Source organism: Thermoactinomyces sp. CICC 23799 (assembly GCF_016055145.1).
In the GTDB taxonomy this organism is placed as follows: Bacteria; Bacillota; Bacilli; order Thermoactinomycetales; family Thermoactinomycetaceae; genus Thermoactinomyces; species Thermoactinomyces intermedius.
In genome coordinates this window covers 173,014-230,684 of the sequence record NZ_JAECVV010000002.1, presented here as the reverse complement: position 1 = coordinate 230,684, position 57,671 = coordinate 173,014, and the positions used below count along the sequence as shown (strand labels likewise).

Here is a 57,671-nt window from a genome sequence, read left to right as displayed (position 1 = left end):
CGTGATACGCAACCGGTGTAAACGTTTAATCAAAGAGGTGGCGAGGCATTGGGTTTCCCATTTGAAACCCGGAACCGATTACGTCATCATCGCCCGAAACCCCGTTGCCCAAATGGATTACAAACAGGTGAAATCCAGCCTGTTTCACGTGTTTCGCAAAGGGAAATGTTTTGTTTCGAAGCCTTCGGAATAAGGGAGGGGGAGTGGAATGAAGTGGATTGCCATCGGTCTGATTCAATTTTATCGCTATGTCATCTCACCGCTTAAGCCCCCTGTCTGCCGCTTCGTTCCCACCTGCTCGGAATACGCTTTGATTGCCTTTCGGAGACACGGATTTATTGTCGGGGGATGGTATACATTGATCCGTCTGTTGAAATGCCATCCTTTTCATCCGGGCGGATTTGATGATGTGCCAGAAAAAAAAGAAACCGCAAACAAATGGATTCAGAGACTGAAGAGAAGATGAGGAGGAGTTTTCCTTGCAAAAACGGAGGCGCGGGATTGCTGTACTCTTGCTGATGATTATGGCTGTCACCATCCTTTCGGGGTGTGCCCCCGATCAAAACCGGTACAAGATCGATTACAATCATCCCAGCTTTTTTCAACAGATCTTGGTTATCCCGATGGTCAAATTGCTGGACATCTTTAAAGATGTTTTGGGAAATTACGGATTGTCGATTCTTGTGCTGACCTTTTTGGTCCGTCTGATTGTTTTTCCGCTTACCTGGAAACAGCAACAAAGCACCCAGCGGATGCAGGAAATTCAGCCGGAAATGATGAAGATCCGCAAAAAATACGAAAAAAATCCGCAAAAAATGCAAGAAGAAACCATGAAGCTGTTCCAAAAGCACAACATCAATCCGATGGCCGGATGTTTGCCTTTATTGATCCAGATTCCCGTATTGTTCGCTTTTTACCAGGCGATCATGGGGAATGAGCATATTAAAGAATCCAGTTTCCTGTACCTGCAATTGGGAAGTCCGGATCCTTACTTCATCCTGCCTTTGATTGCGGCGTTTACCACGTACTTGCAGTTTATCGTCACCGGAGCGCAAAGCAATCCGCAAATGAAAGTGATGGTTTGGATTATGCCGGTCATGATCTTTTTCCTGGCCTATCAGTTCCCGTCTGCGCTTTCTTTGTACTGGGTATACGGGAACATCTTCACCATTGCCCAATCGCTCATTTTGCAGAAACTCAATAAAAAAGAAGTAAAGGGTGCAACTCGTTGAGCAAACGGATAGAGCGGGCCCGGTCCGTTGAATTGGCGATTGAAAAAGCATGTGAAGCGTTACAGGTGTCACCCGATGAGATCGGGTATGAAGTGATCCAACCACCCAAAAAAGGGTTCCTCGGTCTATTCGGGAGACGGGATGCCATCGTGGAAGTCACCGTCATCCGGAAGGAAACTCCCGGGGAATACGCCTGTCAGTTTTTGAAGGGGATCGTGGAGCGGATCGGTTGGCCGTGCCAAGTCGAAATGAAAGAAGAGCCGGTGGAGATTTCCTTTGTGTTGAAAGGAGAGGACTTGTCTCTTCTGATCGGAAAACACGGCCAGACGTTAAATGCGATTCAAACATTGGTGCAAACCGTTGTCTGGCGGAAATACAACAACGGCATTCGCGTGACGGTGGATGCGGGCGATTACCGCCGTCGCCGGGAGGAGTCGTTAAAGCACCTGGCGGCGAAAATGATGGAAAAAGTCCGTGCAACGAACAAAGAGGTGACCTTGCATCCGATGCCCGCAAGCGAACGGAAAATGATCCATCGCTTTGTACAGCGGGAAAAAGATTTGATCACATACAGTGTCGGAAAAGAACCCCGGCGCTCTGTGGTGATTGCTTTGAGAAAAGATCCATAGCAGACGGAGCCCGTAAACTCCCCGTTCAGGGGGGTTTTTTGTTTCGGCGATTTTTTTGATTGAATGAATCGGATTATGCTAAGATTAAATATTAGGAATCATGTTGGAGTGTGAAAAAATGGAGACCGATACCATTGCAGCGATTTCCACCCCCGTGGGGGAAGGAGGCATTGCGGTGATCCGTGTCAGCGGACCCGATGCCATTTCGATTGCAGATCAGATATATCAAGGAAAAAAATCTCTGGACAAGGTGCCTTCGCATACCGTCCATTACGGATATATCGTGGATCCGGAAGCGGGAGAGCGGGTCGATGAGGTGCTGGTGACCGTGATGCGCGCACCACGCACATTCACCCGGGAAGATGTGGTTGAAATCAGTTGTCATGGCGGGATGATTCCCGTTCAAAAGACGTTGGAAATCCTGTTGGATCACGGGGCAAGATTGGCGGAGCCTGGCGAGTTTACCAAACGGGCTTTTTTAAATGGCCGGATTGATTTGTCCCAGGCCGAAGCCGTCATGGATTTGATCCGCGCCAAAACGGACCGGGCCGCAAAAGTGGCTCTGTCCCAACATGACGGAAAACTTTCCCGGATGATTCAACGCTTGAGAAGCGAAATCCTGGAAACCCTGGCCCATCTTGCGGTCAATGTGGATTATCCGGAGTATGATGCCGAAGAGATGACGGCCGGATTTTTGCGTGAGCGCTGTGTTTACATTTCCGGTGAAATTGAAAGGTTACTTCAAACCGCCCGCCAGGGGAAAATTTACCGGGAGGGAATCAAAACGGCAATCGTGGGGCGTCCCAATGTCGGCAAGTCATCGCTGATGAATGCATTGACCCATGAAAACAAGGCCATTGTGACCGACATCCCGGGAACCACACGGGATGTGATTGAGGAATTTGTCAATGTGCGGGGGATTCCCCTCAAACTGTTGGATACGGCCGGAATCCGCGAGACCGAGGATGTGGTGGAACGGATCGGGGTGGAGCGTTCCCGCCAGGCATTGAAACAGGCGGATTTGGTGTTGCTTTTGTTAAATTACGCCGAGCCCCTCACCCCGTTGGACCGGGAACTGCTTTCGCTGATTAAGGAGCACAGTTCGATCATCATTGTGAACAAAACGGATCTGCCCCGGCAAATCGATATGGATGAAGTGAAGCGTTTGGCCGGCGACGTTCCGGTTATTTCCGCTTCCGTCAAAGAGGATCGGGGAATGGAGGATTTGGAAGAAGCCATCACCCGGCTGTTTGAGTTGGGGAAAGTGGAACTTGCCGATGCCACGTATGTCAGCAATTCCCGGCATATCCACTTGCTTCGCAGAGCTTTGGCAAGTGTGAAAGACGTGGTGGAAGGGATCGATTCAGGGGTTCCCTTGGATATGGTGGAGATTGATTTGAAAAATGCTTGGGAATCGTTGGGCGAGGTCATTGGGGACTCCGTCTCCGAAGATTTGATCGACCAGATTTTTTCGCAATTTTGCTTGGGCAAATAAAGAGAGGTGAACAGGATGAGGGATGCATCCCAATCCCAAAAATTTGACGTGATTGTGATCGGTGCCGGTCATGCCGGATGCGAAGCCGCCTTGGCCGCGGCCCGGATGGGTTGTTCCACGCTGCTGTTGACCCTGAGTCTGGATACCATTGCTTACATGCCGTGTAATCCATCGATCGGAGGACCGGCCAAAGGCCATGTGGTGCGTGAGATTGATGCGCTGGGTGGGGAAATGGGAAGAAACATTGACAAAACCCATATCCAGATGCGGATGTTGAATACGGGGAAAGGACCGGCCGTTTATGCGTTAAGGGCGCAAGCCGACAAAGTGCTGTATCAGCAAGAGATGAAGAAAACCCTGGAATCAACACCCAATCTCTGTTTGCAGCAAGGAATGGTGGAAAAGCTGATTGTGGAAGACGGCGTGTGCAAAGGCGTCATCACCCGGACCGGAACGCACTATCTGTCTGAAACGGTGATTTTGACGACCGGAACTTATTTGCGCGGCAAAATCATCATCGGGGATATCAGTTATGAAAGCGGCCCGAATAACCAACAGCCTTCCATCCAACTGGCTTATCATTTGAAAGAACTCGGTTTTGAAATGGTCCGGTTTAAAACAGGCACCCCGCCCCGGGTGAACAAAAGATCCATTGACACCAGTCAAATGACCATTCAGCCGGGAGATGAGGAACCACGGGCTTTTTCCTATGAAACGACGGAATACATCACTGATCAATTGCCTTGCTGGTTGACGTACACCAATGAAGAGACGCACCGTTACATCCGGGACAATTTGCACCGCGCCCCCATGTATTCCGGGATGATTGAAGGGCGGGGACCCCGTTATTGTCCGTCGATTGAAGACAAGATCGTCCGGTTCGCCGACAAAGGGCGGCACCAGATCTTTATCGAACCGGAGGGACGGGACACGGAGGAAATGTATGTCCAAGGTCTGTCCACCAGCTTACCGGAAGATGTCCAGTTAAAAGTGCTCCACACCATCAAAGGGCTGGAAAAAGCGGAAATGCTCCGCACCGGCTATGCCATCGAATACGATGCCATCGTTCCGACGCAACTCTGGCCTTCGCTGGAGACCAAATTGGTGAAAAACTTGTTTACCGCGGGACAGTTGAACGGAACTTCCGGTTATGAAGAGGCTGCGGCACAAGGTATCATGGCCGGAATCAATGCCGCCCGTAAAGTGCAAGGCAAAGAACCCGTGATTTTGGACCGTTCGCAAGCTTACATCGGCGTGTTGATTGATGACTTGGTCACCAAAGGGACCAATGAACCGTACCGTCTGTTGACATCACGGGCGGAATACCGCTTGTTGCTCCGTCATGACAATGCGGACCTTCGTTTGACGGAATTGGGCTATGAAATCGGGTTGATTCCGGAAGAGCGTTATCAGCGGTTTGTCAAAAAGAAAGAATTGATCCAAAAGGAAATTCAACGCTTAAGGGAAACCAAAGTCCGGCCGAAGCCTGAAGTCCAAGCGATCTTGAAGGAAATGGGAACCTCGGAGATCAACAATGCGGTGGAACTGGCGAACTTAATCAAACGTCCCGAATTGGGATACAAAGAAATTGCCAGCATGTCCCCGCCGCCTGAGCCGCTCCCGGCGGATGTCATGGAGCAAGTGGAAATCCAATTGAAATATGAAGGTTATATCAAAAAAGCGCTCCAGCAAGTTGAAAAAATGCGCCGGATGGAAGAAAAACGGATTCCCGATTGGGTGGATTATGATAAAATCTCGGGAATTTCTTCGGAAGCCCGGGAAAAATTAAAAGAAGTACAGCCGGTTTCTTTGGGCCAGGCTTCGCGGATTTCCGGGGTGAACCCTGCGGACATATCCATTTTGATGGTGCATATTGAGCAAGGCGGAAAAGCTTATGCCATATCGGAAAATCAAGCCTGACAATCTTGTCAGGCTTTTTTAAAGGAGGTTTCAGGGGATGCATTGGGGGAGTTGGTTGCAACAAGAGACAGCGGAATGGGACATTCATCTGTCCCATGAACAGCTCCGGCAGTTCCACCGGTATTATGAGCTCCTGGTGGAAAAAAACAAAGTGATGAATTTAACGGCAATCACGGAAGAAAAGGAAGTCTACATCAAGCATTTTTATGACTCATTAACCTTGGCCCGCGTCATTCCGTTGAATCGGGTCCGGTCCGTGATCGATGTGGGGACCGGTGCCGGATTCCCGGGATTGGCATTAAAGATTGCTTTTCCCCATTTGCGGGTGGTTTTGTTGGATTCGCTGAAAAAACGGGTCAACTTCTTAAACGAAGTGGTGGAGGAATTGGGATTGACCCGGGTGGAATGCATCCATGGACGGGCCGAAGAGTTTGGGAAGAAAAAAGGATACCGGCAAAATTTTGATCTGGCCACGGCGCGTGCGGTCGCCCGGTTGAATGTCCTGGCGGAATATTGCCTGCCGTTTGTCAAAGTGGGGGGACATTTCATCGCTATGAAAGGACCGGATGTGAAAGAGGAAATGGAAGAAGCGGGCAAGGCTTTGCACACCCTCGGGAAAACGACGCTGGAAGTGAAGCAGTTCCGCTTGCCGGAAGAGATGGGGACGCGCAGTTTGTTGTGGATGAAAAAACGGGATCACACGCCCAAAGCTTATCCGCGGAAAGCAGGGACCCCGGCCAAGCAACCATTGGTTTAAAAATCCCGTTTCATAGATAAAAAGAAAGCCGAATGCTCTTGGAGTCAGGGAGTGATTCGGCTTCTTTGATTAACCCATATTATTGATTAAATTGTGCAATCCACGCAAAGCGATTTTTCTCTTTTCGATTTTATCGATTTCTTGGCGCTTCCGGCTGTTTTGGGAATAAGGGGTCATGATTTCTTCCCACGAACTGTAGCCGCCGTAAGCATCTTCAAATTCAATGTCATCCCGTTTCAAACTGGATGCAGACTCGTTGCTTTCATTGGTCTGAAAAGCGGAAAACGGTTGTTGCGCCTCGATCTTTTCTTCATTCCCGAAGGATTGGACACCGGATGATCCGTCGGGAAAGATGGGGTTTTTTTCATGGACGGCGGGTTCTCCCGAAAACAGCATGGACTGGTTTTCTTGTTGTTGATGATTTTCCGTCAATGATTGGTTTGTTTTTTCCGCAAGCGCTCCCCGCTTTTTTTGCAATCGGCTTCGCTTTCCCTGGCGGACCCGGCGGCGCGGTGAAAAAGGCTCGAACGGGACGAGTTCGTTGGACGGGTTGTCTTTGTTTTGTTCATTTGGTTTGTAATAATCCGATGGGAGGTTTTTGTCGGACTCCGCTTGGAATCCGTTCGAATAAAAATCAGGGAACGAGTCAGAAGAAAACGGGTTGTCCGAAGGCCCGTACGTTGCCGGCGAAAAAGAGGAACGGTCTGTTTGCATCGGCGATTCCTCGTCATCTTGGTTGAATGAATGGATCCACTGATTGTTAGTCCGTTTTTTGCGAAGTTTTTGTTCCCGTTCCAGATACATTTCTTCTTGTTTTTCCTGATCTTCGTCGATAAAAGGCGGATTCCAGGGATCTTCCATGTTGTTGCTTGATTCTTCCTCTTCCCCCAACTGAACCCGTTCCAAGTGGTAAACCGGATAGTCATCCCCTGTTTCCGGGGTTTCTTGGAAATTTAACTTTTGTTTACGGCGCAACGTCTTTTTGCGTAAAGGGCCGCGATTGGTGAAAAAAGAATAGTGGGGAGGCGCATATTCGACTTTTTGAGCTTCGATGATTTCCATGTCTTTGGCGCTGGAACTTTGGTCGGCCTGAGACGATTCATCATAAAAAGAGTCGGTCTGATATGAAAAATCTTCAGCCGGTTTGCTTTGGAAAGTATATGTGTTGGTTTCAAGCTGATTGGTATGTAACGTTTGCTTTTGTACAAAGATTTCCCCGTTTCCATGCGTTTCTGTTTGTGAGGAGGGGTTGCTTGATCCGGTGGATTGCCCGACGGCTTGTTGGCTGATCAACGTTGCCACCATCTCGGGTTTCAATTCGATATACAGTGCGTTTTTCCCCTTTTCTTTGAGTGCATCGGCAGCCGCTTTTCCCGAATTGCCCGTACCGATAAGAATGCAATCGAATTGGGATTCAAATTGTGACATCTACTCCGCCCTCCTTAAAGTCGCCTGATCCCTTCCAACCTTCTTTCTCAATTATTATCTCTTTTTTCAGCGACAATCTCTATAATTATTTTTGTTTATTTGACAAATTTCCTCAATGGAAAGCCCATGAAAAGTTTTCCCCCAAGGATTTCCTTGGGGGGTGAATCGTTTTTTTATTTTTTCCCGGATTTCCGATCTTTCTTTTGCTGGTTGTCCCCGAATTTATCAGGAACGTTGAACTCTTGATGAATGGAGGCTGCTGCTTCCATCATTTCTTTGGATGATGCGGTGCGCGCTTTGGATTGGGCAAATTTGCACAAACCGAAGCCGTTGGCAAATTGGGCTTCAATTCCATAGTCTTCGGAGAAGATCAGTTTATCGCCAAAGCGTTCCCGGTAAAATGGTTTGAACGGAATCGAAGCGCCGCCGGTGAGGATGATATAAGTGATGTCGTCACCATAGTCCAGACGGTGCCAGACTTCATCCACCAAAGCTTCGCCCACTTCCTTGATCGATTCCTGAACGATGGCGCTGACATCATAAGATTTTCCTTTAAAGCTGATTTCGCCGGAACGGACGATCCGGGGCAGGCTCCATAACGGATACTCTTTTCCGTTTCCGTCTTTATCCGCGTTCCGGGTGAATTCGAGCAAGCGTTTCGCCAGGTTTTGATATACGCCCAACATGGCATGGCGGGAGGTGAAGCTTTGGCGTTTGATAATCGTTTCCCCGTGCAGGGTTTCGATGTCCGAAGTACCAAAGCCCAAGTCGTTGATGCTCACTTTTTGGATAAACAAGTCTTCATTGAGCAGTTTTCCTTCGCGGTCCAAGGCGATATGGAACAAGGTTGCCATGGGTTGGCTGATGACGAAAAGATTTTCTTGTTTGATTTCAAACTCGATTTTGCGCCAGGGCAAGTTTCCTTGTTTTACTTCAAAACTGTGTTTCCCGATCAGCCGGCGTTTCAATTCATCTTTGTAATCGATGTAGTTGTCCGTCGGCAAAGCGACCGCGACCACCGGTTCCGTGGATCCTTGCAGCATGAGGCCGGTGCTGACACGGAACATGATCAGGTATTCTTGTTCCCGGAACCAGGTCGGGCTGAAGAGCCGGCGTTTGTGTGAATCAAAAAGTTCGTCATCCCCGGCTTGCTCGATGGCCAACTTTCCGCAGAACCATTCTTGATCCCCTTCATGATCCCGGTACATGATGTTATGGGGATCGTTGTTATAGGTGATTTCCCCCACACGGTTTGGCACAACCATGTTCCGGATGAACATTTTATAAAACTTTCCATTCGCCCGGGTCACTACTTTGGTACCATAGTATCCTTGGTCATTTCCTATGTATACAGGTACGCTCATTTTTGAAATATCCTCCTCAAGTGATGAAATCCCCTTCTTCCCACGATTCTATCAATTGTGAAGGTAAAGGGTCAACAGAATAAAGTGAATCTTCACCAGCTTATAACGGGTTTTTTAGATTTGTAAATTCTTTTATATCGAAAGGCAGGGGGAGAAGGTTTGCGTCGATGTATCAGACCTTTCTTTCCACGATAAAGTTTCCGGATTCTCCCCTGTTTTTTAACCAAATGGTGAAAGGAACGGGTTTGGCATGATAAACTTTCCTCTCATATCATACAACGAAACCGGTCATGTTCCACGTGGAACATGTGAATCTTTTTCTATAATGTTTCGGGAAAGAAGGGGGTTGAACGATCAAAGCGAAAAGGTATATTAGGTGATTCCGTGACCTGAGTTGACCGTAAGGTGGTGTCTGTGTTCATGAGACAGTCTTTCACGAGATTATTCGGTCTGAAAGAGAAAGAGCAAGAGGTTCATCCCGATCAAGTCATGCAGATTCCCGTGGACGAAATTGAACCCAGTCCCTATCAACCCCGCACGATTTTTGATGAGGAACGAATTGATGAATTATGCCAAACCATCCGTATGCACGGGATTATTCAGCCCGTCGTGGTGCGCCGCACCGAACGCTGTTATGAGTTGGTTGCAGGCGAGCGCAGATTGCGTGCGGTAAAAAAATTGGGGCTGAAACGGATTCCTGCAGTGATTCGGGAAATGGATGATCATCAGGCGGCGGCGGCATCCCTCATTGAAAATTTGCAGCGCGAGGAATTGACGGCCATTGAAGAAGCGCATGCTTATCAACGGTTGATGGAGATCCATCAATTGACACAGGAAGGCCTCGCGCAAAAGTTGGGAAAAGGGCAGTCCACCATCGCCAACAAATTGAGGCTTTTGCAGCTGCCGGCCGAGGTGCAGGAAGCATTGCAGAAGCGGATGATCACCGAACGTCATGCACGGGCGCTCCTTCCGTTAAAAGAGGGGTTTTTGCAAAAACAAGTACTGGAAGAGATTTTGGCCAAAGGTTGGAATGTAAAGCAGACGGAAGAACGGGTCAAAAAGCTTCTGGTCAAGGAAACCAAGAAACAGCAGGCCAAACGCAAGTCGGTCACGCGTGATTTTCGCATTGCCATGAACACCATCCGCCAATCGGTGGATCTGGTGAAGAAAACGGGCATGGATGTCATGGTGGATGAACGGGAACATGAACATTTCGTTGAAGTGGTTATCCGCCTTCCCAAATGACGGGAAACGGATCTTCTTCCTGTTATGATGAATTTGATTTTATCTTTTTTTCTTTCTTTTTTATCATTAAAATAAGAGAAGAAACGGATGGGGCTGTGAGGCAATGATTCGCCTCATTTTCTTTTCGTACATAGGCTGGTTCGGCGGTGTGGTTCGGAAAACTAAAAGTCCGAAAATGAGGTGGGAGAATGGGCAAAGTAATTGCAATTGCAAACCAAAAGGGGGGCGTTGGGAAAACGACAACCTCGGTCAACCTGGCGGCAAGCCTCGCGGCGATGGGGAAACGGGTTTTGCTGGTGGATATTGATCCTCAAGGGAATTCGACCAGCGGGCTCGGGATCAACAAAGCGGACGTGAAGCAGTGTGTGTATGACGTTTTGGTGGATGAAGTTCCGGCAGAAAACGTGGTTTTGCCCACTGAGGTTGAGAATTTATCGATTATTCCCGCAACCATTCAGTTGGCAGGGGTTGAAATTGAACTGTCTCAGGCCATCTCACGGGAATTGCGGTTAAAAAGGGCGTTGAAAAATGCGACCCAACATTATGATTACATTTTTATCGATTGTCCTCCGTCGTTGGGGATCATTACGCTGAATGCGTTAACGGCTGCCAAGTCTGTTCTGATTCCCATCCAATGCGAGTTTTATGCTTTGGAAGGATTGGGACAACTGTTAAATACGATTCGCATTGTCCAAAAACATTTGAACAAGGGCTTGGAAATTGAAGGTGTGTTGCTGACCATGTTTGACGGGCGCACCAATCTGTCCGTCCAAGTGATGGAAGAAGTGAAAAAGTATTTCCAACAAAAAGTTTATGAAACGGTGATTCCGCGGAATGTCCGGCTGAGTGAGGCTCCCAGCCATGGCAAGCCGATCACGATTTATGATGCCCGCTCCCGGGGAGCGGAATGTTATAATCAATTGGCCAGAGAAGTGGTGATGAATAATGAGCAACTCTAAAGGTTTGGGACGGGGATTGGGGGCGTTGTTTCAACCGATTGATGTGGAAGACGGGGATGAAACCGTTCATGAAGCGGAGATCTCCGAGTTGCGCGCCAACCCTTATCAGCCCCGGAAAGAGTTTGATCCCGACTCGTTGCAGGAATTGGCAGAGTCCATCAAACAACACGGGGTTGTCCAACCGTTAATCGTAAGGAAAAGCATTCGCGGATATGAAATTGTGGCGGGAGAGCGTCGTTTCCGGGCCGCCCAGGAAGCCGGACTGGAACGGGTTCCGGTGGTGGTGCGCGATTTCACCGATGAACAGATGATGGAAATCGCTTTGGTGGAAAATGTTCAGCGGGAGGACTTGAATCCCATTGAAATGGCGCGTGCCTATCAAAAATTGATGGAGCATTTATCCATCACGCAGGAAGAGTTGGCGGCGCGGGTGGGCAAAAGCCGGCCTCATGTTGCAAATTTCCTTCGTTTGCTTCAACTGCCGCCGGAAATTCAAGAGGATGTTTCACGTGGAACATTGTCCATGGGACATGCCCGGGCTTTATTGGGAATCAAAGACCGTGATTTGATGAAGAAACTGGCGGAAAAAGTAAAAAAAGAAAAGCCCAGTGTCCGCCAATTGGAGGAATGGGTGCAACAATTGAATCAATCCGTTCCGAAAAAGGAAAAGAAAAAGAAGAAAGCAGCAGATCCTTTCATCAAGCATTATGAAAACATGTTACAGCAAGTGTTCAGCACGCCGGTGCGCATTAAACACGGTAAGAAAAAAGGGAAAATTGAAATCGAATATTATTCCGAACGGGAACTGGAACGTTTGATTGAAATGTTAAACCGGGATCAAGTGATGACGGATTAACAGTCAAAGGAGAAACGAACCATGATTTATTTTGACAATGCGGCTTCCAGCTGGCCGAAACCTCCGGAAGTGGCGGAAGCTGTGCAACAAGCGATTATGCATGCAGGAGCCAATCCCGGGCGCGGCGGGCATCAACTGGCCCGGAAAGCGGAAGACATCATTGAAGGGACGCGCGGGAGATTGGCTGAATTGCTGGGCGTTCATGATCCACAGCATCTGCTGTTTTGTTTCAATACCACCCATGCCATCAATCAGGCGTTGAAGGGATTATTGAAAGAAGGGGACCATTTGGTGATCACGGGTTGGGAGCATAATGCCGTGGCACGCCCCGCCTTTTGGTTGCAGGATCATCACGGGATCGGTGTGAGTGTGGTGGATGTGGATGCCGGTGGCGATTGGGTTTCGGCAATCAAAAAAGAGATTCGTCCGAATACCCGCTTGTTGGTGACCATCCATGGATCCAATGTAACGGGAGAATGCCTGCCGGTGTTGGAAATCGGGGAGTTCGCCCGTGAACAGGGGATTTATTATCTGGTGGATGCAGCCCAAACCGCCGGTTTGTTTCCGTACCAACTGGATCAAATGCCCATTGACATGCTGGCATTTCCCGGACACAAAAGCTTATTGGGACCGCAAGGAACGGGAGGCTTGTATGTGGCCCCGAATGTTCCGCTAACCCCTTGGATGCAAGGGGGAACCGGGACGAAATCGGAAGAGATGGATCAGCCGCAAATCCGTCCGACGGGTTTTGAAAGCGGCACTCCCAATACTCCCGGAATTGCGGGATTGGGCAAAGGGGTGGAATTTTTATTAAAAACCGGTGTCGGGGAGGTCTGTGAGCATGAACAAGCTTTGACCCGGCAGCTTTGGGAAGGATTGAGGGAGATCGACGGGGTGGAATTGGTGACGGATGCCCCGCCTGCTTTGCCTGTGATTTCATTTAATATCCAGGGTGTGGACAGCAATGAAGTGGCCATGATCTTGGATCAGCATTATCAAATGGCGGTGCGTGCCGGTTTTCATTGTGCGGCATTGAAACATCGCGGTTTGAAGACGGAAACAGGAACGGTACGGGTGAGTCCGGGGTATTTCAACACCAAGGATGAAGTGGATCAACTGCTTGCAGCGGTGCGGGAAATCAGCAAGGCATATTCCCTGTAAGCCTCCAAAGGTTTGCCGTTTCGACGCGGGAGTTTGCCGGCTGACCCGGGACCGGTCTTTCCCATGCGTCGTGCGCCGAAAAAGGCGCCTTTTTTCATGGCTGCAGATATACAGGTATTTCTTCTGACAGCTTGCACACGGCTTGTCTGATGGATGAGGAAATCAGCTCGGCCATTTTCATGACCAGGTTCAGCCTCGTGTTCTGCAGGACAAAGTATTCCATAAATCCTGCCACGTTGACGATGCCGGTGATATGAATCTGGCCCACTTCCGGCAATTTTTTATGGACGCCGGCCCCGGGCTTCACAGGACCCGGCCCCGCTTGAATCCAACCCACATTTTTCATTTGTCCGAGACATGCATCGACGCCGATGATCAGTGCATGAGGGTGAGAGTCTTTAATCTTTGAAAGGGTTTGTTTCAAATTGAGTGCATGAACAGGCGCATCCAGTGTCCCGTACACCGAAAGCGAATCGGGAAGATCTTTCTCCAAAAGGGAGCCGACCAGCGGTCCCAACGCATCCCCCGTGGAACGATCCGTCCCGATGGAGACACAGACGACTTCCTCAAACGGGGAAAAAGCAGACATTAATTTTTGCAATTGATTTGAAAATTGATGTGGAGCATAAGGGTCATTGTATTCCACCCGAAAGAGGCCGGGGGGTTTTACGCGGAACCGGGGAGGCATCGTTTCTCGCATTCAGGGGATCCCTTCCTTTACTCTGAAATCTCAAATTCAGTATACGGCTGGAGAGGAGAAAATATACATACCGCCAAGTTCTGCAGGCGTAAAAGAAGGCGCTTCTTTCAAAATGAAATATAAATAGATTCAAAGAAAAAGAAGAATGGGTTGTTGCAAGCTAAACTTTCGTTTGCCGGTTCAGCGGCCGGATCATGTGGGAGCCGGTTCCGGAAAACCGGCCTGGTGAAAAGAGGCGGGAGACATCCGGAATGTCCGGTTGAATTTTAACGGGGCTCTTTCTATAATGAAGCAATAAAATAAGTAAAGAGAGTGATCCCGATTGCAGAGGAAGGAATTTGGCTTAGGGGACATTGTGGAAATGAAAAAACCTCATCCATGCGGAACGAATGCCTGGAAAGTGATTCGCATGGGCGCAGATATCCGGATGAAATGCACCGGTTGTGACCATAGTGTCTTGCTGCCGCGCAGCCGGTTTGAAAGAAGAATGAAGCGGGTTTTGGTTTCGGCAAAAGACCCGGAATAAGAGAACCTCCCTCCCTGAATCAGCCCGGGAGGGAGGTTCTCTTTTTGCGGATGGAAGAGACCTCCCGTTTTACGCTATAATGGACGAGGATTGACGGGGCATAAAATCCGGTGCGAAAAACCATTTCATAAATAGCAAGGAGGAGCCGATGTGGCGTTAGCAACAGGAATCGTCGGACTTCCCAATGTGGGGAAATCCACTTTATTTAATGCCATCACCCAAGCAGGGGCTGAATCAGCCAACTACCCGTTTTGCACCATTGACCCGAATGTGGGCGTGGTTGATGTTCCGGACGAACGACTGGAGAAAATTGCAGAGATTGTGGGTCCGCAAAAAGTGATCCCCACCTCCTTCCAATTTGTTGACATTGCCGGGTTGGTCAAAGGAGCCAGCCGCGGGGAGGGGTTGGGAAACAAGTTTTTGTCCCACATCCGCGAGGTGGATGCGATCATCCACGTGGTTCGTTGTTTTGAAAATGAAAACATCACGCATGTTGCGGGAAAAGTAGATCCGGCCGGTGACATTGAGACGATCAATCTGGAGCTGGTGTTGGCGGATCTGGAAACCGTGGAAAAGCGGCTGGACCGGGTGGCGCGCATCAAGAAAAGTGGCGATAAAGAAGCGATTTTGGAATTTGACATCCTGACGCGTTTAAAAGAGGCGTTGGCAGAGGGAAAACCGGCCCGCACGGTGGAATTGGACGCGGATGAGAAAAAAATGATCAAAAGCTTAAACCTGCTGACCATGAAAAATATGCTGTATGCAGCCAATGTGAACGAGTCGGATATTGCCGATCCGGAGAACAACGAATATGTCCGGGTGGTCCGAGAGATTGCAGCCGCCGAAGGGGCTGAAGTGGTTCCGATCAGTGCGCAGGTGGAAGCGGAAATCGCCGAGTTGGATCAAGAGGAGCGGCAATTATTCCTGGAAGAGCTGGGGCTCCGTTCTTCCGGAATGGACCGGTTGATTGCGGCGGCCTACCGCCTGTTGGGATTGATGACCTACTTTACGGCAGGGGAAAAAGAAGTGCGTGCCTGGACCATCCGCAAAGGAACGAAAGCGCCGCAAGCCGCCGGGGTGATCCACTCCGATTTCGAGCGCGGGTTTATTCGTGCGGAGGTTTTGTCCTATGAGGATTTGATTCGCTCCGGATCCCTGGCCAATGCCCGGGAGAAAGGGTTGCTCCGGTTGGAAGGAAAAGATTATATCGTCCAGGACGGCGACATTATCACGTTCCGTTTTAATGTTTGAGGGTGAGAAAACCGGAACGGGCAAAAATTTCAATGCCGGATGCGCATCCCCCTTATTGATTTATGACGGTGGCTTTGTTAGAATTAAATACCGTATTGTACATGGGCGATGATACGCTCCTTGCTCTGCCGAGGAAGGCAGGGCCGAAAGTCCAGAAGGAGGTGGAAAGAGATGCAACACAGCTATGAAATGATGTATATTGTTCGTCCGGATGTGGATGAAGAAACATTGCAAGCAACCCGTGAAAAAGTGGCGCAAACCATCAAAGCAAACAAAGGTGAAATCACGGATACCGATGACATGGGAAAACGCCGCTTTGCTTACGAGATCAATCACTATCGCGAAGGTTATTACACCGTTGTGAACTTCCAGGCGGATGCCGAAGTGATTGACGAGCTTGATTACACGATCCGGATCAATGACAACATTTTGCGTCATTTGATCATCAATGTGGATGAGAAAAAATAATTGAAACGTTGGAATAGATTCAAAGGCTGATCACGGGAAAGGGAGAGGTTTGTCATGATAAATCGGGTCATCCTGGTCGGGCGTTTGACGCGGGATCCGGAGCTTCGTTACACTCCGAGCGGTGTCGCCGTGGTGCGGTTCAATGTTGCGGTGAACCGGAACTACTTGAATCAGCGCGGCGAACGTGAAGCGGATTTTATCAATATTGTCGCTTGGCGGAATTTGGCGGAAAACTGTGCCAACTATTTGCGGAAAGGTTCGTTGGTAGGGATTGACGGACGTTTGCAAACCGGAAAATATGAGAACCAGGAAGGACGGACGGTCTATACGACCGATGTCGTCGCGGAAGATGTCCGGTTCTTGGAGCCGCGCAACCGGAATGCGGAATCCGGCGGTGCTTTTGGAGCTTCTGACAACAGTCGGAACGGAAACAGTTACAGCCAGAACACGCCGTTGGATGACCCCTTTGCCGATGACGGACAACCGATTGATATCTCTGACGATGATCTTCCTTTCTGAGAACAAAAACGGTTTAAGGGAGGAGGGATGGTCTCATGGCACGCCGTCGTGGGAATAAGCGCCGTAAAGTCTGCTACTTTACAGCGAACAAAATCGAATACATCGATTACAAAGATGTTGATTTGCTGCGCAAGTTCATCAGCGAACGCGGCAAAATCTTGCCCCGTCGTGTAACGGGAACCAGTTCCAAATATCAACGCCAGTTGACACGTGCAATCAAACGTGCGCGTCAAATGGCTCTGTTGCCATATACCAATGATTGATCGAAAGCAGGGGTGGATGACGCCCCTGTTTTTCATATAAAAAGCAGGAAAACGCGAATCATCTGTGGAAACTTCTCCTAAATATGTTGGATTTTGGAGGAGTGCAACCAATGAGTCGGCCTGAGCGGGGGTTACAATTCGCAAAGAGCATAAAGATTGTGGATTGGTTGAAGACAGAAATCTTGGATCAAATTGCCGTTTTGTTCCGGGCAATTTATTCAGCCAATCAGCATTTGATGATAGACAGTTTGTCCAGCTTGGTGATTTCGGTGTATGTTTTGGCACGGAGAATGGGTTTTTCTTTCAGCGAATTGGATCAGTCGGTTTCGCAAAAGTTGCGTGAACATGCCCGGGAAGGGCACCAGCTGGAGAAATGGTATGGTGATTTGTCAAAATTGGACGAGTATCTGAACAAGAGGTGACGGATATTTGCCGCACATGGACAAAGGTTGGATAAAAGACAGCTTCCTGTACACAGGGCTGTTTCTCTTCTTGCTGGCCTCCATTCACATTCCTTTTATCCAATGGCTTGCATTGTGGATCATTCCTTTTCCTTTTTTTATGTTGCGCGTGAAACAGCCGGTCAGTGCAATGGTTGTTCCGCTGCTAAGCCTCCTCATCATGTTTTTCACCGGTGTTCCGCTTTGGTACATCCTGCTCGGCGTTTCGGCCGGGTGTGTCGGCGTGGTGATGGGAAATTTATATGCCCAAACCAAGATGACCGGAACCGATGTGGTACTGGGGGGATTGGTCAGCGGATTGATCGTCTCCGTCTTGACCATGAGTGTGATGCAATGGGCCTTCGGGTTCTTTGACCGGTTGAATGCCCTGTGGCTGAATGAATGGAATCAGGCCCAAAAAATTTTGCAAGAGTCAGGAGTGTCGGTGCCCGGGGAAATCATCCCGCCGGTGGAAACGTTTGTGCTCATCTTTTTGTTGATGGCTTTGTTGCCCATGGTATTGATAACGTTTGCGGCCGCCAAAAGACGGCTTGTCGCTAAAGGATATGAAAGCAAATCGCTTCCTCCGTTTTATGAGTGGCGTTTGCCGAAAGTATTCTTTTATTTTTTTGTCATCGTGTTGCTGTTGCAGTGGCTTTTGATCTCGGAGGAGTACGGGCAAAATTTCCGGTGGATCATCAGCGCCCTCTTGATTTTGCATGTCTTGTTTTTTATCCAGGGCTTGTCATTGATCGCGTTTTTACTGAAACAGAAACGAAGAAGCATGGTGTGGATGGCACCGGCCGTTTTGCTGGCGTGGTTTCCCCCGGTTTCCTTTGTTATTTTGCTGATGGGGATGATTGATACAGGAACACCCTTGCGAAAAAGAATACAGAAATGACAACAGGTACTTTATGGAACCGCGGATGTTTCACAAGGGGAGTTGCTCCTTGTGCCAACTAGGGTAAAATAAGAAGGAGAAACGGTTGCATATTGTGATGCATCGGATAGTTTGAGGGTGTATAGGATGCCGAAGTTTGTGATACAAAGATGGCATGGCTATCACATGGTTTTTGCCATGTGTTTCAGCCTGATTTTGATTGCGCTGTTATCGACGTACAAATGGATTTATGGAGTGATCGGTCTCGTTTTTTTTACAGTGTTGGCATGGGTCTTGTACCGGGCCGAGCGTGCCTTTCGCAAGGATTTTACCGAGTATGTGCTGACGCTTGGAAACCGGGTGAAGAATGCGGGACAGACGGCGGTGGACGAGTTGCCGCTCGGGATCCTGCTTTATGACCGGGACGGAAAAATTGAGTGGCATAACACCTTTGTCGAGCGCATGACAGGGCTTGACCGGATGGTGGGCAAGGAAATCGGTGAGGTGCTTCCCTCCTTGAAACAACATGCTTCGGAAAAAGAGGGGAGCTTTACCATGGAGTTGGGGGAGCATATTTATCAAGTCACTCCCCAGTCGGAAGAACGGCTGTACTTTTTCTGGGATATCACCGAGTTGAGCCGTTTGAAAAAGCAGTTGCATGATGACAGGGCCGTTTTGGGATTTATTCATTTGGATAACTTTGATGAAGCCGGTCAAGGTTTGACGGATCAGGAAAGCACCTTGCTGTTGTCCAACGTGACAAGTGCGATCTCAAAATGGGCACTGGAATATGATATCGCCCTCAAACGAATTGAAACAGATAAAATGTTCTTTGTCACTCAACAAAAATCCTTGGAGAAGTTGATGAAATCCCGTTTTGGAATTTTGGATGTTGTCCGGGAAATGACCCGTCAAAATAAAATTCCGATTACGCTGAGCATTGGGGCAGCCAGTGTTGGCCAAACCATGGCGGAAAGAGTCCAAAACGCACAAGCGGCGTTGGACATCACGCTGGCGCGGGGAGGCGACCAGGCAGCTGTCCATGCGGGCGAACAGATTACCTTTTACGGTGGAAAGACCAATGCGGTTGAAAAACGGACCCGTGTCCGGGCCAGGGTGATTTCCCATGCCATGAGCAATTTGTTTCGCGACAGCAAACGGGTTCTGGTGATGGGACATAAGCGCCCGGATATGGATGTGCTCGGAGCGGCCGTCGGTGTGGTCAAATTTGCCACCCTCCATGATTGTGAAGCGGCGATCGTATTGGATGAGGATGAAGACAACCTGTCCATTCAGCGCTTGTTGATGGCCTTGAAAAATCATGAGTACCTGAAAGACCATTTGATTTCTCCCGAAAAAGCAATGCATTGGCTGGATGATCCGGACACGTTGTTGATTCTGGTGGATACGCATAAACCTTCGCTCGTGATGGAACCCCGTTTGTTGGATAAGGCCAAGCGGGTCGTGGTCATCGATCATCACCGGCGGGGGGAAGATTTTGTTTCGGATCCGGTGCTGGTGTATTTGGAACCCTATGCTTCTTCCACTTGTGAATTGGTGACGGAGCTTTTGCAATACCAAGACGGCCGCCTGCCCATGGATACACTGGAAGCGACTGCTTTGTTGTCCGGGATTGTGGTGGATACGAAAAATTTTGCTTTTCGTGCCGGGTCCCGCACTTTTGAAGCGGCTTCGTTTTTGCGGCGCCACGGGGCGGACTTGATGATGGTGCAGTCTTTGCTCAAGGAGGATTTGGGGCATTATGTGAAAAGGGCGGAGATTATAAAAAACACCGAAATTTATTTTGACAACATTGCCGTGGCGCTCGGGAAGGAAGATGAGGAATACCATCAATTGCTGATTGCCCAAGCGGCGGATACTTTGCTCAATATGCAGGGAATCCGCGCTTCATTTGTGATCGGCAAAAGAGAAGACGGATTGGTTTCCATCAGTGCACGGTCTCAAGGAGAAATCAATGTCCAGGTGGTCATGGAGAAAATGGGGGGCGGGGGCCATATGACCAATGCGGCTTCCCAACTGGAACAAGTCTCTTTGGCGGAAGCGAAAGAAAAGTTGCTGGATGTATTGAATGAAACCTTAGAGAGTGGGGGAGTGAACCGATGAAAGTAATCTTGTTGAAAGATGTGAAAGGTACCGGGAAAAAAGGGGAAGTCAAAGAGGTTGCAGAAGGGTACGCCCGAAATTTCCTGATTCCGCGGAAAATGGCGGTGGCGGCCACCCAGGGAAATATGAATGCATTGAAGGACCAAAAACAAAGAGAACAAAGGCGTAAAGAGGAAGAACGGAAAGAGGCAGAGGCTTTGGCAGAAAAGCTGAACAAGATGAAGGTTTCTTTCTCCATGAAATTGGGGAAAGACGGAAGAACTTTCGGTTCCATCACTTCCAAACAAATCAGCGAGACATTGAAGAAACAGCATCAAATAAATGTGGATAAGAGAAAGATTCAATTGGACCAGCCCATCCGTTCACTTGGAGTCACGAAAGTTCCCGTGAAACTTCATCCGGAAGTGACGGCGACCCTTGCCGTGCATGTGGTTGAAGAATGAGCGGAAGCACTCCACTGATCTGGAGTGCTTTTTTATGGATCGGAGGGATGTATCATGAGTGATCTTTTCGCGGACCGGCTCCCCCCTCACAACCATGAAGCGGAACAAGCCGTGTTGGGAGCGGTTTTACTGGACCCCTCTGTGTTAACAACTGTAAATGAGCGATTAAAGCCGGGGGACTTTTATCGCCAGGCTCATCAAAAACTGTTTCAAGTGATGAATGAACTGGACGAAAAAGGTGAACCGGTTGACTTGGTGACGTTAACGGCTGAATTGAATGACCGGAAGCTGCTCGATGAAATCGGCGGCGTTCCTTATTTGAACGAATTGGCCAATGCCGTGCCCACTGCGGCGAATGTGGAGTATTACGCCAAAATCGTGGAAGAAAAGGCCATTTTGCGGCGGTTGATTCGCACCGCCACACAAATTGCCGCATCCGGTTACTCGGGACAAGCCGAATTGACTCAAATTTTGAATGAAGCAGAGAGAAAGATTTTGGAGATTTCACAGCGGACGGTTCGTGGGGAGGATTTTGTTTCCATCCACGATGCCTTGATGGAATCCTATGAACAGATTGAGACGCTACATTTCAACAAGGGCGGGATCAGCGGGATTCCGACCGGTTTTGTCGATTTTGACCGGATGACTTCCGGGCTGAAAGGTTCGGAGCTGATCATTCTGGCGGCGCGTCCCAGTATGGGAAAAACGGCATTTGCACTGAACCTGGCACAAAATGTGGGGGTGCGAAGCGGAAAAACCGTGGCGATTTTCAGCCTGGAGATGTCGGCTTCCCAACTGGTGACCCGGATGTTGGCGGCGGAAGGGAATATCGATGCCCAGGCGTTTCGGACCGGTAATTTGAATGAGGAAGATTGGGAAAAACTAACGATGGCGATGAGCACGCTGAGCGAAGCACCGATTTTTATTGATGATACGCCGGGAGTGACGGTGTATGATATCCGGGCGAAACTCCGGCGGTTAAAAGCCGAACACGGTTTGGGGCTTGTGGTAATCGACTATCTGCAACTGATTTCCGGCCGTGGCGGAGACAGCCGCCAACAGGAAATTTCGGAGATTTCCCGGTCCTTGAAGTTGTTGGCCCGCGAGTTTGATGTGCCGGTGATCGCTTTGTCGCAATTATCCCGTGCCGTGGAACAACGCCAGGATAAAAGGCCGATGTTATCGGACCTCCGGGAATCCGGATCGATTGAGCAGGATGCCGATGTGGTGACCTTTTTGTATCGCGATGATTACTACAACGAGGAATCCGAAAAACAAAACATCGCGGAGCTGATCATCGGCAAACAGCGGAATGGCCCGGTCGGAAAAGTGGAGCTCTTGTTTTTGAAGAACTATAACAAGTTTTTAAGCTTGGAGATGAACAGAACGCCAATTCCCGAATAATATTTATTTTTTCTTTATTAATGTTCGATTTTTGTTTGACTCTTTTTACAGGATACTGATAAAATGGGCTTGTGCTAAAGCGATAGCAAAACCTCGTTTCAGGAGGAACGATAAGATGTCTACAGTGGTTGTCGTAGGTACCCAATGGGGAGATGAAGGAAAAGGGAAGATCACCGACTATCTCGCGGAAAAAGCGGAAGTCGTTGCCCGTTATCAAGGTGGAAACAACGCGGGGCACACCATTGTGTTCGACGGAACCCGCTATAAATTGCACCTGATTCCCTCCGGGATTTTTTACAAAGAAAAAATCTGTGTACTTGGAAACGGGATGGTGATTCATCCCCAGGCGCTTGTCGAAGAACTGGATTATTTACACCAACATGGTGTTTCGACCGATAATCTCAGAATCTCTGACCGTGCCCATGTGATCATGCCTTATCATCTGCGGTTGGATCTGGCGAGCGAGAAACTGAAAGGGAACGAAAAAATCGGAACCACCGGAAAAGGAATCGGACCGGCGTATATGGACAAAGCTGCACGGGTGGGAATCCGCATCAGCGATTTGCTGGATCCGGAACAATTTAAACAGAAATTGAAAAGAAATTTGGAAGAGAAAAACCGCTTGTTGGAACAGATTTATCAAACGGATGGATTTACATTTGAGGAAATTTATGAGTCGTATCTGGCCTGCGCCGAACGTCTCCGTCAATATGTCACCGACACCTCGGTGGTGTTAAACGATGCGATCGATCAAGGAAAACGGGTATTGTTCGAAGGGGCGCAAGGGGTCATGCTCGATATCGACCAAGGAACTTACCCGTTTGTCACTTCCTCCAATCCGGTAGCCGGAGGCGTTTGCATCGGGTCCGGAGTCGGACCGACCAAAATCCATCATGTCATCGGGGTTGCGAAATCTTACACGACGCGGGTCGGAGACGGACCCTTCCCGACGGAATTGCATGATGAAATCGGTGACCAAATTCGCGAAATCGGGCGGGAATACGGAACCACCACCGGCCGGCCGAGACGGGTCGGATGGTTTGACTCCGTCGTGGTCCGGCATGCCCGCCGGGTCAGCGGCATCACGGGCTTGTCTTTGAATTCACTCGATGTGTTAACCGGGCTGGATACGGTCAAAATTTGTGTCGCCTATGAAGTGGACGGCAAACGGATTGAAAATTACCCGGCCAATTTGTCCCTTCTGGAAAGATGCAAACCGGTCTACGAAGAATTGCCCGGATGGAAACAAGACATCACCGGCGTTCGCAGCATTCATGAACTGCCGGAGGAAACCCGGCATTACATCGAACGGGTGTCCCAATTGACCGGCATTCCGGTGACTACTTTTTCAGTGGGACCGGGCAGGGATCAAACAGTTCAAGTCCGTCCGGTTTATGCTTAAAGACGGGTCTTTGTGAAGACAGGCATATGGAACAATTAAGGACATTACATGTGTAATGTCCTTTTTGTTTTTTCTTGTATTTTATTCTGATATGATTTCTATTTTAACCCGCCCGGCGCTTTTACATAGAAAGTGTATCCGTGGGATTCAACGGGAGCAGTCACTTCATAATTGTCATTTTTCAAGCGTTGATGGATTTGGTCCGCTTTTTCCCTGGCGGAAACCCGATATGAAACGTTTTTGGATGCCGAATCTCTTTTTCTTTCATCAATGTGAGGACAAATTGGTCATCATCAAACAACACTGCAAATGGATTTCCGCGCCGATTCACACATTTCATTCAAAATAAGTTTCTAAAAACTCTCGTGTTTCATCCACATCATGAACGGTTAAATTGAGATGATTGATTTTCATGCCATCCCTCTTTCCATATGTCTTTAAATTTATCTTTTGTTTATTTATGATAGGCTTCTCCCCGGTTGATTTTAAAGGCCCGATAGATTTGTTCCAGCAAAAAAACACGAATCAGCTGATGGGGAAAAGTCATCTTTGAAAAAGAAAGAGACAAATCCGATTGTTTGAGCACCTTGGGAGATAAGCCGTAAGAGCCTCCGATCAAAAAAACGATATGGCTTTTTCTGTATGTGGCCAGCTGATCCAGTTTCCGGGCGAATTCGGTGGATGTAAAAGCTTTTCCTTCGATGGCCAGTGCGATGAGAAAGGCATCCGGCGGACAGTGGCGCAAGATCCGTTGCCCTTCCTTCTCCAAAATTTGCTCTTTTTGTGCCGGATGGACCGGATCGCTCGCTTTTTCTTCCGCCACTTCAATGATTTCCGTTTTGGCATAGGGGGTTAATCGTTTCAAGTATTCTTTGCAAGCTTGTTGCAAGTATTTTTCTTTCAACTTTCCCACTGTGATGATTTGAATTTTCATAAGATCTCCTGCTTTTGGGTGTGAATTTCAAACTGGTATTTCGGTTTTTCCCCGCACCATTTGCATTGTGCCCCGGCTTGTTGCGTGTCGCAGGGTTCCATGACCGGCGGGGCTTGGTAAGTATCGATGAAATCTTCCATGACGATTTCTGCGTGCTCTTCACAAGCATACCAGACGATTTTTTCTCCGTCCAAAACCTTTCCTCCTTTCAACCGTCGGATGAAATGAAAAATGAAACGAGCATTTCACCCGTTTCATTTTAACATCATGATTGGAATGATTTCGGGGCTTCCCCCAAGACAATGGATGTGGTTTGTTTTTCGCCGTTTCGGTAGTAAGTGACGTCCACTTTTTGATGAATCTCTTTTTTCGTGTACAGATACTTCCGAAGCTCCGAACTGCTTGAGATTTCCTGCCCATCCAAAGCGATGATCACATCCCGCGGCTGAAGTCCGGCCTGATCGGCGGGGCTGCCTGAAACCACTTCGGCCACGGCCACGCCTTCACGCACGGAACCGGGCAATCTCAATTCCTCAAGGACATAAACCGGAAGGTTGGAGAGGTCGATCAGACTGAGTCCCAAATAAGGGCGTTGGACTTTACCGTCTTTGACCAAGCTTTCAATGACCGGGCGGGCTTCACTGACGGGGATGGCAAATCCCAGTCCTTCCACGCCCTGGTCGGAAATTTTCAATGTGTTGATTCCGATCACCTGGCCGGCCACATTGACCAGAGCGCCGCCGCTGTTTCCCGGATTGATGGCGGCATCCGTTTGAATGACATCGGTCGCCATGTTTGAGCTGACTTCAATCGTCCGTTTCGGGGAACTGATCACCCCGACGGTGATGGAGCGTCCGAGTCCCAGCGGATTGCCGATGGCAATGGCGGGTTCCCCGGCTTTCAGCGAATCGGAGTTGCCGAACTCGGCCACTTTGGTGACATATTTATCATCAATCTCCAAAACGGCAAGATCCGTATATTGGTCGCTGCCGAGCAGTTTGGCATCCACTTCATGATGCTCGCCGTCTTCGCTGGAGATGTTGACTTTAAAGCTGGATCCGCCTTCAATGACATGGTTGTTGGTCACAATGAGCGCTTTGCCGTTGGCTTTTTTAAAAATGATTCCGGATCCGGTTCCTTGTTGCACTTGTTCGGTACTGAAGAAATCTCCCGAAGTTTTTAAATTAATCACGGATACAACAGCCGGCCCCACTTTGTTGACGGCTTCCGTCACCTCGGAATTGACGCGGTAACTGGCTGTTTTGGAGTCGCCAAATAAAGGTTCCTGTTGTTTGGAAGGCTCAGGAATGATTCCTTTTTCCATCAAAAAAGGAGCCAAGAACAATGCAACAAGCCCGCCGATGATGGCCGAAACGAGCGGAACCCATATGGTCGACGGGGAAAATTGCTTTTTCGGCGGCGGATTTTGAACATCGGGTTCATCATAAAATCCCATGGCGTTCCCTCCTGCAAGTTAATATACCCAAAATGTTCTTTTTTTTAAACGGAAGTTTGCAAGATTTTCCTGTGCTTCGTGGTGTTTCTGTTTTCATTCTACCGGACTTGTGTGTAGTTCATGTGAAAAAGATCAATCAAATCTGGGAACATCCGGTTTCCTCCCGTACCGGGGAAATTGCCAAAATCAAAGAGGAAAACAACCGGAATGAATGGAATAGATTTGTAAAGATCAAAAAACATTCCAAAAGTGAAGGAGAGTGTTTGGATATTAAAAACCAACGGTTTTTCCGTCGGGCTGTCACAGTGTGGCTCCTTTCGCTGGTTTTGGTTTGCGGGTTCCCAGTTCCGCCCGCATTTTCCGAAGAGGAACCGATGGCTCCCGTCAGCACGAAACCGTTTGTTCTCACCCGCACCGCGACGAATTTGCCCGGTGAGGTGAGCAAGCTGGAAGGGGAGCTCCAAAAAAGCGGCATTCAAAAATTGCTGGATGAGGCCAACCGGGAGGCAACGCGGGGATGCAGTTCCCCGGCACTGAACCAAGTGTCGGGCGTTCTGGACAACTGGTGCTTCAACAGCGGGGACAATCAGACGTCCGAATGGTATCCGCAAGGGGTGACGGGTACGGGCGATGCCCAAGCCGATGATTATTGGGGAAGCAAACAGGCGGTTTTGGTCAGCTGGTACCATTCCCAAAAAGGGGTCCGGATCAGTTTTCTCGATACGGATACGGGAAAATACCGGCATGTCCTGCTGGTGGAACCTTACACCAACTCGTATGGAAATCCGAGTTACCGGGCGGTGAAAATTCATGCCGGCGGGATCGTCTGGTATGGCAACTATTTGTATGTCGTGGATACGAAAAAAGGGTTTCGCGTTTTTGACATGAGGTATGTGTTTGATTTGGGGGCCAGTTCAAACGGCAATACCTCCAACAAAGATTTAATCGGGCGGCAAAACGGGGTTTATTACGGCCACGGTTACCGGTATGTGATGCCGCAGGTCGGTGCCTGGACGGTTTCCGGGGACCAAACCGGAGACACTTGCGAACCTTCGGGTCCACCCCGCTTCAGTTTTGTCGGATTGGATCGCAGCACCGTGCCTGATTCGCTGATTACCGGTGAATATTGCAATCCCCCCAATCCGGAAGAGGACCGTACATTATACGGGCGGGTGGCAAGATGGCCGCTCGATGCTTCGACCGGGCAACTGAAAACGGCGGAGGACGGGAAAGTTTATGCGAGTGAAGCATATCGCCTGCCCAAAGCCCATGCACAAGGGGCCCTGGCGTTAAACGGCAATTGGTATGCGATGACCAGTGCCGGAGAGACCAGCAACGGAAAATTGTACAAAGGAACCCCGGGGAATGTACCTTCTTCCCGTGTTGCGGGGATCGGACCGGAAGATTTGTATTACTGGCTAAAGCGCGATCAGATATGGACGGTGACCGAGCATCCCGGAAAGCGCGTGTTGTATGCCGTCCGGCCTTAAGGAGATCCTTTGACCCCATCGGTATGAGGATGGGGTTTTTTGTATGACACAAAGCTCTTTAGGAACATTCACTTCCTGGTCACAATTTTCTTACTTTGACTATATAAAATAGGAAAAAAGAGGAGATGAATAGAAAAAGTAAATATGCCAGGACAGATTAGGAGTTGAGAATATGGATCAACACAGACCCAAACGGGCAAAATTTTCAGGCTCGTTGGATTCGGTTGACAAATTGGACTTGGCAGGCCAGTTGGCAGAATTGAAATTAAGCTTTTACCAGCAAAGTGTGCTGTTATCCGCGATGATGGATTTGCTGATTGAAAAAGATTTACTGCAAAAAGAAGAAATTGCTCATATGGCGATGAAAATAGATATGGAATTGGCAAAAGATCTGTATCCCCTGGAACAAAAGCCGACCGAAGAATAAAAGGGCAGCCGGTGAATGGCTGCCCTGTTTTGTTGCGCTTATTTCACTTCCCGTAAAGGCGTGGGACGATCATCGTAGGTTGTCCACAAATGGACATCCCGGCCGGTTTTAAGTCCGGTCTCTTCCAGAATATTTTTTACGGTCAGATGGGCCAGTTCACTCAAATTGTTATCTTTGCTCAGATGAGCGAGATAAACATTTTCCCCCATCCCCTTTAAAATTTCCGCCAACGCTTCTCCGGCGTCTTCGTTGGATAAATGGCCGGTGTCGCTTAAAATGCGCCGTTTGACATTCCAAGGATAAGAACCCATCCGGAGCATTTCCACATCGTGATTGCTTTCCCAAATCAAGGTATCCACGCCTTGCAAGAAGTCGATGATGCGGGAGCTGACATAACCCAGATCCGTGACGGTTGCCAGCTTTTCCTTGCCGTGGTGAATCTGGTATCCCACGGGTTCGGCCGCATCGTGGGATACCGGGATGGATTCGATGAGCAGATCTTTAAATTCCAAAGACGCTCCTGTTTCCATCACATTTTTTAAAGGCTCCGGAATTTCGCCCACACTGGACGGCAAATGTCGCCAGGTCGGTTCGTTCATATAAACGGGAATTTGCAGGCGGCGTGCCAACACGCCCAAGCCTTTCACATGATCGATGTGTTCATGGGTGACAAAAATCGCCTGGATGGTCGACGGGTCAACGTCCAGTTGTTGCAGGCGCCGGGTCAATTGTTTGGCGCTGATTCCGGCATCCACCAGAATCCTGGTTTGTTCCGACTCGATATACAAGGCATTGCCTGTACTTCCGCTTGCGAGTACACTGAATTTCATGATTCATTCGTTCCCTTGCTTTATTGGTATTTTTTCAACCCCTTCATTTTGTCCGCGGTTGTTTGCCTGAATGAGGAGATAATCCGATCCCACCTCAAAGTACCAATAGGGAAGCAGGATATGTTCGTTGTTGACGCTGTTGTACAGTTTGGACCGGTAAGCGATGTTTGCGTCATTAATTGTTGTATTGTTGTTAAACTCCCAATTGGTGATCAGGCGGTACAAAGCCGTGCGCAGATTGACCGCGGAGACTGAAGACAGCTTTTCCAAGTGATTAAAATGCAACACACGAATTGCTTCAATTTGTTTTCCGTTTAAATGGACTTCCACTTTTCCATTGAAAAGCGGGATCTGATCCACCACTTGAACATAGACGCGTTTTTTGTCCGATGAAAATGCTTTGAAGTAACGGAAGTCCTGAAAAAACGGAATTTGTTGATTTAAAATCCGCGTTAAATCTTGTTCATTTTGAAACGGAAGCCCCGGGGAAAAGGTCTGGATGTAGCTTCCTTGTTTTTCTTTGACCCAAGGGTTCCCCAATTCGGAAATCATCGCTTTATACACCGTCAGTTGCCCGGGATAATCTTTTTTTTCCAGTTGGTCCAACCTGGCGTTTACATGGACCTGATCCAGCAACTGCTCAATCTGTTTGCGGTTGATTTGGTCTTCGCGGATGATTTTGGATTGTGTTTGCATCATTTGGCTCAATTGCAAGCCGAGAAAAAGATCGAGTATAAAAAAGGTGGCGATCAGGATACTTTTGGCCCGACTCCAATCCATTTGGGTTCCTCCCTGTCATGGAGAACTAATCCATACTTGCTGTCCGGATGTGGTTTTGACCACCCAGACGGGGGTCAACCGGACTTGTTGGTTGGTTGTGACAGCCTGATACCCCGGATGGATCCGTTTTACGTTGGAAAGGGAAAGGTTATGCTTGGACAGTTGTTTGATCAGGGTCTCTTTATCCGGCAAGGCTGCCTGTTTTTGTTGCGGTTCTCCTGTGAGATAAAAGAGAGAACGCTCGTATTTGTTGACATTGACGGCATTTTCCACCGGATTGGTTTGCAATTTGATTTCATCCGGGTGAATAAAATTCCTGTCTTTCCAATAAACCGGGTAGCCGTTCATGTAAAGACGGAAGGTGAATTCACTGAAAGCATTCTCTTTGTCATCCACCTGATCGAGCAGATAATTGCCGGTCCATCCATGCGGCCGTTGCACAAAGTTGTTCACAGCCGACAACCGTTGTTCCACCGGCTGGATTTCTCCGGGGGATTCTTCCACGGCTTCGCTGTAGACCATGAACCGGTTGTTTTTGTTGACGGTCATCATTTGTTCGTCATACATGTACAGATCTTCATTTTTATTGATCGGGATCGGGCGAACCTCGGGATCTTTAAATAACCAGTCAATCATCGCATCCGCAGAGATGTCTTCCAATTGATAGGTTTTTTCGCTCAGAGAGACCGGCCGGGTGGGAAGGTAAAACATCCGCGGAAAAGGTTCGTCTTGATTGGCCGGATCCCACGGTGCTTTTCCGGTTGAAGGCACCGCCTCAAGAGACGGGGATGACGGATGTTTCAGCTTTGAAAGCAGGTTTTCCAAGTCGATGTCCGTTTTGGCCTGGATGATTTGCTGGTCTTGATCGGAAATAAACCAGACAAAGTTTTGCTTTTTTTCCGGGTTGGAAAAGAACCAGATCCGGCTCACCGAAGAAAGGTACGACATGGGATAATGCTGGGACAAAGACTCCTGGAAAAAGAGGTCGGCCTGCTCCAGGGAAACCTCATCCGGAAAATATAGTTCGACCCCCGGAAACCGGGTGAACATGTTTTTCCATGTGTCCGGGCTCACCTTCCCCATTTTTTCCATGTCACTGACGGACATGGATTGCATTGATCTCAATAATTGTTCATAATCGGCTTCCTCCGGCAGCAACCAAAAATGGGCTCCCTTTTGGTGGACGATCATTTGGTTGGGAGCAGCCAGTTGGTAAATTTTCCGGTCGTTGTATTTTTCGTCGTAAATCGGGTTGATGGTGTAAGCATCGAGCGGATTGTAGGTCCGCTTTTCCCCGGGTTGATTCAACCACAACAAGCCGGTCAAAAGGAAGCTGGCGAGGACCAGGGCAATGAGAAGTCCCGTTTTGATGTGCTCCACCCATTTTTCACTCATCGTTTTTCCCTCCTGTGACAGGGGGCAAGGTAAAGGTGACTAAAGTCCCTTTCTGGTAAACACTGTCGATCTCGATTTCGCCTTCGTGATGACGAACGATCTCTTGGGCGATGGCCAGTCCCAATCCCGTTCCCCCCATGCTTCGGGAGCGCGCTTTGTCCACGCGATAAAACCGTTCAAAAATTCTTCCCAGGTCTTTTTTGGGAATCCCGATCCCCGTGTCGGCCACGCCGACTTCCACCATTCCTTGGCGGTTGGTTTGCAGCACCAGGGCAACCGATCCCCCGTCCGGCGTATATTTCACGGCATTGGAGACGAGATTGTCCAAAACCTGATTCAGTTTGTCCCTATCGGCGTAGACGTTGGGAACCGGCGGGTGAACGGACAAAGTGAAAGAAATGTTTTTTTCTTCGCATTGAAAACGGAAACGGTCGGCCACTTCCTCAAGCAAAGGTTCCAACGAAATGGACTGTTTGTTAAAGGTCGCCTTTCTGGAATCCAAATGGGAAAGGTGCAACAGATCCTGAATCAGACGCGTCATCCGGTCGGCTTCCTGCAGGGACACTTTCAAGAAGCGGCGGGCAAGTTCGGGCTCCTCCACCGCTCCGTCTTCCAGTGCTTCCAAATAACTTTTGATTGTGGTCAAGGGTGTCCTCAGCTCGTGTGAAACATTGGCCACAAAATCTTTTCGTTGCTGATCCAGCCTTTTTTGCTCGGTGACGTCCCCCAAAACGGTCACCGTGCCGTACACGTTTTCTCCCTTCAGCTTGACCGGGGTGAACGTGGCCCGCAAAATCACGGGATCTTCCGAATCCTGCTGACGGATCTCCAAATAAGTTTGCCACTCTTGGGCGAGCGGTTTGTCCAGGGGTTGATCAAGCGGGAGAATTCGGTCGATTTTTTCCCCGATCGGAATCGGACGATCCAGCAGTTTTTCCGCACACTCGTTTTTCACAATCACTTTTCCCGTGCTGTCAAAAGCGATCACCCCGTCGCTCATGTTGGAAAGGACCGATTCCAGCTTCTCTTTTTCTTCTTCTTTTTCAGCAAGGGCATTTCTGAGATGAGCTGCCAAATGATTGAAGGCATGAGCCAGTTGCCCGATCTCGTCGTGACTGCGGACGTCCACTTTCCGGTCAAAATCCCCCGCCGCCATCAAAGTGGCTTGTTCGGTGATCTCTTTCACCGGAGAGGTGATGGTGCGGGCCAGAATGACAATCAAAACGCAAGTGACCACCAGCGAGACCATGGTGATCTGCACCAGGATCACACTGATGTCTTTGATGTTTTCGTAAGTTTGTTTTAAAGGTGCCTCAACATAAATCATTCCCACATAGTTGCCGGCATGGGACAGGCGTTCGGTGTAGAATTGATAATCCTGGTTTGTGGCCGGGTTGGTGCGTTTCAACACTTCCGTGGGCTGTTGGGGCAGATTGTAGGTGAACGGCCGCTTTTTCAGTTTGGATTGGTTGGGCTCCGTCGAAGCGATGATAAAGTTGTTTTCGTCAATGATGTGAATGGTGATGTCGGATTGTTTCAATGACGGAGCCAGTTTGCCAAGCAACGTGTTCAGGTGATTGGAACGCTCTTCGTCATTTTGTCCTTTCGCCAATTCTTCCGTGACGCCCATTTTCTTTAAGACCTCGGCTTGGGTGCGCAAGGTCTGATTTAAACTGCTCGTAAAATGATTTTCCAGCTGACGGAAGAAATAGACCCCGATCAGCTGCATGGCCATGATGATCATCAACAAATAGATCACGACCAGTTTCCACTGGATACTGTTTGCAAGTTGTTTCCATCTCTTCAACATCCATCACCCGGCTACTGTTTCGAATAAGGATCCCGGATCGTGTAACCGATCCCGCGGCGCGTGATGATATATTTGGGAGCACCCGGATCATCTTCAATTTTTTCCCGCAACCGCCGGATTGTCACATCCACCGTGCGTACATCCCCGAAGTAATCATATCCCCACACGGATTGCAAAAGATGCTCCCGGGTCAAAACCTGATTGACATGTTTGGTCAGGTAAAGGAGCAACTCAAATTCCCGATGGGTCAAATCCACGGTTTGCCCTTTTTTGGTGACGACAAAGCTGTTGGGGTCAATCGAAATGTCCCCGACGTTTAATGTGCCATTCTTTTCTTCTTCGGCATTTGCCTGTTTCAACGTTTGCGTCCGCCGCAAATTGGCTTTGATCCGGGCTAAAAGTTCCCGGTTGCTGAAAGGCTTGGTGACATAATCATCCGCGCCCATTTCCAGTCCGAGCACTTTATCCAATTCCGAATCTTTGGCGGTGAGCATGATGATGGGAAATTGGTAACGCTGCCGCACCTGCCGGCAAACTTCAATGCCGTCGGCACCCGGCAGCATCAGATCCAAAAGCATGAGATCCGGAGGTGAGGACAACGCTTTTTGAATGGCTTCACTGCCATCATGAATGCATTCCACGCTGTATCCTTCTTTTTCCAAATTGAACTGGATGATGTCTGCAATCGGTTTTTCATCTTCGACGACATAAATTTTGGCGCTCAAGCCCATCCCTCCCAAGGTTTTCAGGAATCGGAGAATTTATGGTCATTCTCTGGTTTCAGTGAACAAAACAGAAAAAAGTTAAAACCATTGTCCCACAATTGCCTTCATGTGTACAATTTGTTTTTATGTCTTATTTTAACATCGGAATTCAGAGAAGACAGACGAAAAGATGGAAATCCACGGAACCTTAAAAAATCTCCCGGAGACGGGCGTTACGGAAATTGGGCTTTTCATTCCTGATCCGGGCGCCTTTCTTTGGAATAGGATACAAAAAAAGGGGGGAGCGCCATTGAAACCATTGCCGTATCAGCAAGTTGCCAGCAAAAGTTTAAAGACCATGGTCCTGATGACAAATCACCGGATCCGGCCCTACATTCCGGAAACAAGACGTTTCAGTCCCCGGAACCTGGTCCGGATGCTGACCCGCCATACTTCTTTGTTTGTCAAACCGGATAAAGGAGGAGGCGGCGCGGGGGCAGTCCGGTTGTTAAAAAGAGGTTGGGGGAAAATTGAGATCCGCACCTTGAACCGCCAAAAAGTGATTGAGATCGGGAAGCTTTTTCATTATTTAAACCAATGCATGCACCCCGAAAAAAACTACATCATCCAACAGGGAATCGACCTGGGGGAAATCAGCGGACGCCCGTTTGATTTGCGGGTTCATTTGCAAAAACCTTTTCATCGTTGGCACATCACCGGGGTTTGCGCCAAAGTGGCCGCTCCCGGCAAGATTGTCACCAACCATTGCAAGGGAGGATTGCCGGTGGAAGCAAAACATGCCCTGTTTCAGGTGGCGGGCAATCCGGGCCGGACGATGCATTTAATGAATGAGATCCAAGCGCTTTCCAAAGAGACGGCCCGTACATTAAACGCGGCTTTCCCCGGCTTGAAAGAGTTGGGTATTGATCTGGGGGTGGATAAAGATTTGCGGATCTGGATTTTTGAAGTCAACACCCGGCCGGACTTTAAAATGTTCCGTTCTTTGAACAATTCCCGGATGTACCGTCGAATTTTGAAAAACCATGCTTTGATCGTTTAAAAATTTAAGAAGAAAAATTATCACGCCAACCATTGTGGGTTAAATGATTTGTACATGCGCAAAGCATGTTTTTTTCGTTTTCGAAAATATATAACATGTTTCGACAAAGTCTTCCCGTTGACGTTCTTGTATAACACCTGTTACCATTAATATTAATTCTAGGTATTTAAAATTTTTTAACGATTTTTTGGAGGTGTATTTATGTCTTCCATTACGGTTGGCGTATATCTGGGGAAAAAGGACCGGTTGGTTCGTTATTGGTACGAAATTTTGCCGAAAGGCCAATTCCCGATGTTGGTCAAATACTGCATTCAGTCTTATTTGAGAAACAACTATTTCCCGTTGCAATCCATTTGTGATGCAAGACAGCTGAAAGAGCAAATCCAAAAAAGAAGCGAGTACGTTCCCACCCAGCGGAATGTCACGTTCACCCCGGAAGACGGTCCGGTTTATCAATGGATCAAAGGACTGGAAAGCGGTTACCGCAGTGAGGAAATCAAAAACATTTTGAAGGAAACGGTGGTTCATACATTGCTGAATGAACAACCGCACTATCCGCAACGCATGATGGGACAAGTCCCTTACGGCGGCATGGAAGCCCACGAAGCGCAAGGCATGTACCGCCCTTATCCGGACGAAACGCAAAAATTGACCCTGCTCAAAAGGGAACAGATCGCGATGGAAGAACCGTATCCGACCGAAGGGGATGCAGAGGGGAAGGATAAAGCCACCAAAGGATTCAGCCATTTGGTCAACTATCTGGGATGACAGACGGTTTGCTGACGGAAAGATAAAATGCACACAAAGATGAACGACATCATGGGAAAAAGAGGAATGACAGTGTGGAGGAAATTCAGGCAGAAGGAATGAAAGAGTCCGTTTACTGTTGAGTGCGGGCTCTATTTTATTTGGTTGGATTTCGCGCAGAGGATCGAAGTTTGAAAATTTTTGTCGAATAAAACAAGGTTTGAAGGATTATTTTATTTGCAAGTGGAAGAAATCAACGATGTATAAATGCAGTGGATGTAGATAAAGAATGAATTTTGACAAAATATAGCAACTAAGGGAGTGCGAATCATCGTGTTGGATTATTATGCACTGGCAGAAAAGGGTTTTTTCTATTATGAAATCCAAAAATTGTTTTCGGCCTATCCCTTTTTGCATTGGATCAGTGTCGGATTGGTCACGGGGTTGTTGATCGTTTTGTTGTTGATCCCGAAAAAAACGATGGAACGGTTTCCGCGCTACGGATATATGGCTTCCGTTTTGCTGAGCATTGCATTGTTGGATTTATTTACTTTATCCATCCCGATTTTAACCGTTTACCTGATTGTATTGGGATACGTCCTGTTTCGGTCCAATGAGGAAAAAAGCTATAAAGTGGCGGTTGCCTTTTTGTCTGTGTATTTGGTCATCTCGGCGTTGACGGTTTGGAACCGGTTGATGATCATTGAGCTGATCAGCCACGGGCTTTTATTTATTTGGGTCTCCTGGATGGCAAATCATGTACGGGATATATTTTTTGAATTGCAAAAACAAAGAGAAAAAATCCGTTTCCTTGTTGATCAAAAGAATGAGGCGAATCAGCGGCTCCGGGATTTCCAGCGGGAACTGGACGAGACATACCTCCGGGATTCGCTCACGGGACTGTATAACTTTCACGGTTTTCAGGAGCAAGTAATCCGCAGCTTGTCGCGATTTTGGCCGGAAACGGCGTATCACGTGATTTGCATCGATTTGAATTCGTTCAGGCAAATCAACATTGAAGAAGGCATCGAGACGGGCGACCGCATTCTCGTGCAGATTGCCCGCCAACTGAAAAAACATCTTCCTCCTTCAGCCAAGCTGGCCCGCTATGACGGGGATCAGTATGCGATCGGATTAATGGGGGATGAATCGGTGTTGCGTCGCCTTTTGGAGACCATTGAAGTGATCATGGCCGGTATCCGCACCGAGCAAAGCATCATCCAATATTGCGTCGGGTTTGCCAGTTATCCGCGGGAAGCCAGCTCCGGAGGGGAATTGATCCGGTTGGCTGAGGAACGGTTGCGGATTGAACAAAACCGGATTCGCCACAAAGAGGAAGAGCAAAGAAGGCACATGGAAAAATTGTCGGCGGTAGGCCAACTGGCTGCGGGGCTGGCGCATGAAATCCGCAATCCGTTGACGTCGATCCGGGGATTTGTGCAGATTTCGGCGGCGGAATCGGAAGCCGTGAAAAAATGGGAGTCCATCATTTTGCCGGAGATTGACCGGATCAATGATCTTTTGAAGCAGTTTTTGAACCTGAGTGAATCCAAACCGAAACAAGTGACGCGCTTTTCCTTGAATCAGTTGATGAGTGACGTGTTGAGTTTATTGGAGCCCAAATCGTTGTTGATGGGGCATGAATTGAAACAAGATCCGCCGGAGAAAGACATGGAGATTGAGGCGGATCCCGAACAAATCAAGCAAGTTTTGATCAACCTGATCCAAAACGGGTTGGAAGCCCTGAACGAAAAAGGAAGGGTGGAAGTGGGATGGAAGCAGGTAAACCGGTATGTCCTCATCACTGTCAAAGATAATGGAAACGGAATCAACCCGGAAGATTTCTCCCGGATTTTCGATCCTTTTTTCACCACCAAGGGCGATGGAACCGGCATGGGGCTTTCCATTTGTCAGCGCATCGTGTCAGAGCATGGCGGGCAAATCACGGTGAACAGCCGTCCGGGTCGGGGAACCACTTTCCAGATTTATCTGCCGCTGAAACAAACAAGCATGTGTCAGGAAACCGATGAAGGAGAACACCATCTGCAGGCGGATCCTGATCCGGGGGCACCGCAAGGCAACGTCGTTCCCGTTCAAAAGGCGGAACCGGGAAAAGAGGAGAAAAAACAAGGGGAAGTGGCCGTGTTACAGAAGCCGGCGGCCGGTGGGAAAAAAGTGCCGATCAGTCCGGAAGTGTCCCGGAAAATTGCCGACATGATGCAAAAAGCGGAGCGCACCATCGCCTTGAAATGGAAGGAGGAAGCAAAGGTAAGCCCGATCACCGGTCATAAGCGGCTGAAAGAAGAAAACGGGGCGGAAAGAAAAGGGTTATCTGAAAAGAAGAAAACCGATTTTGCCCATCGGGTTGAACGTGCTGTAAAATAAAAGGAAGGAGGATGAAGAATGGCAGACAAAAAAAAGACGCAATTTCAGATTCTCGGTAACAAATCCAGCAGCATCCACGGCAGTTACTATACCGGAACTTTGAATCTCAACAATTTGTCCTCACTTCTGATTGACGGGGATGAAGTAAAAATCGATTTGGGGCTTCTTCATGCCAAAAGTACGGTGGAGCGCGGCATCAAATTTACGGCCGATCCGGAAGAAGTTCCGGAAGGAAAGGATTATTGGGTCGTCTGGGTGGCCACCGACCGGAATGAAAAAGGGCCTTACTATGCAGGTGTGGCCGCTTGTCCGATGCGCATTGACCGGGAAAAACGGAAAGGATGGAAAAATCTGGCCTTTCATGTGAACCGGATGGATGATGCCCTGAAGCGCAAAATCAAAATCAATGAGTTGGGCGGGCGGGAAAAACAAGCCCTGAAGGAATTTTTGATCCGGCATAATGAGGAAATGTGGGAAAACAGTGGAGATGAGTTGAAAGAACAATTGTCCAAAAAGTGAACGGTTCGTGAACAAATCAACATATATCTTGCCCGGGTTGACGGGCAGGGGTACACTTGATTTGTGGTTTCGGAATCTTTTGCTAGGACACGGAAATGGCGAGCATATCCGCTCGCTGTTTTTTATTTGGAAACGGATGATATTTTCGCCTCCTTTGGCTCAACATAAAGGGCAAAGGAGGCGTTTTTTCATGCGTGATTTCAATTCGGTCGATCTTTTTGCCAAACACGGGGGAGTCCATTACCGGACCAATGTCCCCAAGCAACAAATCAACCTGTATGTCCGGTCCTTACCGGAACACAAAAGACAAAGCATGTTCCAAGTGATGCAAGAATTGGAATCGGCAGGGATGATCACCATTTACAATGACGGTTTGTTTACCGATGGAGAGGGAAATGTGGGAGGAAGCCAGGATTGCTAAAAAACGGGAACACCCCGGCATCCGTAAAGCCGGGGTGTTTTTTCATCCGTTTTTCCACCAGCGGAGGAAACGTTCCAGCATGGAAGGCTTTTTCTTCCGGGGGATATGAGACGGAGTGCAGGACACGACCGGTTCGGTGCCGGCCACAAAATACTCCAGATAGGCTTGTTTTCCCATGCATCCGGGGGCGGCGATTTTCCCTTCTTCCGGATTTACATAGACAACCTTCACGCCGGGCGGCATGGTGAAGATGCGGGCCGGTTGTTTTCCGGTTGCCTTATTCATGTATTCGGCCCAAATGTTTTGGGCGAGACGTGCTTTGTGGTAAGGCAGTTTTTTTCCTTGGTCATACCCCACCCACACTGTTGTGACCAAATTCGGTGTGTATCCGGACAACCATCCGTCCCAATCGGTGGTTCCGGTTTTTCCTGCCGCGGGCTGATGGAAAAGATGCCCCGCCCGGTAACCGGTGCCTCCCGGTTTCAACACATTTTCCAAAAGTTTGGTCAGCACAAAAGTGTGTGCCGGGGAAGCCACCCGCTCGGGTTCCGTCTTTTCTTCAACCAGAACCCGGCCAAACGGATCTACGATTTTGGTGATCCCGATCAGCGGTTTTTTGACACCGCCGGCTGCCAAGGTGGCGTATGCTTGTGCCATTTCAAACGGGGAAACGGGATAGCTTCCCAAGGCCAGCGAAGGAGTCGCTTGAATCGGGCTTTTAATCCCGAGCCGGCGGGCGGTTTCGATCACCGGGGCGGTGCCGATTTTGGCCAGTGTCCCGACGGCATAAACATTATCCGAACGGGCAATCGCCTCTCTCAGCGTAATCAGCCGGTTCGCATAGTGCTGATGAAAATTGCGGGGCGTGTAAGTGTCTTCGCCAAATTGAAAGATGGTGGGACGGCTCATGATTTTGGACAGGGGCGTAAAGCCGTTTTCCAATGCACTTAAATAGACGACCGGTTTGAAAGACGATCCGGGTTGTCTGCGGGCAAAAACCCGGTTGTATTGAGATTGTTGATAATCCTTTCCGCCCACCATGGCTTTGATGTGACCGGTGACCGGATCCACGGAGATCAGGGCGCCTTGCAGATCTTTGTCATCCCGGGTATGCTGTTGCACCGCTTTTTCCGCCGCTTTTTGCATGTCTGTATTCAAGGTGGTGTAGATTTTAAGCCCGCCGCTCCGGACCAGCGATTCGTCCAGTCCGTACCGGGTGACCGCGGTTTGGATGATGTAATCGCGGAAATAACTGGCTTTGGCCGGCTTGGACCGGGACAAGGGATGCATGCTGATGGCCTGGTTCTTGGCAGCTTCGGCCTCTTCCGGAGAGATGAACCGGTTTTTCACCATGAGATCCAGGATGTGATGTTGCCGCTTTTTGGCCCGGTTGAGATGGCGGTAAGGGGAATAATAATAAGGCCCGCGGGGAATTCCTGCCAAAAGGGCGGATTCAGCCAAACTCAGTTCTTCCGGCTTTTTGTTGAAATACATTTTGGAAGCCCGTCCGATTCCGTAAGCCCCGTGGCCGTAATAGATCTCATTGAAATACAGTTCCAGGATTTCATCTTTTGTGTAATGCAACTCCAATTGCAAAGTATAGATCGCTTCTTTCAGTTTCCGGGTCCAAGTCCGGTCATGCGTCAAATAAAGGTTTCGGGCCAATTGCTGGGTGATGGTGCTGGCCCCTTGCACCACCCCGCCCGCTTTTAAGTTGGCAAAAACGGCCCGCGCAATTCCGGAAACGGAAAATCCGTGATGGCGGTAAAAATCTTTGTCCTCGGCCGCCAAGGTGGCATGGATCAACGATTTGGGAAGTTGATTCAAACGGATGATGTCCCGGGGTTCCCCGTGATCCAATGAGCCGATCACCCTTCCCCGGTCATCCAGCATCATGGAACTGGCGTATGTATCGGGAGGAGGGAGCGGGCGCCCTTTCAGGTAAAGCAAAGCAAGCCCGCAGAAAAGGGAAAAAAGGATGATGCTGATGAATGCCAATTTGACCATGTGTGCAAGACGCAGGATGATTTTTGCCAGGCGGGGGACATGCCCGGGTTGGACACCGGTTGGGAAATCCTGTTTTTTCACAAATAGGCTCCTTCCTTCCAACAAGTTGACAAAGGGTATTATGCGGAGCCTTCAGGAAAAATATACCTGAAAAAATTATGTTTGTATTTCCCGGGAAAAATGATTGTAACCACTGAAAACATGCATTATTCTTAGTATGTTATGGATTTGGTCAGTGTGGACAGGATGAAAGGAGATTGGATGGAAGATGGACATGGAATTGTGGTATACGGAAAAACAAACCAAAAACCACGGAATTACCACAAAAATTAAGCAAACCTTATATCACGACAAATCAGAGTATCAATCGTTGGATGTCATAGATACCATTGAATTCGGCAAGATGCTGGTTTTGGACGGAATGGTGATGACCACTGACCGCGATGAATTTGTTTATCATGAAATGATCAGCCATGTGGCCATGAATACGCATCCGGAGCCGAAACACGTTTTGATTGTCGGTGGCGGGGATGGCGGCGTCGTTCGCGAAGTTTTGCGCCATCCTTCCGTCGAAAAAGTGGTGTTGGCTGAGATCGACGGAAAAGTGATTGAAACCGCCAAAAAATATTTCCCGCAAATTGCCGGCAAGTTGAGCGATGAGAGGGTGGACATCCAAGTGACGGACGGCGTGCGCCATATTCAGGAGAATAAAGGAAAATATGATGTGATTATTGTGGATTCCACCGAACCGGTCGGGCCGGCCGTGGGTCTGTTCCAAAAACCGTTTTACGAAGGGATTTACGAAGCTTTGAAAGAAGACGGGATCATGGTCGCGCAAACGGAATCCCCGTGGTTTAACCGGCCGCTGATCCGTCAGGTGTTCCGGGACATTTCCCAAACGTTCCCGATCGCCCGCCTTTATACGGCCAGCATTCCCACCTATCCCAGCGGGTTGTGGAGCTTTACCATCGGGTCCAAAAAATATGATCCGCTCGATGTGGATGAACAGTCCATTCGCGATCTGGACACCCGTTATTATCATCCGAAGATGCACCATGCTTTGTTCGATTTGCCACGGTTTGTTGAGGAGCTGTTAGAGGATGGGGAGGAAAACGATGCGCTTTGACGAGAAATATTCCGGAAACGTGTTTATCGGAGCCGACGATGATTTTGACCGGGCTCAGGCCGTGATTTACGGCATGCCGATGGACTGGACCGTCAGCTTTCGCCCGGGTTCCCGCTTCGGACCGGCCCGGATCCGGGAAAGCTCTTTGGTCCATGAGGAATACAGCCACTATTTACAACGTGAGTTGTCGGAAGTGACTTATTTTGATGCGGGGGACATTCCCCTTCCGTTCGGGAATGCGGAAAAAAGCTTGCAGTGTATCAGGCAGTTCGTGAGAAAAGTCCTGGATGCCGGGAAATTCCCCTTGGGACTGGGAGGGGAACATCTGGTGACCTGGCCGGTGGTGGAGGAAGTTTACCGGGCTTATCCCGATCTGGCCGTGATCCATATTGATGCCCATGCCGATTTGCGGACCGATTATGAAGGGGAAATTTATTCCCATGCCACCCCTTTGCGCAAAATCGCCGAGCGGATCGGAGGCGAAAATCTTTATCAGTTCGGCATCCGCTCCATGACCAAAGAAGAAGTGATGTATACCGGTGAAGCCGGAATTCATTTTTATCCGTTTGATGTGGTGGAGCCGTTGAAACAATGCCTGCCTGAACTCAAAGGGCGTCCGGTTTATGTCACCATCGACATCGATGCGTTGGACCCTGCGCACGCTCCGGGTACAGGAACACCCGAACCGGGGGGAATCACGACGCGGGAAATGTTGCAGGCCATCCATGCGATCGCCCGCTCGGAAGTGCGTGTGGTCGGGGCCGATTTGGTCGAAGTGGCGCCTTGCTACGATCACAGTGAGCAAACCCCCATTTTGGCGGCAAAACTGGTCCGTGAAATGCTGCTCGGTTTTGTTAAGTAAAAAACGTCACGTCCGGTGCCGTTTCCCCCTGATCAAGGGGGTTTTTTTCATATGGCGCCCTCAAGATTGGCAAACGGCAAAAACCAGTGATAAGATACTAATATTAGACAGAAAGGGGCAGGATGATGATTCCGGTCAAGATCTACATTGAATCGGTCATTCAATCGGAACCGGACCAGGAACCGGATGTGATCAAACAAGAAGTGAGCGGCCGCTTTCAAGAAAAGGAAAACGGAGAGTGGGTCCTGAAATATGAGGAAAACAGCGGAACCCGTGAGGAAGTGAAAACCTCTGTCAAGTCCATGCCGGAAAAGGTCACGATCATCCGGCAAGGCGCCGTTTCCTACCGGCAAAATTACGAACCGGGGAAGACGTTGGGAAGCATGGTTCACACACCTGCCGGAATCACGGAAATGGAAGTCACCACGTTGACGTATGAGCGGAAGCTTAAAGGGCAGGAAGGATGGATTGATTTTTCCTTTTTATTACATATGGGTCAACAAAATTTAGGAAAATACCAGTTGAGTTTACGGTGGATGGGAGGATCATGGAATGAGTCTGCTTGAGCAGAAAAAAGAGAAGTTGAAACAGGAACTGAAACAAGCGGTGATGCAGGCCGGACTGGCTGAGGAAAAAGAGATTCCGGAGATACTGCTCGAAGTGCCGAGGGAAAAAGAGCACGGGGATTGGGCCACCAACCTTGCCATGCAACTGACCAAAGTGGCACGCAGAAATCCACGTGAAATCGCGGCAAAAATTGTGGAACACTTGGACAAAGAGAAAAATCACATTGAAAAAATCGAGATTGCGGGCCCCGGATTTATCAATTTCTTCCTGGACCGCAGCTTTTTGGTCGATGTGCTGGATGAGATCGACCGCCAAAAAGAAAAATACGGATATTCCCCGGCCGGGAAGAACGAAAAAGTGAATGTCGAGTTTTGTTCCGCCAACCCGACCGGTTCCCTTCATCTGGGCCATGCCAGAGGCTCGGCGGTGGGCGATGCCTTGTGTAACCTGTTGGAAGCTGCCGGATATGATGTCACCCGTGAATATTACATCAATGATGCCGGGAACCAAATCCACATGTTGGCGTTGTCGCTGGAAGCCCGTTATCTGGAACAGCTGGGGCAGCCCGTTTCCTTCCCGGAAAACGGTTATCGCGGGCAGGACATTATCGACCTGGCAAAAGAGCTGGTGGAACAAGAGGGCGACCGTCTGTTAAAGATCGACCGGGAAGAACGGATCCAAAAATTGCGTGAATACGGGAAAAAGCGCCTGCTTGACAAAATCCGGGAAGATTTGGCCCGATACCGTGTGAAATTTGATGTCTGGTTCAGCGAAACCTCGCTTTATGAATCAGGAGCCGTGGAAGAAACCCTGAAGGCATTGAAGGAACGGGGTTACACCTATGAAAAGGACGGGGCTTTGTGGCTGAAATCCACTGAATTCGGGGATGACAAAGACCGTGTTCTGATCAAAAAAGACGGCTCTTACACGTATTTAACCCCGGATATCGCTTATCACCGCAATAAATTCCACCGGGGATTCGACCGGTTGATCAATGTTTGGGGAGCCGACCACCATGGCTATATCGCCCGGATGAAAGCGGCGCTGGCTTCCTTGGGGTATAACCCGGATCAACTGGAAATCGTGATTACGCAAATGGTGAAATTGTACCAAAACGGCGAACTGGTCAAGATGTCCAAACGGACCGGCAAAGCCGTGACCCTCGTCGATTTGATGGAAGAAGTGGGAACGGACGCCGCCCGGTATTTCTTTGTCATGAGAAGTCCGGACACGCATTTGGATTTTGACATGGATTTGGCGGTTTCCAAGTCCAATGAAAACCCGGTTTATTATGTCCAATATGCCCATGCCCGGATGATGAGCGTGTTTCGCCAGGCGGAGGCAAAAGGCATCACTCCTTCCAGAGACCGCGAAGATTTGAAATTGCTCCGGGAGGAACAGGAATACGACTTGTTGGAGAAATTGGGAAGTTTCCCGGGCGAGATTGCTTCCTCGGCCGTGCAGCTGGCTCCCCACAAGTTGGTTCGTTATCTGTATGAGTTGGCTTCCGACTTCCATCGCTATTACAACGCCCATCGCGTCATCAGTGATGATGTCAACCTGTCGCGGGCGAGACTGGCTTTGCTTCAAGGAATCGCCCAAGTGATCCGGAACGGATTAAATTTGATCGCAGTGGACGCACCGGAGCAAATGTAATGTTATACTAGCTAGAGGGGGGAATCCCTTCTGGCTTTTTTTATGCCATCATCATAGTGGTATTTTTCATATGTTGAATGAATGTTTGAAAAAATGTAACATTCTATCACTGAAAACCGAGTTTTAATAGAGATGCTCAGACCTTTTTTTGTTGCTTGGGAAATGAAAGATATGATTTGGATAATAAACACTGCGATTAAGGAGATAGAATGATTATGGAAGGAATGAAGCTGGCGGAGAGATATGAGATCCTTCACTCTCTGGGCGGGGGCGGCATGGCGGTTGTGTACAAGGCAAAGGACCTGGTGATTGACCGGTATGTTGCGATCAAGGTGATGAACAATTCATTGATTCATGACCAGGATTTTGTCCGGCGTTTTATCCGGGAGGCAAAAGCGGCCGGCAGTTTGTCCCATCCCAATATTGTCAGTGTCTATGATGTGGGGCGGGAAGGTTCCATCTATTACATGGTGATGGAATATGTGGACGGTCCGTCGCTGATTGACCTCATTAAAAAAGAAGGTCCTTTCCCGCCGGAAAAAGCGGTGAAAATTGCGTCACAGATATGTGACGGTTTGTCTCATGCCCATCGTCACGGGATTATTCACCGTGACATCAAACCACATAATATTTTGGTCGGTTCCGACCAACGTTACAAGTTGACCGATTTCGGGATTTCGCATTTACCCAGTGCCGCCACCGTCAAAACCAAAACTGGTTATGTCATGGGATCTGTTCATTATTTCTCCCCGGAACAAGCTTCAGGGAGAAAGGTGGACTACTCTTCGGATTTATATTCATTGGGAATCGTGATTTATGAGATGTTGACCAAAAAAGTTCCTTTTAACGGGGACAGTTCCATTTCCATTGCCTTGAAACATTTGCACGATCCGGTTCCGGACCCGACAACCTACAATCCGGATATTTCTGAATCGATGCGGCAAGTGTTGATGCGGGCGTTGGAGAAGGATCCGGAAAAACGGTACCAAACGGCAGCGGAATTGAAACACGCTTTGCAACAAGCCTTGGAAAAGCCGGATGCTTATATGTTGCCGGTGGACCGGCCAAAGAAGAAAAAATCAAGCAAATTCAGCCCCAAAAAAATCGGGATCTTGTCCGGTGTGGCGGTTGTCGGGCTTTTCCTGCTGACGTTCGGCATCAAAATGATCGGGGAAACCAAGCAGGAAAAGAAACCGGATCCGCCTTCTTCCACTCCGGCGGCTTCGCAAACACAGGCAAACGAGTCGCGCCCTGAATGGAACCATAAATGGTGGAAGGAAATTCCGGATGATGAAAAGACCGAAAGCAAAATGTTTCGTGATTTTGAAGTGAAGGGAGCCGACGGCCAATACGAGGTGACCCTCAAAGTGAACAATGACCTGAAAGGACGGACTTTTTATTATGATATTTATGTGGTGGACGGATTCAGTTCGCGGTTGGTGTTAAACGGCCGTTCGGTCACCTTTCACAAAGACAAGGATCAGGATTTTACGATGGTGGATTTTGACGTCAACATTCCCAAAGAAGCCATCATGCCCATATCGGGTGAGGGAATTGCCAAAATCACCATATACAGCCTCGACAAGAAATCAGAGAACCGGAAAGAAAAATACACCATCGACAATTTATTGCAGATGTGGGGAACGGTCCCCGAATCTGAAACCGGGAAAAAATCTGATTGACAGGAGGGAAATCCCCTCCTGTTTTTTGTCGGGTCAATCGGTTACAATGGATAGTGATGAATTTTAAGCACAATTCTGATTATTTTTCGGCACCAACCGCGGAAGGAGGAATTTGGTCTGATTCATACCCGCTTGTCCAAAAAAATGATTTGCCGGTTTCTGGATTGTTTGAATGAAGGGGTGCATATCGTCGATGCCCGGGGAATGACGGTTTTTTACAACAAAGCGGCTTCCAGGCTGGACGGCATGGACATTGACGAAGTCATGGGCGTCCATGTGCTTGAGGCCTTCCCTTCATTGACGCAGAAAACGAGCACGCTTCTGAACGTGCTGCAAACGGGAAAATCCATCGAAGAAAAACAGCAGTCGTTTATGAACCGGAGAGGACAGAGGGTGCTGACCGTCAACCGCACCATTCCACTCCGGGTCGGGGGCGAAGTGGTGGGAGCCGCTGAAATTTCGCGCGACATCACGCAGGTGAAGGAATTGTCCGACCAGGTGATTCACTTGCAAGAAAAAATGAACCCGCCGCCCCGCCGCTTCACTTCAAAAAAACAATCCTTTTACCAGTTTGCCGATATTGTGACGCAAAACCCGGTGATGCTGAAGGAAATCGAGAAAGCCAAGCGGGCTGCGCAAACCAAATCCCCCGTTTTGGTAGTCGGTGAAACCGGAACCGGAAAGGAATTGTTTGTCCAATCGATTCACAGTGCCTCCGGTCGTGTAAAGGGACCGTTTATTGTGCAAAATTGTGCGTCGATTCCGTCAACTCTGCTGGAAGGGATCTTATTTGGCACGGTGAAGGGAGCTTTTACAGGATCCGAAGACCGCCCGGGGTTATTTGAATTGGCGGATGGAGGAACGTTGTTCCTGGATGAAATCCAATCGATGCCGATTGAGTTGCAGGCCAAATTATTGCGGGCACTCGAGGAAGGCGGTGTCCGGCGCGTCGGGGATGCGAAATTCCGGTCGGTTGATGTGCGAATTATTGTGGCGACCAACGAAGATCCGCTCATCAGCATGCAAAAAGGGAAGTTGAGGAAAGATTTGTACTATCGCATCCATGTGGTGGGAATTCATCTTCCTCCTTTACGGGAGCGGAAAGACGACATACCGTGTTTGACCCGGTATTTTTTCCGGAAGTTAAAGGCCGAAATCGATTCGCCGTCCGGGGAAATCGACGAGGAAGTGTTCCAAGTGTTCCAGCAGTACCACTGGCCCGGAAATGTCAGAGAGTTGGCACATACCATTGAAGGGGCTTTGACGTTGGCGACCGAAAAAAAACTGTGTGTCGATCATCTGCCCGGCCATTTCAAAAACAGAAAGTCCGATGACGGGATCCAATTTTCAACTTTATGCAAAGAAAATGGCAAGTCACTGCGGGAAGTGGTGAGAGAAGTGGAAACCCGGCTGATCCGGCAGGCGATGAAAGAAACCGGAGGCAATGTGTTAAAAGCTGCCCGTCGGTTGGGGATTCCACGCCAGACCCTGCAATACAAACTGAAGAAAATCAATTCGGTTTAAAAAGTGCCCAAAATTGGGCTTTTTTTTATGTGAAAAAACCGTGCTTTCCCCATTTTTTCGCTTGGCACCGGATTTGCATGCATAAAGGGTGAGAGGAGGGAGCGACTTGATTTATCCGAAAGGCCACCCTTATGGGTTGCATCGTGTGATGGAACCGGCCGGTACGTTGCCGCAACCCGCCTGGAAGCTGAATGCGGATCCGGTGGTTTATGACAATGAATTGTTGATTGACGTGGATTGCTTAAACATTGATTCCGCTTCTTTTCAGCAATTGAAAGAAGAAGCCCGCCATGACCCCGGCAAGGTGGAAGAACAGATTTTGGCCATTGTTTCCCGCCGCGGAAAAATGCACAATCCGGTGACAGGGTCCGGCGGCATGTTGATCGGCACGGTGCAGGAGGCCGGCCCCCGGTTTCCGGCCCGTAACGTCAAAAAAGGGATGAAAATCGCTACTTTGGTGTCCTTGACACTGACCCCGCTTCGCATCGAAAAGATCAAAAAAATACACATGGATACCGGGCAAGTCGAAATCAAGGGGCAGGCTGTCCTGTTTGCCAGCGGTCCGTTTGCCTTTTTGCCGGATGACATCCCGGAAAAAGTGGCACTGGCTGTTTTGGACGTATGTGGTGCCCCCGCCCAAACGGCCCGCCTGGTTAGGCCGCAGGACCGGGTGGTGGTGCTGGGAGCCGGCGGAAAGTCGGGACTGCTCAGTTTGTATCAGGCATGGAAAAAAGCAGGCAAGTCCGGGCAAGTGATCGCCATTGAGGCCGGCGAAAAGGCATGCCGGGAGATTCGTTCCCTGGGGCTGGCCCATGACGTGATCCGGTTGAATGCCACGGATCCGATGGCGGTTTATGAGGCGGTTCACACCGCAACCCGCGGGAAGCTGGCCGATTTAACCATCAACTGTGTCAATGCTTCTGATACGGAGCTTTCCTCCATTTTGGCCACCCGGGATCAAGGATTGGTATATTTCTTCAGCATGGCGGTACAGTTCACCAAAGCGGCTTTGGGAGCGGAAGGAATGGGCAAAGACGTGCAGATGATGATTGGAAACGGTTATGCTCCCGGGCACGCAACGCTGGCTTTTCAGTCTCTTCGCGAATGCGACCGGTTGTTTCAAGTTTTTGCCAAACGCTATCAATGAAAGGGGTCGGAAGATGATGAGAGATTGGCGTGAAATCGAACTGTGGAAAGATGTGACGGAGGAACAGTGGAATGACTGGCTGTGGCAACTGACACACACCATCCGCAATTTTGAAGACTTAAGCAAGGTGATCCGTTTGACGCCGGAGGAGATCGAAGGGGTGAAGATCTCCAAACAGACGATTCCGCTGAATATCACGCCGTATTATGCACTGTTGATGGATCCCGATGATCCGAAAGATCCCATCCGGATGCAATCGGTGCCGATTTCTGCCGAATTGGACCGCACTCCTTACGATATGGAAGATCCGCTGTTGGAAGATACGGATTCCCCTGTCCCCGGATTGACCCATCGTTACCCGGACCGGGTCCTGTTTTTGATCACCAACCAATGTTCCATGTATTGCCGCTATTGCACGCGCCGCCGCTTTTCCGGGCAAATCGGGATGGGCGTTCCCAAAAAACAGATGGATGCCTGCCTCGACTACATCCGGAACACGCCCGAGGTCAGGGACGTGCTGTTGTCCGGGGGAGACGGATTATTGGTCAACGACCGGATTTTGGAGTATTTGCTGAAAAACCTGCGCGAAATTCCCCATGTGGAAATCATCCGGATCGGAACCAGGGCCCCGGTGGTTTTCCCGCAACGGATCACCGAAAATTTGTGCAATATTTTGAAGAAATATCATCCGGTATTGCTGAACACGCATTTTAACCATCCGAAAGAAATCACGCCGGAAGCCAAAGGGGCTTGTGAAATGCTGGCGGATGCGGGGGTTCCGCTGGGAAATCAGTCCGTGATTCTGGCGGGGATCAATGACTGTCCGCATATCATGAAAAAATTGATGCATGAGTTGGTGAAAATTCGTGTCCGGCCTTATTACATTTACCAATGCGATTTATCGGAAGGCATCGGGCACTTCAGAACCCCTGTTTCCAAAGGGTTGGAAATCATCGAGTATTTGCGGGGGCATACGTCCGGTTATGCCGTTCCCACGTTTGTGGTCGATGCGCCGGGAGGAGGAGGCAAAATTCCGCTCAGCCCGAATTATCTGATCTCGCAAAGCACCGAAAAAACCGTGTTGCGCAACTTTGAAGGCGTGATCACCAGTTATCCCGAGCCGGCACATTATCAACCGCACAACAAAGAAGAATGCGAATACTGCCAGGCGGCCGGAGAGCAAGTGGGAATTGCGGCTTTGATGAACGATGAACGGATCAATCTGGAGCCGAAACAATTGACACGGGAAGACCGGCGTGTCCAACCGTCTTAAGGAACGGGGCCATGGGTTTAAAAAAAGAAATCGCTTCCCTGTCTGTCATCGGACTGTCCAAAAACGCCGGAAAAACAACCGTGTTGAATGCATTGATCCGCGATGCCCCCGAAGCCGGTGTGCTCGGGATATTAAGCATGGGAGTGGACGGGGAGAAACATGATGCCATAAGCGGCAAGGAAAAGCCGTTGATCCGGGTGAGGGAGAATATGCTGGTGGCCACTTCCGCCCAATGGCTGAACCGCCAACCGGGACACTGGGAAGTGATTCAATCCTGCGGAATCCAATCGGTGATGGGGGAAGTGTTCATTGCCCGCGCCAAACGGGAGGGGACGGTCCTGTTGGCAGGCCTTCCTTCCAAAAGCGGGGCCAAGCGGGCGATGGAGTTGTTAAGACGGGCCGGTGCACAAAAAATCCTGCTGGACGGGGCTTATGACCGGCGATCTCCGTCCAGTCCCCAACTGACCGATGCCACCATTCTTGTCATCGGGGCTTCCCTTGATTCAAACTTTGCCGGGGTCATCCGCAAAGCCGGGGAATGGAGCCGTTTGCTGCGCCTGAAGGCATGCGACTGTTTCCCGGAACAAAAAGCCGGGTCCTTGGCTTTGGAAAAAAAGCGGGTGGTTGGCATTTTCGGCAACCGCATCGAAGTGCTTCCTTTCTCCGGGTTGTTTTCCATCCGGGAGGAAGGGGAGTGGTTGCAAAACGAATGGCAGGCACTGGCGATCAGCGGGGCGTTGACCGATCGGATGTTGCAAATGTTTCTCCGCTGCCGGAAGGCGGTCCGTATCATTGTTCCCGACATTACACATTTATTTGTCAGCATGCCGGTGCTTCGCCGTTTTTATAACCAAGGAGGGGAAATCCGCGTCCTGAAACCGATCCGTCTCCTCCGGGTGGCCGTCAATCCGGAATCGCCGGACGGATATTCCTTTCCTCCTGGGGAGATGAAAGAAAAAATTGGCCGCCTTTTTTTTCCCGTCCCCGTGGTCGATGTGATGCGGGACCGGTATAAGCAGGGAGGGTGGTGTGATGTTTTGTGATGAACGTACGGCCAAAGAAATCGGCCTCTTGGATTGCCTGGACTTGTTTCAGCCGCTCACCCCTTACGGAAAAGAGCAAAAGGCTTGCCGGCCGTTTTTGCCGGGAGAGGAAGAAGCTTGGCAGCAATGTTTAAACGAGCAAGCGGAGATCAAACAGCAATTGGATGCCTTTTCCATACGGGAACCGGTTCATGCCCTTCTTGCGAACCTCCCGGACATTTCCCCCGTTTTGCGGAAACTGGAGGAGTCCCGGTTATTGGACTTGACGGAATGGTACCAATTGAAAACTTTTTTATACAACACGCAGAAGCTCCATTCGTTGTTGAAACAAACCACGCTCTCCCGCATGATTCTCAAAAACAAAGCGATGGAAAAACAATGCGAAAAGGCTTTTCTCCTTTTAAACCCCGCCAAAACGCGCACCTCTTCTTTTTGGTTTGATGATGCCTACGATGACCGTTTAAAAGAAGCCAGAAAAACGCTCAGGAAATTGCAGGCAACCGTCAAGCGGGATCAGGAACAAAAGGCGGCCGGGATTGCGGAAAAAACAGGGCAAACTTGCAACCGGTTTGGCGAATGGGTGGTGCCCCGGGACACGGAAGGGGACCGGTTGTTAAAAGAAGAGGCGGAATTGATGCTGGTCCGGCAAACGGCCCATGAATCGGTTTACCGCTTGAAAAACGGGCATCCCCTGTCCCGTGAAATCGCCGGATGGGAAGAAAAGATCGCCCGGATCGAACAGGAAATCAACCGGTGGTTGGTACAAGAAATGGCTCCGTTGGTTCCGGATTTCCGTCAGTGGCTGGTTCACATCACCCGGTTCGATTTGCAATGGGCCCGGATCCGGGCGGCCGAACACTGGCAAGGAGTCCGCCCGCGCTGGTCCAAGAATCAATTCCGGGTGAAAAGCGCTTTCCATCCCGCCTTGGAGCAAACGCTGAACGAACGCGGCAGGTCCATGACTCGTGTCGATTGTTCGATCCGGCGCGGGGTGACGGTGATCATCGGCCCCAATATGGGCGGAAAAACGGTCGCTTTAAAAACATTCGGGTTGATTGCAGTCTTGGCGCAATACGGATTTTTTGTCCCGGCTGCCGGCTGTGAAATGCCTTTGTTTTCCTGGGTTGCCGGTTTGCTCGGTGACGGCCAGGGAATCCGGCAGGGGTTAAGCCGTTTTGGCGCGGAAATGGTCCGGTTTCGTGAGTTGTTGAAGCTTCCGGGAACGGGATTGATGTTGTTGGATGAAACGGGAAGCGGGACCAATCCGGTGGAAGGAGGGGCATTGGCCCGGGCCGTCACGTCGTTCCTTGCCAAAGAGCGGCATTATTCCGTGCATGTGACACATTATCAGGAGGTGCTGGATGTCAAAGGCATCCGCCTGTATCAAGTGGCCGGGATTTCCGGTCAAATGGCGGAAGCCGGTGCATTTTATCCCGACACTCTGGAAGAAAGGATGGATTACCGGCTCATCCCGGTCAAAGAGGGACGAAAAAACATCCCGCATGAAGCCATCCGGATTGCCGAAGTCATCGGCCTGCCTTCCGATATCATCCGGATGGCCAAACAACAAGCGGGGGAGAAAGCGGGGGAAAAACAGTGAATAAATTGAGGTTGGATCCAGAGCAAATCACGCGTGCGCGTCAAGCGGCCAAAGCGATTGCCGACCAAGTGGACCGGTTGGTTTCCGTTCACACCACGGTGGCGGTGGAACGGACGGTATTGCGTTGTTTTGGAATTGACGGGGTGAATGAAGAAGGGGTGCCGTTGGCCAATGTGGTTGTGGATCACTTGTTGGAAAGAGACCAGTTGGAAACGGGAGCCGCTTATTGGGTTTTAAATGCCATGGTGCTCAACGGTTGTCCGGCGCAGTATGTCGCGGAACAAGTGGCGGAGGGAAAGTGGGATTTGGTGCAACTCCGCCGTGTCCCCTTGGCTGAAATTCAGGAAAAAGGAAGGCAAATGGCCGGCCAGGCTCTGGATGAGATTTGGAAAAACCGGATGGAGCGACTAGAGTGGATCAGGAAAACCGGGGAGAGAAAAAAGCCTTATTTGTACGTGATTGTGGCAACCGGTGACATTTACGAAGATGTTGTGCAGGCCAAGTCGGCGGCCCGCCAGGGAGCGGATATCATCGCCGTGATCCGCAGCACGGGGCAGAGTTTGCTGGACTATGTGCCTTATGGAGCGACCCGGGAAGGGTACGGGGGGACGTTTGCCACCCAGGAGAATTTCCGAATCATGCGGAAAGCGCTGGATGAAGTCAGCCGGGAAGAGGGGCGGTATATTTATCTGTGCAATTATTGCTCGGGGTTATGCATGCCGGAAATTGCCGCCATGGGAGCGTTTGAACGGTTGGATGTCATGCTGAATGATGCCTTGTACGGGATTTTGTTCCGGGACATCAACATGCAGCGGACCCTGATCGACCAATCGTTTTCCCGCATGATCAACAGTTATGCCGGTATCATGATCAATACGGGGGAAGACAATTATTTGACAACGGCCGATGCCGTCAAAAGCGCGCATACTGTGCTGGCGTCGCAATTCATCAATGAACAGTTGGCGCTGTTGTCGGGGCTTCCCCCGGAGCAAATGGGACTCGGGCATGCGTTTGAAATGAATCCGGATCTGGAAGACGGGTTGTTGTGGGAAATTGCCCAGGCCCAGATGGCAAGGCAAATCTTTCCCGATGCCCCCTTGAAATACATGCCGCCGACCAAATACATGACCGGAAATATTTTTAAGGGCCATATTCAAAATGCACTGTTTAATTTGGTTGGCATCATGACGAACCAGGGGGTGCAATTGCTTGGCATGATGACCGAAGCCATGCATACACCGCATATCCATGACCGGCAACTGGCCATCGAAAATGCCCGGTACATTTTTAACAACGCCCGCCATTTGGGAGAAGAAATCTGTTTCCGGCCCGGAGGGCGCATCGAACAAAGAGCCCGCCAGGTTTTGGAGGAAGCGGTGAAATTGTTGGAAGAAATCCGGGAAACCGGCTTGTTTCATGCTTTGGAAAAAGGCATGTTTGCCGATGTGAAACGGTCAAGGACCGGAGGCAAGGGGCTGGAAGGGGTTCTGAAAAAAAACCCTGACTATTATAACCCGGTTGAAGCGGAACTCCGGTCGCGTCTCGGGTTGAAACCAAGAGAGGGGGTCGGATGTTGAAGGCGGATTTGACCTGTGTGAAACCGTATGGCGACACACTGAATGATGGCATGGTCCAGCTGAGTTTCAGCATGCCGGTTCCATATGGGGAAGAAGCCCGGGAAGCCGCCAGACAACTGGCGATGAAAATGGGGCTGGATGAACCGCAAGTGTACCATATGAAAGACTTGACGGAAGGTTTCACTTTTTTCATCGTTTACGGAAAGTGCCGCCATTTTGTTGATTTCACGAGCATCCGGGTTCCGAAAGTGGATAGTGTACGCATGGATTTTGATCAGATCAATCAGTATATCCGGGAGAAAATCGGCAGAAAAGTGGTTGTGGTCGGGGCGTGCACCGGAACGGACGCACACACGGTCGGCATTGATGCGATCATGAATATGAAAGGCTATCACGGGGAATACGGACTGGAACGATATCCGGAAATTGAAGCTTACAATCTGGGAAGCCAGGTGGAAAACGAAGTGTTGATGGAAGAAGCTTTAAAGAAAAAGGCCGATGTAATTCTGGTTTCCCAGGTGGTGACCCAAAAAGGGGCCCACATCCAAACCCTTACCGAATTGGTGGAACTGCTGGAAGCGGAAGGGGTGCGGGACCAGTTTATTCTCATATGCGGAGGCCCCCGCATTCATCATGAACTGGCTTTGGAGGTGGGGTTTGATGCCGGTTTCGGTCCCGGCACGTTGGCCCCGGATGTCGCTTCGTACTTTGTGCAGGAACTGGTCCGCCGCCAAAACCGGTCCCGGATGTTGTAAAAGGCTGACGCCAGCGCCAGCCTTTTTCTTTAAAACGAAAATTCGGGAGGGGACAAAGGGATTTCATTTTCCTGGTAAACTTTTCTTACATAGACCAGATAATAGGATCGGAACTCCTTGTTGTTTAAGGGATGAATTTCAATCAATTCTTTTTTCTCCAACTGTTCCATGGCAAAGGAAACCCGCGAATAGGGAAAATCCATTTCCTTGGCCAGACGGAAATGGTTGATAATGAGCCCCCGTGGCGGAATATTCACGCGGAAAATGGTATCTTTTTTAGCGACAGGAGAGGCCAGGCGGCTCAGTTCGTAGTAAACGAATCGTTCGATGGGAGGGAGTTTGTCAACGACAGAATACGGGATTTGAAAAGAATGAGGCTTCATATTCTCTCTCTCCTATTCTATATAAGCTTAATAATCAAACGGGATGCCACTGGCTTTAATCTCTTGAAAAGAGGATGGAGGCACATTTTGACTCGACAGCATCCGGGAATGATTCACGGGAGAAAGATCTTTGGCCGGTTGCAATTGACCCATGCAATAGGCAAACAACAGGTTTTTGACCAGTCCGGAAAAATTGATGTCTTCCCGGTCTGCCAACTTGAGCAGTTCCAGTTCGACCGCATCTTCGGTATTAAAGGAAACTTGTCTTCTTTCCCTCTTTTTATATTCCCTCATTCACCGAGCGTCTCCTTTCCCAGTGCATAATAACCGAGTGCATTGGCAAATTGCGGATTGTCAAAAGTGGTGGCGTGGATGAAACCCACGTGTTTGAAGGGCTCCACCAATTCCGTTGCCTTTCCGCCGATCAACTCGACCACATCAGTCGTGGACCACATTCCGCCCAAATGTCCGACGATCATGGCTGCCATTTCCTCCGGATCGGCTTCCCGGACATTATCCCATCCTTTTGGCAACGTTCCGCTCTCCCGGTCAATAAAAATCCCGTCTTTAAACGTGGCATAGTTTGTTGTCCGGGCTCCCGGATCCACGATGCGCACCGTTCCCATGCGCCGGTGCACCCAATAGGCCGCTCCTCCCTCAATGGTGATCGCGGCTTTGGTGATATTGATTTTGCGATATGTACCGTTTAAAACCACTTCGTGCTCTCCCTCCAACTTGGCACGAAGCCGCGCTCTTTCATCCTCTTTATACATGTTGATCGGGACCCCGGTGACCAATTTTACATCCCCGATCGCTCCTGCTTTAAACAAAGCCGTCAGGATCAACAATACCGTCTCCACATTGACTTTGCTTTCGGTCATCATCTGCCTTGTGAAAGAGCCTTCCCGCTCTGCCAGCTGCCCGATGAAATACTCCTTCCCTTGATACCGGAGCTCGATATCTTCCTCCAATGTCTGTACAAAAGTTCTTTTTCTCGCTTTTGAAACTTTACTTGGAAATGAGAATTTTTGATTTCCTGTCACTGTTTTTACAAAGGCTCGTCCTGCATCCACAGCAATTAACATAAAAACGCCTCCTGCATCATTTTTGGCAAATGGAGACTGTCGTCATGACATGCGTCATTCAATCCGTCCGTCCGGGGACTTCAGTCCGGACAAAAGTCAACGAAACAGGATAACGGGTTGCCGTTTGTCATGACTAGAGTCTGTATAAACGGACCATGAAGGTCCACAGTCCGGACTAGGGTCTATTATAGCGCAAAAAAACGCTTGAAGCATGAAAATATGCTAAAATTGAATAAATATCCATGGAACTGGATGAAGCTGGTTTTGATAAAAATTAATGAATGACTGCTCAGTTTATGATAGAATGTAAACAAACTGAATTGAAAGTAATTTTTGTGTGTTTGCAAAATCTTTTTTCTGAATTAACATAAATAATGGAAAGGGGAGAAAAGGATGTCGATGCTGCAAATTGTGAACCTCCTGGCATTTTTAGGGGTTACCGCTTATGCCGTATACTTATTTGCCAGTGTTGTATACCGGCGGTATCAATATGTGAAATTGGGAAAGCCGGCCGAATTGGATGTGGATTTAAAAACCGGTATCAATCAAGTGCTGGTAAACGTTTTTGGGCAAAGGAAGCTGCTCAAGGATAAAAAAAGCGGGTTCATGCATGTATTGATGTTTTACGGTTTCATTATCATTCAATTTGGAGCGATTGATTTATTCATCAAAGGTTTGGCGCCGGGACATCATCTTCCTGTGCCGGCATATCCGTTTTTTCTGTTCTTGCAGGAACTGACAACATTCATCGTCTTGTTGGCCACCCTGTATGCTTTCTACCGGCGTTATATTGAAAAATTGCCCCGGTTGAAAAGAGGGTTTAAATCCGGGCTCGTGATTATTTTTCTGACCTTATTGATGTCTTCCATTTTATTGTCTGCGGCTTTTGAAAAACTGTGGGCCGGCGAGGGAGTCACTTGGTACACCCCGTTTTCTTCCATCCTTGCCATGCCGTTTATG

57 protein-coding genes and 1 pseudogene (2 of these 58 only partly in view) are annotated in these 57,671 nt (G+C 49.3%); 42 read left to right on the top strand and 16 right to left on the bottom strand.

All coding sequences use genetic code 11. The features are described 5' to 3' along the window. From rnpA to rsmG, 7 genes are all read left to right on the top strand, one after another. Positions 1-193: the 3' portion of a ribonuclease P protein component gene (gene rnpA / locus I8U21_RS03575; protein ID WP_037998238.1), read on the top strand. It extends 161 nt beyond the left edge of the window; 193 of the gene's 354 nt are visible here — the last part of the coding sequence; its start codon lies beyond the left edge, outside the window; the stop codon is at positions 191-193. Positions 194-208: 15 nt separating this feature from the next. Further along, a complete protein-coding gene (yidD, locus tag I8U21_RS03570; RefSeq protein WP_181732972.1) occupies positions 209-466 on the top strand; it encodes a membrane protein insertion efficiency factor YidD in 258 nt (85 codons plus the stop codon). Between the two features lie 13 nt (positions 467-479). Beyond that, on the top strand, positions 480-1,232 hold the full coding sequence (locus I8U21_RS03565; RefSeq protein ID WP_309544784.1) for a YidC/Oxa1 family membrane protein insertase: 753 nt from the start codon (positions 480-482) through the stop codon (positions 1,230-1,232). Next, positions 1,229-1,861 carry an RNA-binding cell elongation regulator Jag/EloR gene (gene jag / locus I8U21_RS03560; protein WP_198053286.1) on the top strand — a complete coding sequence of 211 codons (633 nt, stop codon included), beginning with the start codon at positions 1,229-1,231 and terminating at the stop codon, positions 1,859-1,861. The genes I8U21_RS03565 and jag overlap by 4 nt, the downstream gene beginning before the upstream one ends. A gap of 118 nt (positions 1,862-1,979) precedes the next feature. Next, a complete protein-coding gene (gene mnmE / locus I8U21_RS03555; RefSeq protein ID WP_181732970.1) occupies positions 1,980-3,356 on the top strand; it encodes a tRNA uridine-5-carboxymethylaminomethyl(34) synthesis GTPase MnmE in 1,377 nt (458 codons plus the stop codon). A 15-nt stretch (positions 3,357-3,371) separates the two neighbouring features. Beyond that, positions 3,372-5,276, top strand: coding sequence for a tRNA uridine-5-carboxymethylaminomethyl(34) synthesis enzyme MnmG (mnmG, locus tag I8U21_RS03550; RefSeq protein ID WP_181732969.1), 1,905 nt, complete (start codon positions 3,372-3,374; stop codon positions 5,274-5,276). 37 nt (positions 5,277-5,313) lie between these two features. Beyond that, a complete protein-coding gene (gene rsmG, locus I8U21_RS03545) occupies positions 5,314-6,033 on the top strand; it encodes a 16S rRNA (guanine(527)-N(7))-methyltransferase RsmG (protein ID WP_181732968.1) in 720 nt (239 codons plus the stop codon). A gap of 69 nt (positions 6,034-6,102) precedes the next feature. Here the strand turns inward: rsmG and I8U21_RS03540 are convergent, their stop codons facing one another. Then, positions 6,103-7,461, bottom strand: coding sequence for a hypothetical protein (locus I8U21_RS03540; protein ID WP_198053285.1), 1,359 nt, complete (start codon positions 7,459-7,461; stop codon positions 6,103-6,105). Between the two features lie 173 nt (positions 7,462-7,634). Further along, a complete protein-coding gene (locus I8U21_RS03535; protein ID WP_181732966.1) occupies positions 7,635-8,825 on the bottom strand; it encodes a ParM/StbA family protein in 1,191 nt (396 codons plus the stop codon). Between the two features lie 420 nt (positions 8,826-9,245). Here I8U21_RS03535 and noc point away from each other — a divergent pair, with 420 nt between their 5' ends. From noc to I8U21_RS03515, 4 genes are all read left to right on the top strand, one after another. Beyond that, positions 9,246-10,070 (top strand): nucleoid occlusion protein, encoded by an 825-nt coding sequence (noc, locus tag I8U21_RS03530; RefSeq protein WP_232337490.1) that lies wholly within the window; start codon positions 9,246-9,248, stop codon positions 10,068-10,070. A gap of 188 nt (positions 10,071-10,258) precedes the next feature. After that, positions 10,259-11,029 (top strand): ParA family protein, encoded by a 771-nt coding sequence (locus tag I8U21_RS03525; protein WP_181732965.1) that lies wholly within the window; start codon positions 10,259-10,261, stop codon positions 11,027-11,029. Then, positions 11,016-11,885, top strand: coding sequence for a ParB/RepB/Spo0J family partition protein (locus tag I8U21_RS03520; RefSeq protein WP_181732964.1), 870 nt, complete (start codon positions 11,016-11,018; stop codon positions 11,883-11,885). The genes I8U21_RS03525 and I8U21_RS03520 overlap by 14 nt, the downstream gene beginning before the upstream one ends. Positions 11,886-11,906: 21 nt before the next feature. After that, a complete protein-coding gene (locus tag I8U21_RS03515) occupies positions 11,907-13,046 on the top strand; it encodes an aminotransferase class V-fold PLP-dependent enzyme (protein ID WP_181732963.1) in 1,140 nt (379 codons plus the stop codon). Positions 13,047-13,140: 94 nt separating this feature from the next. Here I8U21_RS03515 and yyaC read toward each other — a convergent pair whose 3' ends face one another. Further along, on the bottom strand, positions 13,141-13,746 hold the full coding sequence (gene yyaC, locus I8U21_RS03510; RefSeq protein WP_232337489.1) for a spore protease YyaC: 606 nt from the start codon (positions 13,744-13,746) through the stop codon (positions 13,141-13,143). Positions 13,747-14,068: 322 nt separating this feature from the next. On the opposite strand from yyaC, the gene I8U21_RS03505 reads away from it, so the two are divergent. The 11 genes from I8U21_RS03505 to I8U21_RS03455 all read left to right on the top strand — a co-directional run bounded on the left by I8U21_RS03505 (position 14,069) and on the right by I8U21_RS03455 (position 23,466). Further along, entirely contained in the window at positions 14,069-14,272 is a 204-nt protein-coding gene (locus tag I8U21_RS03505; RefSeq protein WP_181732962.1) for a DUF951 domain-containing protein, read from the top strand. 150 nt (positions 14,273-14,422) lie between these two features. After that, positions 14,423-15,523, top strand: a complete 1,101-nt coding sequence (gene ychF / locus I8U21_RS03500) for a redox-regulated ATPase YchF (protein ID WP_181732961.1) — start codon at positions 14,423-14,425, stop codon at positions 15,521-15,523. A 171-nt stretch (positions 15,524-15,694) separates the two neighbouring features. After that, positions 15,695-15,991, top strand: a complete 297-nt coding sequence (gene rpsF, locus I8U21_RS03495) for a 30S ribosomal protein S6 (RefSeq protein ID WP_181732960.1) — start codon at positions 15,695-15,697, stop codon at positions 15,989-15,991. Between the two features lie 54 nt (positions 15,992-16,045). Beyond that, on the top strand, positions 16,046-16,510 hold the full coding sequence (gene ssb / locus I8U21_RS03490; protein WP_181821604.1) for a single-stranded DNA-binding protein: 465 nt from the start codon (positions 16,046-16,048) through the stop codon (positions 16,508-16,510). Positions 16,511-16,545: 35 nt separating this feature from the next. Further along, the gene (rpsR, locus tag I8U21_RS03485) at positions 16,546-16,773 is read left to right on the top strand and encodes a 30S ribosomal protein S18 (RefSeq protein ID WP_037998203.1); all 228 of its coding nucleotides are present in this window, start codon (positions 16,546-16,548) and stop codon (positions 16,771-16,773) included. Positions 16,774-16,883: 110 nt separating this feature from the next. Beyond that, entirely contained in the window at positions 16,884-17,195 is a 312-nt protein-coding gene (locus I8U21_RS03480) for a MazG-like family protein (protein WP_181731237.1), read from the top strand. Positions 17,196-17,211: 16 nt separating this feature from the next. Then, the gene (locus I8U21_RS03475) at positions 17,212-18,114 is read left to right on the top strand and encodes a DUF2232 domain-containing protein (RefSeq protein WP_232333932.1); all 903 of its coding nucleotides are present in this window, start codon (positions 17,212-17,214) and stop codon (positions 18,112-18,114) included. A 126-nt stretch (positions 18,115-18,240) separates the two neighbouring features. Beyond that, entirely contained in the window at positions 18,241-20,217 is a 1,977-nt protein-coding gene (locus I8U21_RS03470; protein WP_181731239.1) for a DHH family phosphoesterase, read from the top strand. Further along, positions 20,214-20,660, top strand: a complete 447-nt coding sequence (gene rplI, locus I8U21_RS03465; RefSeq protein ID WP_181731240.1) for a 50S ribosomal protein L9 — start codon at positions 20,214-20,216, stop codon at positions 20,658-20,660. The genes I8U21_RS03470 and rplI overlap by 4 nt, the downstream gene beginning before the upstream one ends. Before the next feature lie 54 nt (positions 20,661-20,714). Continuing rightward, entirely contained in the window at positions 20,715-22,064 is a 1,350-nt protein-coding gene (gene dnaB, locus I8U21_RS03460) for a replicative DNA helicase (RefSeq protein WP_181731241.1), read from the top strand. Positions 22,065-22,179: 115 nt separating this feature from the next. Further along, entirely contained in the window at positions 22,180-23,466 is a 1,287-nt protein-coding gene (locus tag I8U21_RS03455) for an adenylosuccinate synthase (protein ID WP_198053283.1), read from the top strand. A gap of 98 nt (positions 23,467-23,564) precedes the next feature. Here I8U21_RS03455 and I8U21_RS03450 read toward each other — a convergent pair. The 4 genes and pseudogenes from I8U21_RS03450 to I8U21_RS03435 form a co-directional block, all read right to left on the bottom strand. Beyond that, positions 23,565-23,880, bottom strand: a pseudogene (locus tag I8U21_RS03450) (VOC family protein). Between the two features lie 40 nt (positions 23,881-23,920). Beyond that, complete coding sequence (gene rlmH, locus I8U21_RS03445) at positions 23,921-24,400, bottom strand: 23S rRNA (pseudouridine(1915)-N(3))-methyltransferase RlmH (RefSeq protein ID WP_181731243.1); 480 nt, start codon at positions 24,398-24,400, stop codon at positions 23,921-23,923. Then, positions 24,397-24,594, bottom strand: a complete 198-nt coding sequence (locus I8U21_RS03440) for a CxxH/CxxC protein (protein WP_181731244.1) — start codon at positions 24,592-24,594, stop codon at positions 24,397-24,399. Before I8U21_RS03440 ends, rlmH begins: the two co-directional genes overlap by 4 nt. Before the next feature lie 71 nt (positions 24,595-24,665). After that, positions 24,666-25,856, bottom strand: coding sequence for a S1C family serine protease (locus I8U21_RS03435; RefSeq protein WP_198053282.1), 1,191 nt, complete (start codon positions 25,854-25,856; stop codon positions 24,666-24,668). 122 nt (positions 25,857-25,978) lie between these two features. Here I8U21_RS03435 and I8U21_RS03430 point away from each other — a divergent pair, with 122 nt between their 5' ends. Then, positions 25,979-27,346 carry a hypothetical protein gene (locus tag I8U21_RS03430; RefSeq protein WP_181731246.1) on the top strand — a complete coding sequence of 456 codons (1,368 nt, stop codon included), beginning with the start codon at positions 25,979-25,981 and terminating at the stop codon, positions 27,344-27,346. A gap of 172 nt (positions 27,347-27,518) precedes the next feature. Then, complete coding sequence (locus I8U21_RS03425) at positions 27,519-27,773, top strand: hypothetical protein (protein ID WP_181731247.1); 255 nt, start codon at positions 27,519-27,521, stop codon at positions 27,771-27,773. Positions 27,774-27,811: 38 nt separating this feature from the next. Here I8U21_RS03425 and I8U21_RS03420 read toward each other — a convergent pair whose 3' ends face one another. The 5 genes from I8U21_RS03420 to yycF all read right to left on the bottom strand — a co-directional run bounded on the left by I8U21_RS03420 (position 27,812) and on the right by yycF (position 33,313). Beyond that, positions 27,812-28,603, bottom strand: a complete 792-nt coding sequence (locus I8U21_RS03420) for an MBL fold metallo-hydrolase (protein ID WP_181731248.1) — start codon at positions 28,601-28,603, stop codon at positions 27,812-27,814. Between the two features lie 3 nt (positions 28,604-28,606). Then, a complete protein-coding gene (gene yycI, locus I8U21_RS03415) occupies positions 28,607-29,383 on the bottom strand; it encodes a two-component system regulatory protein YycI (protein WP_198053281.1) in 777 nt (258 codons plus the stop codon). A gap of 15 nt (positions 29,384-29,398) precedes the next feature. Beyond that, positions 29,399-30,778 carry a YycH family regulatory protein gene (locus I8U21_RS03410; protein ID WP_198053280.1) on the bottom strand — a complete coding sequence of 460 codons (1,380 nt, stop codon included), beginning with the start codon at positions 30,776-30,778 and terminating at the stop codon, positions 29,399-29,401. After that, entirely contained in the window at positions 30,771-32,027 is a 1,257-nt protein-coding gene (locus I8U21_RS03405) for an ATP-binding protein (RefSeq protein ID WP_370527022.1), read from the bottom strand. The genes I8U21_RS03410 and I8U21_RS03405 overlap by 8 nt, the downstream gene beginning before the upstream one ends. Before the next feature lie 572 nt (positions 32,028-32,599). Continuing rightward, a complete protein-coding gene (yycF, locus tag I8U21_RS03400; protein WP_232333916.1) occupies positions 32,600-33,313 on the bottom strand; it encodes a response regulator YycF in 714 nt (237 codons plus the stop codon). A gap of 289 nt (positions 33,314-33,602) precedes the next feature. Here yycF and I8U21_RS03395 point away from each other — a divergent pair, with 289 nt between their 5' ends. From I8U21_RS03395 to I8U21_RS03375, 5 genes are all read left to right on the top strand, one after another. Next, on the top strand, positions 33,603-34,352 hold the full coding sequence (locus I8U21_RS03395; protein ID WP_181731253.1) for a YheC/YheD family protein: 750 nt from the start codon (positions 33,603-33,605) through the stop codon (positions 34,350-34,352). Positions 34,353-34,553: 201 nt separating this feature from the next. Continuing rightward, positions 34,554-35,120: a hypothetical protein gene (locus I8U21_RS03390; RefSeq protein WP_198053278.1), complete on the top strand. Its 567-nt coding sequence runs from the start codon at positions 34,554-34,556 to the stop codon at positions 35,118-35,120. Between the two features lie 312 nt (positions 35,121-35,432). Beyond that, positions 35,433-37,484 (top strand): sensor histidine kinase, encoded by a 2,052-nt coding sequence (locus tag I8U21_RS03385; RefSeq protein WP_181821602.1) that lies wholly within the window; start codon positions 35,433-35,435, stop codon positions 37,482-37,484. A gap of 18 nt (positions 37,485-37,502) precedes the next feature. Beyond that, positions 37,503-38,003, top strand: a complete 501-nt coding sequence (locus tag I8U21_RS03380; RefSeq protein WP_181731256.1) for a YwhD family protein — start codon at positions 37,503-37,505, stop codon at positions 38,001-38,003. A gap of 190 nt (positions 38,004-38,193) precedes the next feature. Next, positions 38,194-38,424, top strand: coding sequence for a hypothetical protein (locus tag I8U21_RS03375; RefSeq protein WP_181731257.1), 231 nt, complete (start codon positions 38,194-38,196; stop codon positions 38,422-38,424). Positions 38,425-38,466: 42 nt separating this feature from the next. Here the strand turns inward: I8U21_RS03375 and I8U21_RS03370 are convergent, their stop codons facing one another. Further along, the gene (locus I8U21_RS03370; protein ID WP_198053277.1) at positions 38,467-40,512 is read right to left on the bottom strand and encodes a transglycosylase domain-containing protein; all 2,046 of its coding nucleotides are present in this window, start codon (positions 40,510-40,512) and stop codon (positions 38,467-38,469) included. Positions 40,513-40,705: 193 nt separating this feature from the next. Here I8U21_RS03370 and speE point away from each other — a divergent pair, with 193 nt between their 5' ends. The 12 genes from speE (at position 40,706) to kamE (ending at position 55,243) form a co-directional block, all read left to right on the top strand. Continuing rightward, complete coding sequence (gene speE, locus I8U21_RS03365; protein WP_181731610.1) at positions 40,706-41,557, top strand: polyamine aminopropyltransferase; 852 nt, start codon at positions 40,706-40,708, stop codon at positions 41,555-41,557. Next, a complete protein-coding gene (gene speB / locus I8U21_RS03360; RefSeq protein ID WP_198053276.1) occupies positions 41,547-42,419 on the top strand; it encodes an agmatinase in 873 nt (290 codons plus the stop codon). The genes speE and speB overlap by 11 nt, the downstream gene beginning before the upstream one ends. A gap of 125 nt (positions 42,420-42,544) precedes the next feature. Further along, positions 42,545-42,985 (top strand): YwiB family protein, encoded by a 441-nt coding sequence (locus I8U21_RS03355; protein ID WP_198053275.1) that lies wholly within the window; start codon positions 42,545-42,547, stop codon positions 42,983-42,985. Beyond that, a complete protein-coding gene (gene argS / locus I8U21_RS03350; protein ID WP_181731261.1) occupies positions 42,972-44,642 on the top strand; it encodes an arginine--tRNA ligase in 1,671 nt (556 codons plus the stop codon). Before I8U21_RS03355 ends, argS begins: the two co-directional genes overlap by 14 nt. A gap of 215 nt (positions 44,643-44,857) precedes the next feature. Then, on the top strand, positions 44,858-46,324 hold the full coding sequence (locus tag I8U21_RS03345) for a protein kinase domain-containing protein (RefSeq protein WP_181731262.1): 1,467 nt from the start codon (positions 44,858-44,860) through the stop codon (positions 46,322-46,324). Positions 46,325-46,456: 132 nt separating this feature from the next. After that, a complete protein-coding gene (locus tag I8U21_RS03340; protein WP_370527019.1) occupies positions 46,457-47,848 on the top strand; it encodes a sigma-54 interaction domain-containing protein in 1,392 nt (463 codons plus the stop codon). A 106-nt stretch (positions 47,849-47,954) separates the two neighbouring features. Beyond that, the gene (gene kdd / locus I8U21_RS03335; RefSeq protein WP_232333917.1) at positions 47,955-48,995 is read left to right on the top strand and encodes an L-erythro-3,5-diaminohexanoate dehydrogenase; all 1,041 of its coding nucleotides are present in this window, start codon (positions 47,955-47,957) and stop codon (positions 48,993-48,995) included. Between the two features lie 13 nt (positions 48,996-49,008). Further along, positions 49,009-50,268, top strand: a complete 1,260-nt coding sequence (kamA, locus tag I8U21_RS03330; RefSeq protein WP_198053274.1) for a lysine 2,3-aminomutase — start codon at positions 49,009-49,011, stop codon at positions 50,266-50,268. Positions 50,269-50,279: 11 nt separating this feature from the next. Continuing rightward, positions 50,280-51,311, top strand: a complete 1,032-nt coding sequence (gene kamB, locus I8U21_RS03325) for a lysine 5,6-aminomutase reactivase subunit KamB (protein WP_198053273.1) — start codon at positions 50,280-50,282, stop codon at positions 51,309-51,311. Next, complete coding sequence (gene kamC, locus I8U21_RS03320) at positions 51,301-52,911, top strand: lysine 5,6-aminomutase reactivase ATPase KamC (protein WP_198053272.1); 1,611 nt, start codon at positions 51,301-51,303, stop codon at positions 52,909-52,911. The genes kamB and kamC overlap by 11 nt, the downstream gene beginning before the upstream one ends. Then, the gene (kamD, locus tag I8U21_RS03315) at positions 52,908-54,488 is read left to right on the top strand and encodes a lysine 5,6-aminomutase subunit alpha (RefSeq protein ID WP_198053271.1); all 1,581 of its coding nucleotides are present in this window, start codon (positions 52,908-52,910) and stop codon (positions 54,486-54,488) included. Before kamC ends, kamD begins: the two co-directional genes overlap by 4 nt. Further along, the gene (gene kamE, locus I8U21_RS03310; RefSeq protein WP_232337467.1) at positions 54,485-55,243 is read left to right on the top strand and encodes a lysine 5,6-aminomutase subunit beta; all 759 of its coding nucleotides are present in this window, start codon (positions 54,485-54,487) and stop codon (positions 55,241-55,243) included. The genes kamD and kamE overlap by 4 nt, the downstream gene beginning before the upstream one ends. A 29-nt stretch (positions 55,244-55,272) precedes the next feature. Here the strand turns inward: kamE and I8U21_RS03305 are convergent, their stop codons facing one another. From I8U21_RS03305 to I8U21_RS03295, 3 genes are read right to left on the bottom strand one after another with little or no spacing between them, the layout of a single operon-like run. Next, complete coding sequence (locus I8U21_RS03305) at positions 55,273-55,626, bottom strand: hypothetical protein (protein WP_181731268.1); 354 nt, start codon at positions 55,624-55,626, stop codon at positions 55,273-55,275. 27 nt (positions 55,627-55,653) lie between these two features. After that, positions 55,654-55,920 (bottom strand): hypothetical protein, encoded by a 267-nt coding sequence (locus tag I8U21_RS03300; RefSeq protein ID WP_181731269.1) that lies wholly within the window; start codon positions 55,918-55,920, stop codon positions 55,654-55,656. Beyond that, on the bottom strand, positions 55,917-56,711 hold the full coding sequence (locus I8U21_RS03295) for a ParM/StbA family protein (protein WP_181731270.1): 795 nt from the start codon (positions 56,709-56,711) through the stop codon (positions 55,917-55,919). Before I8U21_RS03295 ends, I8U21_RS03300 begins: the two co-directional genes overlap by 4 nt. Before the next feature lie 393 nt (positions 56,712-57,104). Here I8U21_RS03295 and I8U21_RS03290 point away from each other — a divergent pair, with 393 nt between their 5' ends. Beyond that, a protein-coding gene (locus tag I8U21_RS03290) for a (Fe-S)-binding protein (RefSeq protein ID WP_181731271.1) crosses the window boundary here: on the top strand, positions 57,105-57,671 show its 5' end (the start). The gene runs 1,500 nt beyond the window's last position; the window shows 567 of its 2,067 coding nt (coding positions 1-567); its start codon is at positions 57,105-57,107; the stop codon falls past the right edge of the window.

What these genes read in the sequence shown, in the direction of transcription:
- I8U21_RS03470 (WP_181731239.1), top strand. Translation starts at nt 18,241, where the DNA reads ATGCCGAAGTTTGTGATACAAAGATGGCATGGCTATCACATGGTTTTT.
- yyaC (WP_232337489.1), bottom strand. Translation starts at nt 13,746, where the DNA reads ATGCGAGAAACGATGCCTCCCCGGTTCCGCGTAAAACCCCCCGGCCTC.
- I8U21_RS03420 (WP_181731248.1), bottom strand. Translation starts at nt 28,603, where the DNA reads ATGAAATTCAGTGTACTCGCAAGCGGAAGTACAGGCAATGCCTTGTAT.
- I8U21_RS03425 (WP_181731247.1), top strand. Translation starts at nt 27,519, where the DNA reads ATGGATCAACACAGACCCAAACGGGCAAAATTTTCAGGCTCGTTGGAT.
- I8U21_RS03535 (WP_181732966.1), bottom strand. Translation starts at nt 8,825, where the DNA reads ATGAGCGTACCTGTATACATAGGAAATGACCAAGGATACTATGGTACC.
- noc (WP_232337490.1), top strand. Translation starts at nt 9,246, where the DNA reads ATGAGACAGTCTTTCACGAGATTATTCGGTCTGAAAGAGAAAGAGCAA.
- I8U21_RS03480 (WP_181731237.1), top strand. Translation starts at nt 16,884, where the DNA reads ATGAGTCGGCCTGAGCGGGGGTTACAATTCGCAAAGAGCATAAAGATT.
- speB (WP_198053276.1), top strand. Translation starts at nt 41,547, where the DNA reads ATGCGCTTTGACGAGAAATATTCCGGAAACGTGTTTATCGGAGCCGAC.
- I8U21_RS03410 (WP_198053280.1), bottom strand. Translation starts at nt 30,778, where the DNA reads ATGAGTGAAAAATGGGTGGAGCACATCAAAACGGGACTTCTCATTGCC.
- ssb (WP_181821604.1), top strand. Translation starts at nt 16,046, where the DNA reads ATGATAAATCGGGTCATCCTGGTCGGGCGTTTGACGCGGGATCCGGAG.
- rpsR (WP_037998203.1), top strand. Translation starts at nt 16,546, where the DNA reads ATGGCACGCCGTCGTGGGAATAAGCGCCGTAAAGTCTGCTACTTTACA.
- rpsF (WP_181732960.1), top strand. Translation starts at nt 15,695, where the DNA reads ATGCAACACAGCTATGAAATGATGTATATTGTTCGTCCGGATGTGGAT.
- kamC (WP_198053272.1), top strand. Translation starts at nt 51,301, where the DNA reads ATGTTTTGTGATGAACGTACGGCCAAAGAAATCGGCCTCTTGGATTGC.
- kamB (WP_198053273.1), top strand. Translation starts at nt 50,280, where the DNA reads ATGGGTTTAAAAAAAGAAATCGCTTCCCTGTCTGTCATCGGACTGTCC.
- I8U21_RS03380 (WP_181731256.1), top strand. Translation starts at nt 37,503, where the DNA reads ATGGCAGACAAAAAAAAGACGCAATTTCAGATTCTCGGTAACAAATCC.
- I8U21_RS03540 (WP_198053285.1), bottom strand. Translation starts at nt 7,461, where the DNA reads ATGTCACAATTTGAATCCCAATTCGATTGCATTCTTATCGGTACGGGC.
- dnaB (WP_181731241.1), top strand. Translation starts at nt 20,715, where the DNA reads ATGAGTGATCTTTTCGCGGACCGGCTCCCCCCTCACAACCATGAAGCG.
- I8U21_RS03455 (WP_198053283.1), top strand. Translation starts at nt 22,180, where the DNA reads ATGTCTACAGTGGTTGTCGTAGGTACCCAATGGGGAGATGAAGGAAAA.
- mnmE (WP_181732970.1), top strand. Translation starts at nt 1,980, where the DNA reads ATGGAGACCGATACCATTGCAGCGATTTCCACCCCCGTGGGGGAAGGA.
- I8U21_RS03300 (WP_181731269.1), bottom strand. Translation starts at nt 55,920, where the DNA reads ATGAGGGAATATAAAAAGAGGGAAAGAAGACAAGTTTCCTTTAATACC.
- I8U21_RS03390 (WP_198053278.1), top strand. Translation starts at nt 34,554, where the DNA reads ATGTCTTCCATTACGGTTGGCGTATATCTGGGGAAAAAGGACCGGTTG.
- I8U21_RS03435 (WP_198053282.1), bottom strand. Translation starts at nt 25,856, where the DNA reads ATGGGATTTTATGATGAACCCGATGTTCAAAATCCGCCGCCGAAAAAG.
- argS (WP_181731261.1), top strand. Translation starts at nt 42,972, where the DNA reads ATGAGTCTGCTTGAGCAGAAAAAAGAGAAGTTGAAACAGGAACTGAAA.
- I8U21_RS03355 (WP_198053275.1), top strand. Translation starts at nt 42,545, where the DNA reads ATGATTCCGGTCAAGATCTACATTGAATCGGTCATTCAATCGGAACCG.
- rplI (WP_181731240.1), top strand. Translation starts at nt 20,214, where the DNA reads ATGAAAGTAATCTTGTTGAAAGATGTGAAAGGTACCGGGAAAAAAGGG.
- yidD (WP_181732972.1), top strand. Translation starts at nt 209, where the DNA reads ATGAAGTGGATTGCCATCGGTCTGATTCAATTTTATCGCTATGTCATC.
- I8U21_RS03525 (WP_181732965.1), top strand. Translation starts at nt 10,259, where the DNA reads ATGGGCAAAGTAATTGCAATTGCAAACCAAAAGGGGGGCGTTGGGAAA.
- yycI (WP_198053281.1), bottom strand. Translation starts at nt 29,383, where the DNA reads ATGGATTGGAGTCGGGCCAAAAGTATCCTGATCGCCACCTTTTTTATA.
- I8U21_RS03295 (WP_181731270.1), bottom strand. Translation starts at nt 56,711, where the DNA reads ATGTTAATTGCTGTGGATGCAGGACGAGCCTTTGTAAAAACAGTGACA.
- I8U21_RS03405 (WP_370527022.1), bottom strand. Translation starts at nt 32,027, where the DNA reads ATGGTCTCGCTGGTGGTCACTTGCGTTTTGATTGTCATTCTGGCCCGC.
- mnmG (WP_181732969.1), top strand. Translation starts at nt 3,372, where the DNA reads ATGAGGGATGCATCCCAATCCCAAAAATTTGACGTGATTGTGATCGGT.
- I8U21_RS03475 (WP_232333932.1), top strand. Translation starts at nt 17,212, where the DNA reads ATGGACAAAGGTTGGATAAAAGACAGCTTCCTGTACACAGGGCTGTTT.
- I8U21_RS03305 (WP_181731268.1), bottom strand. Translation starts at nt 55,626, where the DNA reads ATGAAGCCTCATTCTTTTCAAATCCCGTATTCTGTCGTTGACAAACTC.
- I8U21_RS03515 (WP_181732963.1), top strand. Translation starts at nt 11,907, where the DNA reads ATGATTTATTTTGACAATGCGGCTTCCAGCTGGCCGAAACCTCCGGAA.
- I8U21_RS03345 (WP_181731262.1), top strand. Translation starts at nt 44,858, where the DNA reads ATGGAAGGAATGAAGCTGGCGGAGAGATATGAGATCCTTCACTCTCTG.
- speE (WP_181731610.1), top strand. Translation starts at nt 40,706, where the DNA reads ATGGAATTGTGGTATACGGAAAAACAAACCAAAAACCACGGAATTACC.
- I8U21_RS03375 (WP_181731257.1), top strand. Translation starts at nt 38,194, where the DNA reads ATGCGTGATTTCAATTCGGTCGATCTTTTTGCCAAACACGGGGGAGTC.
- kamA (WP_198053274.1), top strand. Translation starts at nt 49,009, where the DNA reads ATGATGAGAGATTGGCGTGAAATCGAACTGTGGAAAGATGTGACGGAG.
- rsmG (WP_181732968.1), top strand. Translation starts at nt 5,314, where the DNA reads ATGCATTGGGGGAGTTGGTTGCAACAAGAGACAGCGGAATGGGACATT.
- rlmH (WP_181731243.1), bottom strand. Translation starts at nt 24,400, where the DNA reads ATGAAAATTCAAATCATCACAGTGGGAAAGTTGAAAGAAAAATACTTG.
- I8U21_RS03520 (WP_181732964.1), top strand. Translation starts at nt 11,016, where the DNA reads ATGAGCAACTCTAAAGGTTTGGGACGGGGATTGGGGGCGTTGTTTCAA.